Below are 57,671 nucleotides of genomic sequence, written 5' to 3' on the forward strand. Positions count from 1 at the left end.
GTTGTTAGCTCCTCCAACTTGTCCGGACATCCATGAATCTCCAGTTGCAGCTCCAGCATCATCGATAGTCCATGTTGCAGGAATACTCGTGTCGAAATTCTCTGTTAAATAGGTTTGTGCACTTATTGATATACTTATTAAAAGTAACATCAATAATAAGGTAGTCTTTTTCATGTTATGATTAGTGTTAGAATGTTATGAATACAAAAATTGAATATTAAATATATGTTAATTGTATTACTAATTGGTTACAGATAGATGTAATGCATCCTTATTCGATGAAGTGACTGTTTAAATTATAATTGAAGACTTGTTCTATTATATTTAACAAAATTATTTAGAAATTTCTATGTTTTTTGTGATTTCATTGCCAATTTCATCAACTGCAGTTATTGTATGAGTGCCTTCGGTAGGTATTATTGTTAAATCGTGAATTTCAGTTGTTTTACCAATGTATTTATTATCGATATACCAAAAAATGGTACTCATTTTTTTTGAATGTGCAATCTTTAAGATAAGCTCATTGGTCTCTTCGTTAAAATCTTTTGGAAGGAAAATTTTTGCATTGTTTTTTGGGTAAATAAACTGCATTTTTTGATCACTAACGGCAATGCAATCATTTCTAAATCGAGGAAGTGTTTTATAAAATGGATTTTTGTTTTTATAATAATATTCCATTAAAGGAGGAAGCACAAACCAAGAGGTGTTTTTAATATTGTTTATTGCTTCGCAAGATGTGTTTACTTGAAAGTTTTTGGAATTATCTAAATGTACTAATTTATGGTAAGGACAAGGTTTTGTTTTAAGGCCGCTATTTTGAACAAAAGTTTTTAAACTGTTTTCGCAATATTGTCCTGCTCTAAAACCACTTTCTTTGCATACTTTAATTTCGCTCATTTCATCAAAAGGTTTAGCGAACCATTCGCTATGTGGTAATAAATCAAATACATCAAATAAAACAGGAGCTGCGGCTTCTACACCAACTAAACCAGGTCTGCCTTCTCCATCTGCATTACCAACCCAAACACCAACAACATAATCTTTTGTTGTGCCAATTGCCCAAGCATCACGAAAACCAAAACTGGTTCCGGTTTTCCATGCAATTTGCTTTGAATCATCAAAAAACTCCCAGTTTTCATTACCTTCTGGTCTGTTTACTTGTTTTAAACTTTCGTAGGTAAGGTATATTGAGGCTGCATCAAATAGTGTTTTTTCTGTTGATTTTTTTCCGAAGTCAATTTTTTCTGAAGCTAAAAAAGTGGGTTCACAAAATTCATTTGAAAAATATTCGCTTGATGTTTCGTTAAAATGATTTAAAGTTGAAGAAAAACTAGCATAACTTTTACATAAATCCCATAAATTACTTTCAGCTCCACCTAAAATTAAAGATAAACCGTAGTGGTTTGCATTGTATTTTATGTCTTTCAGTTTTAAATCTTTTAAATAATGATGAAATCTATCTAGTCCAAAATCCTTAAGCATTCTAACGGCAGGAACATTTAATGAGCGCGACAATGCGCGACTTGCAGGAACTGCGCCATCAAATTCTTTATTATAGTTTTCTGGCACATAATTTCCAAATTGAGTAGGAACATCTGCCACAAGCGTGTTTGGTAATAAATCGCCAGCATCTAGCATGGCAGCATAAAGAAATGGTTTTAAAATGCTACCTGTACTTCTGGGTTTATTAATGACATCAACATCTTTTTGGTTTTTATTATTTGTAGGTGCGTTGCCAATATAAGTTAAAACTTCACGTGTTTTTACATCTAAAACTAGAACTGAAATATTATGAATTTCATTCTGTTTTAATAAGTTATAATGGTTGTAAACAACAGTGTTTGCTTGTTGCTGTAATTTATAATTTACTGTTGTTTTAACACGTTCGCCAGGATTAGATTTAACTACTTTTTGAAGTAAATGTGGTGCGATTTGAGGTAATGGATACGGTTTTTGTGGCAAACCTTCTGCAATAGACAAATTATAAGTTAGAGAATCTATTATTTTATTTTGAAGTAGTTTTTTTAGTAATCGATCTCTTTTTTTTAATAATCTCTCTTGATTTTTCCCAGGATAAATTAAGCTTGGCGCATTGGGTAAAACAGCTAATGTTGCGCTTTCTGCCCACGATAATTCGTGTGGGTTTCTATTAAAATAGCGCCAAGACGCAGCATCAATACCAACCACATTACCACCAAAAGGAGCGTAACTGGAATAGTAGGCTAAAATATCATCTTTGTTTTCGCGACATTCTAAACGGGTAGCAAGAATAATTTCTTTAATTTTTTCTAAATAGGTTCGCGGTTGTCCTTTTCGCGATAAACGAATAACTTGCTGTGTTAATGTGCTTCCGCCTCGTTTTATTGCTCCAGAATTAATGTTTTGTTTTAGTGCTTTAAATATTGAAATAGGATTAAAACCTGGGTGCTTATAAAAATATTCATCTTCAAAATTAATAATACAGGTTTTAAATTTTTCTGGAACACTATCGTTTTTAGGAAATCGCCATTGCCCATCTTTTGCAATTTGTGCACCTAATAATGTGTTGTTGCTACTTGTAATTACAGTTGCTGTTGGATCTTTAAAAAGTTGTTTTGGTAAACAAAAATAATAGGCAAGCAAAACGATAACGATAATTACCGACTTGATTTTGTGCTTTTTTATGTAGGCAAATGCTTTATTCATTTTTATTCTTGCATGCGCTGGAAAGTATATTCGCGTTCCACTTTACAAATTTTCACGTTATACCACGAATACCAATCTTTAATACCTTTTTGTTGTGCAACTATATGATCTGTTTGCTGTTTCCAAAGTTGTATAGCCTCTAAGTTTTCCCAATAACTAACAGTGATTCCTACTTCATTTCTTGCAGAATCTATGCTAATAAAGCCATGTTGTTTTTTAGCTAAAGTTTCCATTAATTCTGCCATTTCAATATAGCCGTTGTCGCCTTCGGTTCTGGTAGAAGTAAAAATCACTGCGTAGTATGGTTTAAAGTTTTTCATCTTTAGTTTCCGAGAAAGCGGAAATCTTTTTTAATTAATTTTTGTGTTTCGGTACTGTAAATGTTATTGTTTTTTCTGAAACATTATCGTCGAAATCTGTAAGTACAAATTTTAAAAACACTTGGTTTGTTGAAACACTAATAGGAAACTGATTTGTGTTACTTATATTTTCGATGTTTTTCATCCAATTTTCTCCACATTTTTCTGCAACTATAGTTTTTAAATCTTCAATTGCAAAAGGCACAAATTGTTTTGATTCTGCATCAGTATAAGTTAATGTTTCAAACCTTGTTTTATTTATTTTTTTAATTGGTTTCCAGTCCGATTGAAATTGCTTCCACTCGCTTAAATCACAAAGTGTTTGTTTATCTAAAATATGTATTGTGTTTTGATAACGCTGTAAAATCTTTACACTTTTATAATTGTTATTTTTAACCTCAATAGTTTTTTTGCCAGGTGTGTTTTTTAAATGTATATCTATATTAAGATTGTTTTGTGTTGTTAAATCCTGTAATTCATCGTCGTTATAAATAGCTAAATTTTTAATATGAATATCTGCTTCGGTGAGTTTAATATTTATAATTTTAGCCATTTTATTTTTAGATAAAAAGCCGTTAAAAACATAACCTTTTAGGTCTTGGTAGCCATTCATTTTTATTTTCACCCATTCACCTTCAACTTTTTTGCCTTGGTCTAGAATTACCAGTTTTTTATCAGTTTTCTCAACAACCTCGACGGCTTCATTATACATAAGTTTACCTAGTTTTGAAGCGCCAATATCTGGAAGTTCTCTAACTGTTAATCCGCTGTCTGCTGTTACGTAAGCATAGTTTTGACTGTAACCAAATGCTACGATTAATAATACAATTGCTGTGATAAAATGTTTTGTCGTTTTCATAATGTTTTGTTTTTAAATTAATATGACAGTTAAACATTTTAGTTGGTTTGTTATCACCTGAAAGCGTGTTGAATAAAGCGTCCTTTATCGTCTTCAATTTCAAATCATAGTGGTCTTTTTTTTTTGTTTTTTATATTCCTGCTTGTTCAGGAATTTGTTATTTTTCTACGGTTACCCATTGTCCTTTTGTGCGTACTAAAAACTCATTATCGTACATGGCTTCTGCTTGAACACCTGGTAGATAATAGGTTCCTAAATACGACGCGTTAAGCATAACATTAAAAGTATTAGTACCGTATTTTCCTTTTTTATTTAAATCGAAATAAAAGTTTACACGATCATCTCTAATATCTGTAAATCGTGCTTGGCTTGTTGTATTACTTCCAAAGGCAGTAAAACGCGTATTTACAATTTCCCAACCAGATGGAAATATTTGTGTTAAAGCAACATCTGTAACGCGTTCGTTTTTAAGGTTAGACACTGTAACAGTTGCTACAAAATCTTGACCTTGTTTTAGATTTTTAATATCGATTGTATTTCCTTTTAAATCTTTATAAACTACACTTGTGCTTAAACCTCTTTGTTCGGTTAATTCTTCACCTAAAGGCAGTTTTCCAGAATTTAAAACACGAACGTAAACCACATTGCCTTGTTTGTTTTTAAAGTTTAAAGTGTTTTTTCCATCTATAACTTTTAATTCACGTTGTGCAATGGCGCTTGTGGTGTTTATGGTTTCGGTTTTACCATTAATTGTATATTCTAAATCAAGCGATTTTCCACCATTTGCTTTAACCATTTTAGCCATTGATAATAAACTGTAAGCTGTTGTTTGCGTACTCATCCAACGGTTACTCGATAAATCTTTAGCCAATGTTTTTGCTAATTCTTGCATTCTAGAATCTTTGGTAAGTACCATTGTTTCTAATGCCATTGCGCGATTTCTATCTATAGAACCATAAGTGTAATAGTTATATTTAGGTGCTTTAAATTCTATATTTGCTGTTTTAGAAATGGCTTTACTAGCTTCATTTTGTCCTGCTAAAGCGTAAGCAGCAGCTAACCTCCATTTTGCTTCGTTAGAGATTTCACTAAACTCCTTTAGCCTGTTCATCGCACCTAAATCTGGACTTCCTGCTAAGGCTAAAGTGTACAATCTGTAAGCTTGTGCTAAATCACTATTGTATGTTTTATAGCTTGGTCTCCAACTTCTGGCAGCTTCTTTTTGATATTTAATCCAATTACTTTTAAAGGTTAACGGAAGTACAAATCCTAGTTTTTCGGCTTCGAGCATAAAATGTCCTGCGTAACTGGTTCCCCAATCATTAGCGGTGTTTTCTCCCATCCAATAACTTAAACCACCGTTTGGTCTTTGGAAATTTCCAAGACGTTTGATGCCATTTTCTATATTGGTTTGAATTTCTTGTTTTTTCTTTAAAGGAATATCAAAAATTTCATTTAAATATAACTGCGGAAACACTCCTGACGTCGTTTGCTCTACACAACCATGAGGATATTGTACAAGGTATTGAAGTCTTCGAGAAAAATCCATTGGTGGCATTGTTGAAAATTCAACCGTAGCACTATTAGAACCTTCAACACCAAAAGTTGTAAAGTCTAAACTAGCTGAAGCTGATTTTTCTAGCGTTTGATCGAGCGCTTTAGAGGTAATCGGGTTTACATTTTCAACATCAAGTTCTACTTTGTAAGTCGATTTTTCGCCATTTCCAGTCGCTATAACTTCTACTGTATTTATACCATTTGCTTTGCTAACATCTAACTCAAAATAAGCCATTTGCTCATCTGGTTTTGCGAATGCTAATGTTTTAGATTGCTCACCAATAATAGAAATACCGTTACTTAATTTTAATTTAACATTTACATTTTTAACCTTAGGTTCCATAGCAAAAACAGTAACAGGAAGTGTAACTTTTTCACCAGGACTTAATTTTCTTGGTAAAGTAGCAAGAACCATAAGTGGTTTTTTAACTTCAACCGATTTGTCTGTGCTACCATAAGCTTCGGTTTTTGTGTTTCCGGCAACAACCATAGTTCTAACGGCTCCAATATAATTTGGCATTTTAATTTTATGTTCTGTTCTTCCGCCAGGTTGTAATGTAAACGGACCTAAAACTTTAACAACAGGCTTAAATCGGTTTGCTTTTTTATTTTTTCCTTCGGCAGCATTTCCATCTCCACCAATTGCAAATATTTGATCTATACTTCCTGAGTAAGCACCAACAACATCGTCGAAAATATCCCAAGTTTTTACGCCTAAAGCTTCGCGAGCATAAAATGAAGACCAAGCATTTGGTGTTTTAAATCGAGTTAAATCTAGTAAACCTTCTTCAACCATTGCCACAGTATACGTCATAGGTTTATTGTTTTTTTCTGAAACAATAACAGTAAATTCTTCTTCAGGTTTTAAAACGCTAGGCATCCTGATTTCAGGTTCTAATTTTGTGTTTGGATCTTCAACCAAAATTGGAATTACACCATAAAGTCTTAATGGTAAATCGTTAGCAGTTGTAGCATGCGGTTGTAATAATGAAATGTTTACAAACACATTTGGAGCCATTGCTTTAGTAATAGGAATATCTACAACCGTTTCACCAGCTTTTGTTTTTAACCATTTATGCTCGATAACTTCTGTGCCGTTTTCTATAGAAATTAAAGCACGACCTTCGGTTCCAGACGGAAACGTAATTTTAGCAGTTTCACCAACATTATAATTTTCTTTATCTGCTGAAAAAACTAACATTTTAGCCGCTTCTTTGTCTCCGCTTGGTTGCTTTTTCCACCAATTTTTATAGAAATAAGCTGTGCGACCAGTGGCGTGACCACTTTCAGGATCGTAAACACGAATTAAATAGCGTCCACCATCTTTTTCTGGAACATTAATATTGAAGCTGGCTTTGCCTTTAGCATTAGTATTAATTTTACTATTCATATATGGTTTATGAAAAGAACTTGAGGTGTATTTTGATAAATTATCGTACGATGAATTCCACCACCAACGCCATTCAACCTTATAAACTTTTACTTCTAATCCGTTTCTTTTTATAGGCTTTCCTTGGTCGTCTACAACCACAATATCAAAGGTTTGATTCTCGTCTGTATAAAACGAACCATGAGCTCTTCCTTTAGGAGAACGCAAACCAACAAACGATTTATAAGGTGCATATTGTTTGGTAAAAGCATCCATTGAAAAATCGCCACCATTTTCGAAAGCACGTACTAAAAATTGTACGTTTAACATGCCAGGAGCATTTTGTCCAACGCTTAATTTGTTTTTAATTTCGGTAAAACCGTCTTGGTTTACATTGCCTTCAAAAACATTTAATTCTTCTTGAGAAAAAGAGCGTGATGGATCTCTAAAAGTATAGTTTTTATAGTTTTTAAATGGTGTGTATGCGTTGCTAAATTTAGCTTTAATTTCAGTTTTTACATTTTTTGCTGGTGCTCCATGTAACCAATTTACGTTTAGTGTTCCGTTTAATGCTTCGCTACCAGAAAGTACTTCATTTTTAAAATCTACTTTTATTTTTAAGCGGTTTGGTTTTACAGTTTCAATTTTTAAGCCTTTGTAAAAAGTGGCGCCACCAACACTTACTTTTGCATTCCAGTTTCCTGTTTTATTTTCGGTTGAAGTTGGTACAGTAAAGGTGTAAAAATCATTTATGTTTTTGGCTGTAATTTTCTTGTAAGCCAATTTTCCGTTGGGATCTGTAACTTCCATTTTTACGGGATGACCTTTTGGTAGTTTATTGCCATTATCGTCTAAAATAAAAGTAAGATGAAGTGAGTCTCCAGGTCGCCAAACGCCACGTTCTCCATAAATATAGCCTTTTAAACCACGTTGTAAATGGTTTCCAGAAACGTCGAATTTACTTAGTGATAAAGCTTGTCCATCTCGTAATTTTATATAGGTTTTGCTTTTACCTTTGCTTACAATTGCAAAAGAAGCGTGATTGTTGGTTTCTATTTTAGCTAAACCTTCTTGGTCTGTTCTAGTGCTAGAAATTTCTTGTTGTTGATAATTGTATAGCGTTACTTTAACGGCAGCTTCAACATTTGTATTTAATATGTTTGTCACTGCAAAATAGTAATTGTTATTCGCGCCTTTTTTTACAATTACACCAAGATTTGAAGCCAATAGGTTTTGTGAAATTTCACGATCTTGATTGTAATATGCATCGTGACAAGGGTTGTCGCGTTCTCTCCAGTTATAGTTGTAATTTCTGTATCTGTAAGTTACATTATCCCAATATTCTTCTTCTCTTCGGTCTTCGTCTTCGGTGGTACTTTCGTTATAATTATCGTAGTAATAATCGTCTTCATAATATTCATCTTCGTAATAGTCTTCGTTGTTTTCAGAATTTGTAATATTTCTATTTACAGAACAATCGTAAAGTGAATACTCTTTCTTAAAACTTACTTCTACACGATAGATAGCGCCAGAATCTACGGTTAAGAATTTAGATAAATCTGCACTGTAGGTTTTCCATTTTCCGTCATTTTCTATACCATCATTTACTAAGGTTATGGTTTGTTTTGCAATGCGTCTTCCTACTTGTCTAATACTATTATCATTGCCTCCTTGAAGATTATTGTCTTGTAAAAATTGAAGTACATTGTCTTCGTATATTTTAATAATTTTTAGGTCTACTTTTTTTAGGTTTACCGCTTCAAAATTGAATTTTAATTCTTGAGAATTAGGAAGAATAACACCGCTGTTAACTAAGCGAACCTGAGGCTTTACTTCTTCGAAAGAAATGGTTTCAGAAAAAGGGTTTTTAAGTTTATAACCTTCGGTATTTTTAATGCCTTGAAATACATCTACCTGAACGTTTCCTGTGATTTTGGAATCTGGATAAGCTTTCAACACATTGCCATCTACAATATATTTTGGGTTTTTGGTATTTTGAATGGTTACCAATCCATCAAAATTTTGTTGTTTTTTAATAGGATCGGAAAAATTTATAGAAAGGTATTGTTCTGGGTTTTGTACAACATCAATTTTTGTAATAGTAAAATTGTTTTTTCCAGGAATTACAACCGTGTTTTCACCAGAATTATCTGCTTTAATTGCTTTTCCGTTCCATTTTACGAGTATTTCGCTGTCTTCAATTTTTCGGTTTATACTATCTATTTTAAATTCAAATTGTCTTGATGGAAGTCTGCTTTCATTCCATTCAATTTTTAAATCTTTTCCGCCTTGCGAAGCTTCAACCAATTGCTTTGCTTGGTCTATTGTAATATTATCTGCAGATTTTACTACGCCTAATAAATATTGCCATTCTTTGTTATACGATTGTAACGCGTTAGTAACTATATTAAAATTAGGTGTTATGGTTTTAAATTGAAACGTATAATTTGAAAATTCCGTTGGAATATCTGGATATATTTCTTTTAATTTTACTGTAACAGAATATTCTGTGTCACTTTTTAAAGCTTCATTTGGTGTAAATGTTAACGCATGTTTGTTAGCAACAGTTAAATTTCCAGAAACACTTGGTGAAACTGAGATTAAATTCTCGTTTATTACATTGCCAGCTTCCCATCCTTCGACTTCTTTAGCTAAACTAATTTGAATATTACTTGTAGTAGAAACACGACCAAAAGTAGTGTAACTTATATAATCTCTAAACTTAAAAAGGTTATCTGTTTCGGTTGATTTTTTCTTACAAGACTGTGCCAAAAAGATACAGAGGATCAAGGCAAAAAATGATTTTATTTGCATAGTTGCTGGTTTAAAAAGTGAATTACAGTGATAAGAAAAATCTAGTGAGAGTATTCTTGTTAATATAATTACGCTCAATTGTTTAAGTTTAGTCTATGGCTGGTTGTTAGATTTTTGTTAAAGTTTTATTTGGAGTAAATTTTCACAATTAATTCGCCTTTATCGTTCATGCTAGCACGATACATGCCAGCTGTATTAAAATCCATAACCATATTTCCGTTTTTGTCAACAGCTATAATGCCTCCATTGCCACCTAGATCTGGAACTTTTTTTTGTATTACTTCTTTTGCTGCTGCTTCTAAGGTTAAACCTTTATATTCCATTAAAGCAGAAATATCATGAGCAACTGTGGCACGAATAAAAAATTCTCCCCAACCAGTTCCAGAAACAGCACAAGTTGCATTATTAGCATAATTTCCAGCACCAATTATTGGTACATCTCCAACACGACCATAACGTTTATTTGTCATGCCTCCAGTAGAGGTTCCTGCTGCTAAGTTTCCGTTTTTGTCTAAGGCTACACAGCCAACAGTTCCAAACTTACTGTCTTTTATAGCTGCATCGTAAAAAGCCGATTTATTTTCAAAAGATTTTTCTTGCTCTTTTTTAATAACACGTTTTAAGGTTTTTAATCTATTTTCAGTTTTAAAATATTCTGGAGATACGAGTTCTAAATTTTGTTCTTTTGCAAAGGTTTCGGCGCCTTCACCAGCCATCATTACGTGAGGTGATTTCTCCATGATTGCTCTTGCTAAATTTATAGGGTTTTTAACTGTTTTTGTACCTGCTGAAGCACCAGCATTTAGTGTTTTTCCATCCATTATAGAAGCATCTAACTCGTTGGTTTCTGCATTTGTAAAAACAGCACCTTTTCCAGCGTTAAAAAGAGGAGAATTTTCTAAAACATTAATGGTTTTTTCAACCGCATCTAGACTGCTTCCTCCGTTTTTTAAAATGTTGTAACCAGTTCTAATTGCTTCCTCTAATTTTGCTTTATATTCTGCTTCTTTTTCATCGGTCATATTCTTTTTTAAAATTGTTCCTGCTCCACCATGAATAACAATTGCAAAATCGTTTACCTTATTAGGTTTGCTGTTAAGAGTGCTTTTTGGATTTGGATTTTCTCTTGTAATATTTTCGGGATTATCGTCTGGGTTTGGAACGAGCTCGCCACAGCTAAATGCTAAAAAAGTAAGTGTAATGTAAAAGACTATTTTTTTCATTTTTTTTGATGGTTTTTATTAGCTTTAAAGTTACAGTTTTTTAAGAAAGCTATAACCCTGAAAACGCATATTTATTAGTATATTCGCTTCAATATTTAATAATTCGTAAAAAATAGAGATATATGCAAGCAGTTTCAACTGATTTCGGAATAAAAGAAGCTTTAGATAAATTAGGGATAAAAGACATGAATCATGGTACATCTACTGGTTCAAATAACTTTGGAAGCGGAGAAGAAATTTCTTCATATTCGCCAACAGATGGTTCTTTAATTGCAAAGGTTTCTACAACAACAAAAGAGGATTATGAAAAAGTTATGGAGGCAGCTACTTCTGCTTTTACAACCTTTAGAGCTATGCCTGCACCGCAAAGAGGTGAAATTGTTAGACAGTTTGGTAATAAGCTTAGAGAATTAAAAGAACCATTAGGTAAGTTAGTGTCTTACGAAATGGGGAAATCGCTTCAAGAAGGTTACGGTGAAGTACAAGAAATGATTGACATTTGTGATTTTGCTGTAGGTTTATCTAGACAATTAAACGGGCAAACAATTCCGTCTGAGCGTCCAGGTCACGTAATGCGTGAGCAATGGCATTCATTAGGAGTTGTAGGTATAATTTCTGCTTTTAACTTTCCAGTTGCAGTTTGGGCTTGGAATACAGCTTTAGCTTGGGTTTGTGGAGATGTGTGTGTTTGGAAAGCTTCAGAAAAAACACCACTTTGCTCAGTAGCTTGCCAAAATATTATTGCAGGAATTTTAAAAGAAAATAATTTACCAGAAGGTATTTCTTGTATTATTAATGGAGACTATAAAGTAGGAGAAATGATGACTACAGATTCTAGAATTCCATTAATTTCTGCAACAGGTTCTACAAGAATGGGACGCATTGTTGGAAAAACAGTTGCAGAACGTTTTGGGAAATCTTTATTAGAATTAGGTGGAAATAATGCAATTATTATAACGCCAACCGCAGACTTAAAAGTAGTAGTCCCAGGAGCGGTATTTGGTGCTGTGGGAACTTGTGGGCAACGTTGTACATCTACACGACGTTTAATTATTCATGAAAGTGTTTACGATAAAGTGCGTGATGCTATTGTTGGTGCTTATGGGCAGTTAACCATTGGAAATCCTTTAGATGAAAAAAATCACATTGGTCCATTAATCGATAAAGATTCTGTAAATACTTATTTAGCAGCAATTGAAAAAGCAAAAGCCGAAGGTGGAACTGTTTTAGTTGAAGGTGGTATTTTAGAAGGTGAAGGTTACGAGTCTGGTTGCTATGTAAAACCAGCAATTATTGAAGCAAAAAATGATTTTGATATTGTACAGACTGAAACTTTTGCTCCTATTTTATACCTAATGAAATACTCTGGAGATGTTGAAAATGCAATTGAAACTCAAAATGGAGTAGCGCAAGGATTATCTTCTGCTATTATGACCAATGAGATGAAAGAAGCAGAAAAATTCTTATCGTTTGCAGGATCAGATTGTGGAATTGCAAATGTAAATATTGGAACATCTGGTGCTGAAATTGGAGGTGCTTTTGGAGGTGAAAAAGAAACAGGTGGCGGACGTGAGTCTGGATCTGATGCTTGGAAAGTTTACATGAGAAGACAAACAAACACAGTAAATTATTCAGAGGAATTACCTTTAGCTCAAGGTATTAAGTTTGATTTATAAAAAGTAACTGTATATTAGTTAAAAAGCCACATCTTTTTGATGTGGCTTTTTTTGTTGTAAATAATTCAATTTTTTATGTAATGTTAACTTAATCCTTGAATAAGTTGATTTTATCGATTTTTATGATGTAGTCTGTCGAATTAATATAGAGACTGTTAAAATTTAGCTAAAATTTTAATAACTTAATAGTCACTAATCTAAAAATCAACAATATAATGAGTAAAAAAACCAGTTATCTTCTAGGTATTTTGCTAACCATAATTATTGGTACTCTGTTGTATTGGTTTTTTTGTTGCAAACCGTGTTTAGAAGCACAAAAAGTAACATTAGAACCCGAAACAATAGAAGCGCAAACTCCCGAAGTAAAAACAGCAACAAGTAATGTTTTTTCTGTTCTAGATGAAAAAAGTAGTATTAGGTTTACAGCAAGCGACAATTTTAATTTTAAAGCTTCAGACTTTTCTATTTTAGAGCCTGTTTCAGATGGACTAAAAACCCAAATTGAAAGAGTAACTACTTATTTAACAGATAACCCGAATAAAATGATAAACATTACTGGGCATTATACGAGTGAAGAAAATAATGACACAGCATTTCCTAATTTAGGTTTAGCTAGAGCAAATGCAGTAAAAAATTATTTAGTAACTACAGGATTATCAACAAAATTAATTAACACCTACGGCGAATTAAATGATAGTTTAGTTGCCAACGATGCTAATATTTTTCAAGGCCCAGTTTCATATAAAATCAATACACTTGAAGCAAACGACACCAGTTTTGAAGAGGATTTAAAAATATTGAGAGATAATATAAAAGCAAATCCTTTAATTCTATATTTTGATAGTGGTGCAGCATCTATTAATTTAACTAAAGAGCAACGTTTAAAAGTTTCAAATATGGTACGTTATTTAGATAAAACAGACAACGCATCAATACAAATTATTGGTCATACAGATAATACAGGAAGCCGTGAAACTAATATACGATTAGGAAAAAATAGAGCTGAATTTGCAAAAACATATTTAGTTAAAAACGGCATTTTACCCAATAAAATAAATACAGCTTCTAAAGGGCCAGATGAGCCAATTGCAGAAAATTCTACAGATGAAGGTAAAGCAAAAAATAGAAGAGTAGTAGTAACAATTAACTAACAAAAAAAACAAAAAAATTATGAATATATTAGTTATAAGTGGTGTTCCTTGTTGGATAATACCAATTTTAGTAGGACTTATTAGTGCAATTTTAGGATATCTTTTAGGACGCTTATTAGGTAAAGGAGAAGATAAAACTAACACTGTTAATGTGGATGTTTATAAAAATAGAATTTCCAAATTAGAGTCAGATTTGGCAGCTTGTAAAGAAAGTAAAGCACCAACTTTTACAGGAGGGAATTCTCCCGTTACTACAGCATCAAGTTTTGCAGGAGCCTCAGTAGTAGAGAAAAATACAACATCTACTTTTGATGCAGCACTAGCAAAATCTGTATTTGGTAAAAAAATTAAACAAGACGATTTAACTGTTGTAGAAGGTATTGGACCAAAAATTAAAGAGTTATTTCACAATCATGAAGTTACAACTTGGGCGGCATTAGCAGATTGTTCTGTAGAGAAATGTTTAGAAGTTTTAAAAAGTGGAGGAAAACGTTTTGAAATTCATAAGCCAGGAACATGGCCAAAGCAAGCAAGATTTGCGGCTTTAGGGCAATGGCAAGAATTAAAAGATTGGCAAGATAAATTAGATGGAGGCAAATAATTTTTAAGCTATATCTTTAAAAACCGTTTCGTTATTACATTAAAAACGAAACGGTTTATTTTTTTAAAATAATGCCAAACCTTGTTGGGAATTTTAAAATTTAATTGAAAAGATTAATAGCACTGTAAATGTACAACTAATTAGCATTCAGTTGTTTAATTAATTAATAACAGCAAATTAAATTTATGTAAATAATATTATTTATCAGCTGTATTTTACTTTTCTTAAAATTCTAATAGATTCTTTGTATTGAATATAGATAGCTTTACTATAAGCTTTTAAAAACGGTTTAGCTTCGTGTAATTTATCTATTGCTTCATGAAAATTATTTAAATAGCAAATTAAATAAGTGGCTGGTAAATTTTTTAAATCGTTAACTTGACTTGGAGAAAATTTTCTTCCATTTTTAAGTTTTTCTAATAACGTATTATTTGCATTATAGATGTGATGCAGCACTTTTTTATCAAATTGTGGTGGTTGAAATACTAAAGTAGAATCAATAGTATAATTGGCATTATTATTAAATTTGATAACCGTTTCTTCTAGCGGGTAATATTTGTAGTTACTTTGAAGCCCTAACGAAACATACTCTGTAATTTTAAAACTATCATTATCAAAAGAAATAGAGACTTCATCTAATGCAGAATAAAATAAACGTACTTGTTCGTTAATAAGTTCAATATCTACACGAGAATAAAATATTTCATTTTTTACCTGTTTTTTTTGTCCTGCCCAACATACAACAAAATATTCCTTAAAAACTTTGTATTGTGGGTTGTAATCTTCTCTTTTGTTCATAAAATCGAAAACACTACTTAAGGTGTATTCAATATTATTGTGTGAGTGACTTTCTATGGCTTCAACAATTTTAGAGTTTACATCTTTAATATCAGTTTTAAAAACCTTGGGCATGCTCATACTTCCGTCTCTAAAAAATACAGAACCGCCGTAATATTTCCAGATATTTTTTCTTAATGATGTTAATCCATCTATGGCACGAATGGTAACTAGGCCAACAACTTTGTGATCTGGTAGATGTGGAAAAGGTATATTTTCGTATTGTACTATTGGCGGATTAGTGAGGTAGGCGTTAATTAGGTTTTGAATTTTAGAATCGTCAAAAAAATCAACACCAACAATAGTGTTATCCTCATCTTCTACACCAATTACTATATACGAGTTGTTTTTGGGGTTGCTATTAGATAAAGCGCAAACGTGTTTTAAAAATTTAGCTTTTCCTTCTTTTTGTCCAATGTCTATTTTGCGTTTTTTATCATAAAAACTGTTCTCGTCGTTATGTGCGAGTAGGTTCTTTATTAAAAGACGCTTGTTAATCATTTTTTTCCTGTTTTAAAGGAGTTTTATTTTTAGTTCATATTTCTTTTTTAACAATAGTGCTACTTGCCTGCGCAGTGCAAAACATTAAAACATCTGCAATATTAACATGTGGCGGTCTTGAAATGGCAAAATAAATTACATCTGCAACATCCTCTGGTTGTAAAGCTTTGTAGCCTTTGTAAACATTATCGGCTAGTGTTTCGCCTTTAAAACGTACTTGAGAAAATTCGGTTTCTACAAGACCAGGATTTATGGCGCCAACTTTAATACCGTATGGATTTAAGTCTATTCTCATACCTTCTGTAATTGCTATTACAGCATGTTTACTTGCGCAATACACATTGCCTTTTGGGTAAACTTCTTTTCCTGCTGATGAGCCAATGTTTATAATGTGTCCAGATTTACGCTCAGTCATTTGTGGTATTATAGCTTTGCTTACATATAATAAGCCTTTAACATTAATATCCATCATGGCATCCCAATCGTCTATATTGCCTTCGTGAATTGGGTCTAAGCCATGTGCATTACCAGCATTGTTTAATAAAATATCTATATTTTTAAAGTTTTCTGGTAAAGATTCTATTGCTGCAAAAACTGCTTTTTTATCTCGAACATCAAAGTTTAAAATATGTACTTCGGTGTGTTTACTTAATGCTTTTTTTATGGTTTCTAAACGTTCTTGGCGTCTGCCGCAAACTATAAGCTTAATGCCGTGTTTAGCAAATTCGTGAGCTGTAGCCCTGCCAATACCACTTGTCGCTCCTGTAATTAATGCTGTTTTATTTTTACTCATAATTTATTTTTCACTATTCACTATTCACTATTCACTATTCACTATTCACTATTCACTATTCACTATTCACTATTCACTATTCACTATTAAGGCACTTTGTGTCCTTGGCAAGCCACTAAGATTAAAAACCAATCTTCTAAATCTAGTTCAATATCAGTTGCTTTTACTGCATTAGTCATTCTATTTGTGTTGGTTGTGCCAATAACGGGACGAATATTTGCTGGGTGCTTTAAAATCCATGCTAAAAGTAATTGGTCTTCTGTAGCGTTATATTTTTCTAATAAGTCGCCTAATTGTTTATGTATGCGTCTTGTTTGCTCTGTGTCTTCTCTAAAAACACTACCTAAAGGCGACCATGACATAGCTCCAATATTATTTGTTTTCATATAATCTAAAGTGCCATCATGCATTGCACTGTGTTGTGTTAATGAAAACTCTATTTGGTTGGTAGTAATTTCGGCATGTTGTTTTACTAATTCCATTTGGGAAGCAGTAAAGTTAGAGACTCCAAAGTGTTTTACTTTACCTGTATTGCGAAGTGTTTCAAAAGCTTCAGCAATAACTTCTGGATCCATTAATGGACTTGGTCTGTGCAAAAGAAACAAATCTATATAATCTGTTTTTAGGTTTTTTAGGGATTGTTCCGCGGAAGCGATTATATAGTCCTTTGTATAGTTATAGTGTTTAACTTTAAGTTCTGGTCTCGACTTACCAAGATATTGAATCCCGCATTTTGTTATAAATTGTACGTTGTTTCTATCTATGTCGCTTTCTATAAATGCGTTCCCAAAATCACTTTCTGTAGAGTAGTCTCCATAAATATCGGCATGATCAAAGGTTGTTATACCATTTTCTATGCAGTGATGTATGCGTTCAAGCATTTTGGTTTTGTTAAGGTTATTTCCCCAAGCTCCCCAAGTCATTGTACCGGCTATAATATTTGAATATTTATTTTTATTCATTATATTTTTTCAATTTGTGTTTAGTTAACTTGCGTTTTGTGATGAAATTAAAAAACGCAGTAGTGTTAATTTTTTTTTGATGCTTTAAAAATACCAAACTAATTGCTATTAGGTGCTTTAAATACTTGAATTTTTAACCAATTATTAACAAGATGTCTGTAAAAAAAGTGACAATTTGCAATTCTTAATTTCCAATATTAAATTCGACTTTTAAAAACTATATAAAGATGGAAGAAACAGGTACTATTGATATTAAATCAATTAACGAAAAAATTGAAAAGGAAAGTGCCTTTGTCGATTTATTGACACTTGAAATGAATAAAGTAATTGTTGGCCAAAAACATATGGTTGAGCGATTATTAATTGGGCTTTTGGGACGCGGTCATATTTTACTTGAAGGTGTTCCTGGATTAGCAAAAACGCTTGCTATTAATACTTTGTCTAAAGCTGTTGATGGTAGTTTTAGCCGTATACAGTTTACTCCAGATTTACTGCCTGCAGATGTTGTAGGTACTTTAATTTTTAATATGAAGGAGAATGATTTTTCTATTAAAAAAGGTCCAATTTTCGCAAATTTTGTTTTGGCCGATGAGATTAACAGAGCACCAGCAAAAGTACAATCTGCTTTATTAGAAGCAATGCAGGAGAAGCAAGTAACTATTGGAGATGAAACTTTTGTTTTAGATAAGCCATTTTTAGTTATGGCAACACAAAACCCAGTTGAGCAAGAAGGTACTTACCCACTACCAGAAGCACAAGTTGATAGATTTATGCTTAAAACGGTTATAGATTACCCTAAACAAGATGAAGAGCAATTAATTATGCGTGCTAATTTAAAAGGTTCTTGGGATAAAGTAAATCCTGTAGTTTCTGTAGCGCAAATATTAAGAGCTCAAGAAGTTGTGAGAGAAGTTTATATGGATGAGAAGATAGAGAAATATATACTTGATATAATTTTCGCAACACGCTACCCAGAACAATATAAATTAGGAGATTTAAAACCTTTAATTGCTTTTGGTGCTTCGCCCCGTGGAAGTATTAACTTAGCAACAGCAGCAAAATGTTATGCATTTATTAAACGTCGTGGTTATGTAATACCAGAAGATGTTCGTGCTGTGGTACACGATGTATTACGTCATAGAATTGGTATTACTTACGAAGCAGAAGCAGAAAATGTTACTAGTGAAGATATTATAAATAAAATTGTAAATGTAGTTGAGGTGCCATAATTAAAGTAAGCAGTCAATTAGTTCTCAGTAGGCAGTAATCTACTTGTAGTCTAATTTTTTTTACTGCTCATTTAATATTTAACATCGAAAATTAATTTTCACATACCGATTTCGCAATTTTTAGAACTGCTTACTGCAAACTAAAAACTGTATACTAAAAAATAATGGATACTAAAGAATTATTAAAAAAAGTACGTAAAATAGAGATTAAGACACGTCGTTTGTCTGATCATGTTTTTGGAGGTGAATACCATTCGACTTTTAAAGGTCGAGGTATGACTTTTTCTGAAGTTCGCCAGTATCAATTTGGAGACGATGTAAGAAATATAGACTGGAATGTAACTGCCAGAACCAATCAACCTCATATAAAAGTTTTTGAAGAAGAACGCGAGTTAACCATGTTATTAATGGTAGATATTTCTGGTTCAGAATTGTTTGGTACAGACCAACAATTTAAAAATGAAATTATAACCGAAATTTCTGCAACATTAGCTTTTTCAGCAACTCAAAACAATGATAAAATTGGACTTATATTGTTTTCAGATGAAATTGAATTATACATTCCGCCTAAAAAAGGCCGCTCACATGTACTTAGAATTATTAGAGAATTAATAGAATTTGAGCCTAAAAGTAAAGGTACAAACGTTGCAGAAGCGCTAAAGTTTATGCGTAATGTAATGAAGAAAAAAGCAATTGTTTTTGTGTTAAGTGATTTTATTGCAGACGACTATAGCCACACTTTAAAAATAGCAGCAGGAAAGCATGATGTTACAGGTATAAGAGTTTACGATAAACGCGAAGAAGAAATACCAAATTTAGGTATGGTGCAAATGCAAGATGAAGAATCTGGCGAACTTATGTTAGTAAACACAGCATCAAAAAAAGTAAGAACAAACTACAGTAAGTTTTATCATGAAAAAGTGGCTTACTATAAAGACGGTTTTGCTAAAGCAGGTGCAGGAACAATAGATTGTAGAGTAGATGAAAGCTATGTAAAAAAGCTATTAGGTTATTTTAAAAGAAGATAATTAAACATAATATTTGGTTAAGCGAAGTCAAGACCTTTAGTAAATGAAAAAAACAGAATCACTTTTTAAAAAGAAAATAACGCAAAACAGAACACTTGTTCTGTCTTTTTTCTTTGCAATCTTTTCATTTTTATCTTATGCTCAAGTAAAAGCTTCAATAGATGTAGATTCTATTAAAATAGGAGAACAAATTACCTATAAAGTTGAGGTTGAGGCAGACACAGCAGCACTTGTTATTTTCCCAGAAGGTAAAACGTTTGGTGCACTAGAGGTTATAGAGAATTACACAATAGATACTACAAGAAACAACGCTAAGTATAACCTAATTAAAAAATACGGTTTAACACAATTCGATTCTGGAGCTTATACAATACCAAGGCAAAAAATTATAATTGGAGCTAAAAATGTTTTTACAGATTCTCTTAAAATTGAAGTAAGAGAAATCGCTGTAGATACAACAAAACAAGGTTTGTATGATATAAAACCGATAATAGCAGTAGATAAAAGTGTAGGTAATTGGTGGAAATATCTTCTGCTTTCAATAATAGCTTTAGCATTAGTAGCATTTCTGTTATGGTGGTTTATATGGAGAGTAAAACCTTTAACCGAAGAAGAAGAAATAGCATTATTGCCACCGTACGATAGAGCAAAATTAGCTTTAAAAAAATTAGACGAAACAGGATATCTTCAAAATGAAAATTTAAAAGATTACTATTCAGATTTAACTTTTATAATTAGAAAATATTTAGACGAGAAAGTCTACGATCGAGCATTAGAGAGTACAACAGATGAGTTGGTAGCAAGGCTAAACTTGTTAAAAGACGGTAATAAAATAGAATTAAGTAAAGAAGATATAAATAATATTGAAACGATACTTAAAAGAGCCGATTTGGTAAAATTTGCTAAAGGTAAACCAGATGTAGCTTTAGCCGAAATCGATAGAAACACAATAGATTTAGAGTTAGATCATGTAAAAGAAGCCTTACCAGAACCAACCGAAGAAGAAAAACTTTTAGACCAGCAATACAAAGAAGAAATAGAAAAACAACAAAAACGTAAAAAAGTATTGTTAACAGCAGGTATTGTAGGTTTATTGTTAATAGCAACCTTTGCAGGCTTTGCCTATAAATATGGTTTTAACTACGTAAAAGATACCATTGTACAAAAAGAAAGTAAACAGCTACTAGAAGGAAATTGGGTAACAAGTGAATATGGTTTTCCTCCAATTACTATTAGCACACCAAAAGTACTTAAGCGTATAGAAAAAGCAGAAACAACCGCACAAAATCCAAACGTTAAAGCTTCAGGCTTTAGTTATGGAGCGATAGAAGATATTTTAAGCATTGCAACAGCAACTGTTACAATACAAAACCAAGCAAGTTTACAGCCATCTCAACCTGGACAACAACAATCACAACAAGATAATACTCCAGATATAGATTTAGAACAAACAGGCGAAGCTATTGTAAGAAGCTTAGAGTCTAAAGGTGCTAAAGATATTATTTTGTTAAACGAAAAATTCACCACACCAAATGGAGCAGAAGGACTTAGAATTTACGGTTCTATTAGCTTACCAACTTCAGGAAGTGATGCGTTAAGAACAGGAAAATATAACGTATTATTATTTACTGTTGGTAATATATTACAGCAAATTATAATAACACAAGAAGACGATGTATATCTAGACGATGTTGTAAAACAAGTACTAGAATCAATAGAATTAAAACCAAAAACCGAATAATGTTTGAAGGCATAGAATTTTTAAATAAAGAACTCTTTTGGTTGTTGCTATTACTACCATTGGCAATTGTATGGTATATATTTAAAAACAAACAACAAACTGCAGAGCTAAAAATATCTAGTTTAAAAGGCTTTAAAGTAACAAACTCATGGTTGCCAAAATTTAAGCACTTTTTATTTGCACTTAGACTTATTGCATTAGCACTAATAATCACAGCAATTGCTAGACCACGAACAGTAGATGTGTCTACAAAAACAAAAACAACTCGTGGTATAGATATTGTTATGGCAATAGATGTTTCTGCCAGTATGTTGGCAAAAGATTTAAAACCAAATCGTTTAGAAGCGTTAAAAAATGTAGCAAGTGAGTTTATAAAAGGTAGGCCAAACGACCGTATTGGTTTAGTAGAATATGCAGGAGAAAGCTATACAAAAACACCAATAACAAGCGATAAAAGTATTGTGTTACGCTCGCTTCAAGAAATAAAATATAATAACATAATAGAAGGAGGAACCGCAATAGGTATGGGTTTAGCCACTGCTGTTAATAGGTTAAAAGATAGTAAGGCAAAAAGCAAAGTAATTATACTTTTAACAGATGGTGTAAACAATTCTGGTTCAATTAATCCAAAAATTGCAAGCGAATTAGCAGTAGAGTTTGGTATAAAAACGTATACAATTGGTTTAGGTACAAATGGCATGGCATTATCGCCAATTGCAATAAAACAAAATGGGCAATTTCAATACGGTAGAGTTAAAGTAGAAATTGATGAAACACTACTAAAAGAAATAGCACAAGTAACAGGAGGAAAATATTTTAGAGCAACAAATAATAAAAAGTTAGCCGAAATATATGATGAAATAAACAAGCTTGAAAAAACCGAAATAGAAGAATTTAAGTTTTACAACTACGAAGAGAAGTTTCGTATGTTCGTTTGGATTGCAGGTATATTATTATTGTTTGAATTATTATTAAGAATAACAATTTTTAGAAGTTTTATATAAGCAATTGAATAAAGGAATAATTATACAAGGCAGTTCTAGAAGCGAAGGTGATACAAGTAAAATTGTACAAGCTTTAAAAGTAAACACTGGCTACGACGTAGTAGACTTAAACACAAAAAACATTGGTCATTTTGACTATGAGTTTAATAATAGAGATGACGATTTTATCCCGTTATTTAAAAACATAGTTACAAATTATAAAATAATAGTGTTTGTAACACCAATATATTGGTATACAATGAGTGGATTAATGAAAGTTTTTTTCGATCGTATTTCAGATTTTTTAAAATTAGAAAAAGATTACGGTCGCCAGTTAAGAAACATGCAAATGGCAAGCGTAAGTAGTAGTAACGATAGCCGTTTTTATAATGGTTTCGAAATGCCTTTCATCAATTCGGCAAAATATTTAGGCATGCAATATAAAGGCCATTTACATACTTGGGTAGAAGCAGAAAGAGTGCCGCAAGAAGTAAATAATAGCATAGAAAATTTTGTTGAAAAGCAAATTTTAAAATAATTAAAAAAACGAATAAACATTAAAAGATGTTTCAATTAGAAGAAAAAATATGGTTTTGGGCATTATTGGTTATTCCAGTAATAATAGTGCTGTTTTTAATGCTTCAGTTTTGGAAACGTCACACACAAAACAAATTTGCAAATCAAGCAATATTAAAACGCTTAAGTCCAAACAAATCGTTATTTAAGCCAATACTAAAAATTCTCGTTTTATGTTTAGCATTTGCAAGTTTGGCAATTGCTTTAGTAAATCCAAAAGTAGGTTCAAAACTAGAAACAATTAAACGTGAAGGTGTAGATATTGTATTTGCAATAGACGTATCAAAAAGTATGCTTGCAGAAGATATTGCACCAAACCGTTTAGAGAAATCAAAACAGTTAGTTACGCAAATTATAAACAACCTAGCAAGTGACCGCGTAGGAATAATAGCTTACGCTGGTAAAGCATTTCCACAATTACCAATAACAACAGACTATGCTTCTGCGAAAATGTTTTTACAAAACATGAATACAGATATGTTGTCATCTCAAGGTACAGCAATAAACGAAGCCATAGAATTAGCCAAAACATATTATGACGATGACCAGCAAACAAATCGCGTACTTGTAATAATATCAGACGGAGAAGACCATAGTGAAGCAGCCGCAAATGTTGCCGAAGAAGCCAGTAACGAAGGTATTCGTATTTTTACAATAGGCGTTGGAGACGCAAAAGGAGGTCCAATTCCAATAAAAAGAAACGGTGTTGTTTTAAATTATAAAAAAGACAAACAAGGCGAAACCGTAATTACAAGATTAAACGAGCAAACACTTGTTGATATCGCAGAGGAAGCCAATGGCGCCTACATAAACGGTAGAGTTACAAGTGAAGTGGTAGATGAGATTAGAGACATTTTAAATAAAATGGATAAAACCGAATTTGAAGCTAAACAATTTGCAGAATTTAAAGACCAATTTCAATGGTTTTTAGGCTTAGCTATATTGTTTCTTTTTATAGATATTTTCCTATTAGAAAGAAAAACAGCATGGCTTAAAAAACTTAATCTCTTTAACGAGAATCTATAAATTTCGCTTCCGCGGAAGCGTGCAAAACAAGCTGAATGTTAATGAGTTAATTTTTATAAAATCATTAACACACATAAAAGAGACACTTTTATATATTTAGAAGTTGAAAAAAATGAAAAATTTAATAACCTACATATTCGTATTTGTTTCAATATTTTCTTTCGCTCAAGAAGAAGAAAATATTAAAAAGCTTAATAAAATTAAGCAAACAGCAAACAATTTAATTTATAATGCTAATGATTTGGTGAGTGAAGACGATTTCGTTTTAGCAGAAATGGAATATAGAAAAGCACTTTCTACACAACCAACAAATACAGCAGGAGCATATAATTTAGGACATTCTTATTACAAAAAAGGAAATTTTGACGAAGCACTTTACCGCAATCAACAAGCAGTAAAAAATGCAACTAATAAAACCGAAAAACACAAAGCATACCATAATATAGGTAACATATTAATGCAAAATAAAAAATGTAGAGAAGCTATTGATGCATACAAAAATGCATTACGAAGCGATCCAACAGATGATGAAACACGTTACAATTTAGGTCTTGCAAAAGAATGTGCTAAAAATCAAGAGCCACCACAAGAAGAAGACGATAAAAAAGACGATAACCAAGAAAACGAAGAAAATAAAGATAAAAAGGAGAAAGAAGACGAAGGCGAAAATAAAGACGACAAAAAAGACCAAGGCGACGACGATAAAAAAGAAGGAGACGACAAAGAAGATAAAGGTAAACCAGACGAAGAAAAAGAAAAAGACGGAAAAGGAGATGACGAAAAGAAAGAGCAACAAAAGCCGCAACAGCAACCAGGACAATTATCGCCTCAACAAATTAAAAACTTGTTAGAAGCTATGAATAATCAAGAACAAAAAGTACAAGAGAAAATAAATGCCGAAAAAGCAAAAGGTGCTAAAGTTCAAACAGAAAAAGATTGGTAATTAACATATTCGTTATTTTCGCAACACAGGAAATATCAAAATGTTTATTTTAAATAATGAAACTAATAAAATACATATCATTTTTATTAATAATACTTTCTACAAGTATTGTAACTGCGCAAGTAGAATTTAAAGCTAGAGTAAGTAAAAAAACACTAGGTTTAAACGAACGATTACGTGTAGATTTTTCTATGAATCAAGATGGAGATAATTTTAAAGCTCCAAAGTTTAGTGGCTTTAATATTGTTGGTGGTCCAAACCAATCTGTAAGTAACTCATGGATTAATGGTAAACGCTCATTCGAGAAAACCTATAGCTATTTTTTAGCTCCAGAACGCATGGGTGACTTTATGATAGAAGAAGCAACAATAGAAATTGAAGGCAAAACCTATAAAAGCTCACCAATAGTTATAAAAGTAACTAAAGCTATAGATAAGCCTAAAGACCCTAATAGCCCAAGTGTTGTAGCAAGTGAAAATATACATTTGGTAGCAGAGGTTTCTAAAACAAACCCTTATTTAAACGAAGCAGTTACTGTAGTTTATAAACTTTATGTTTCGCCATCAACAGGAGTTAGTAACTGGAGAGAAACAAAAGATCCAGAATTCGACGATTTTTGGAGTCAAAACATAAATCCTAAAGGTTTAAAAGCCGAACGAGGTAAATATAAAGGTGAAGATTACCAGTTTGTAATATTAAGACGTACTGTTTTATACCCACAAAAAACAGGTAAATTAGAAATCGAACCATTACAATTAGAAGTCACTGCCGAAGTGCCAACAAGACGACGCGATATTTTTGGGCAACGATTAATGAGTAAAGTTCTAGTAAATGTATCAGCAGGAAGTCGTACAATAAATGTAAAACCTTTACCAGAAGAAAACAAGCCAGAAGATTTTAATGGTGCAGTAGGTGAATTTTCAATTAATTTAAGCACCTCTAAAACAGCATTAAATGCATCAGAGTCTCTACAGGCTAAAGTTGAGGTTGAAGGAAAAGGAAACTTAAAACTTTTCGAAATCCCTAAGTTAAACTTACCAGGATCTTTAGAGGTTTACGAGCCAGAACACAACGAGAACGTACGTACAACATTTAATGGAATGCAAGGTAGTATTTCAGACAGTTATACTATTGTACCGCAATACAAAGGCAAATATCCAATTCCCGCAATTTCATTTTCGTATTTCGATCCAAAAACAGAAAGTTATAAAAGACTTTCTACTAACGAACAAATTGTAAACGTTTTAGAAGGTCCGGTTTATGGAGCTTCAGATAATAATTTAGTCACTCAAGGTAGTGAAAAACAACGTGTGGTTTTAAGTAATGATCAATTTGCTTTTATTAAAACCGAGCCTCATTTTATTTCTAAAACCCAAAAGCCGTTTTTTAAATCAACAGCATTCTGGACAAGCCTTTTAGCACCATTGTTATGTATACCACTAGCTATAGTTTTTAGAAGAAAAAGAGACGAGCGCGCAAGTGATGTAGTAGGAAACAGACTTAGAAAAGCAGACCGTTTGGCTAAAAAATATTTAGGAGCCGCAAAAAAATCTCTAGGACAAAAAGAAGCCTTTTACATAGCTTTAGAAAGAGCACTCCATAATTATTTAAAAGCAAAATTAAATATAGAAACAAGCGAGTTAAGTAAAGACAGGATTAGTGTTCTACTAACCGAAAAAAATGTAGAACAAACCGTAATTAACGATTTTATAAGTATTCTAGAAAATTGTGAATTAGCAAGATATACGCCAATTACAACTGTAACCATGCAACAAGATTACGATAAAGCAGCAAAAACAATAAACTTAATAGATAAGCAAATTAGATAAGTTTTAAATAAAAAATGAAATACTTACTCTACATATTTTTATTCTTCTTAGGAAGCGTATCTGCACAAAATGAAAAATATTTTGAGCAAGGTAATACATTATATAATCAAGGTAAATATGCCGAAGCTTTAAGTAGGTATGAAGCTATTTTAAAAACTAACGAACACTCGGCAGAGCTTTATTTTAATATAGCAAATGCGCATTATAAATTAAATCATATAGCACCAAGTGTATATTATTATGAAAAAGCTCTAGCTTTAAAACCAAACGATAAGGATATAAAAAATAATTTGTCGTTTGCTAACAACATGCGTGTAGATGCTATAGATAATTTACCAGAAGTTGGCTTATCTAAATTTGTAAAAAACTTTGCAAATATTATGTCTTTTGATGCTTGGGCAAAAGTATCTATAGGTTTGGTAGTGTTATTTGTATTATTGTATTTAGCATACTATTTTACATATACAACAGGAAAAAAGCGTTTGCTTTTTATAAGTAGTACATTAAGTGTATTTTTAGCCTTTATAGCATTAGCCTTTACCTTTTATAATTACAATTTAACTAGACAAAATAATCCTGCAATAGTTTTTGCACAAGAAGCACAAGTAAAAAGCGAGCCTAATTTAAGAAGTGACGAAGCTTTTGTTTTGCATGAAGGAACTAAAGTGCAGGTACTTGACACAGTAAACAATTGGAAAAAAATAAAACTTAGTGATGGTAAAACAGGTTGGATTCCAAATAGCGATATAAAATTATTAGACATATTTTATTAATAGTTTAACTATTATTTAAGAATCAAGATTTATATTTGCTTTTCAATTTTAAGAAAATTTGAAAATAAATATTTCTATATTTTTTACAGTGCTGTTTTTAGCAATTATTACAGCTCCATCAATAATTACTATTATTGATGACACTGCAGATGTTTCTGTTTTCTATAGCCTTTCTGAAGAAGAAGAAGAAAACGCTTGTTTTAAAATGGTTATCACAAAAACTACAGAAGACAATAATTCTTTCTTCAACACATTGCAAAGCGCAAATTTAGGATATTATTATAAAACCTATCCTAAACCTCATTTAAACTTTACTGCTCCACCACCCGATTTTATCTAAGTATTAATTCGTTAGACTTTGTAGTCCCATAAAATTATTATTTAGTAAACACTATTGAAATATTTTCAATAGTAAAAAATCAATTTAAAAAATGTTTAAAACATTAAAAAGCGACTTGCCTGCAAGTATCGTAGTATTTTTCGTTGCCTTACCTTTATGTTTAGGTATCGCATTAGCAAGTGGAGCGCCACTTTTTTCAGGATTAATAGCAGGAATTATTGGAGGTATTGTTGTAGGTGCATTAAGTGGATCTAAAATAGGAGTAAGTGGACCTGCAGCTGGATTAGCTGCAATTGTATTTGCTGCAATTGCGACATTAGGTTATAAAAACTTTTTAGTAGCTGTAGTTATTGCAGGAATAATTCAAATTCTTTTTGGAGTACTTAAATTAGGTATTATTGGCTATTATTTTCCGTCATCTGTAATTAAAGGAATGCTTACAGGTATTGGAATTATAATTATTTTAAAACAAATTCCATATTTTGTAGGGTATGTTCCACCAAAAGGAGAAGGTACATTTACAGCAATTTATAATTCAATTTTAGATATTAGTGTAGCTAATGTTACAATTGCAATTATTGGCTTATTAATTTTATTGCTTTGGCAAGAAGTATTAATAAAAAAACATAAAGTATTTAGCCTTATTCAAGGACCATTAGTAGCTGTAATTGTTGGTATTATATTTTATGTAATATTTAAAGATAATTCAACATTAGCAATACAAGGAAAAAACTTAGTAAGTGTACCAATTCCTGAAGATGCAGCTTCATTTTTAGCGCAATTTAGTTTTCCAAACTTTAATGCTATTACAAATCCAAAAGTATGGATTGTTGCATTCACTATAGCATTAGTAGCAAGTTTAGAAACTTTATTATGTGTAGAAGCTACAGATAAGTTAGACCCAGAAAAAAATGTAACACCTACAAATAGAGAGTTGTTTGCTCAAGGTACAGGAAACATTATTTCTGGTTTAATTGGAGGATTACCTATTACACAAGTAATTGTAAGAAGTTCTGCGAATATTCAGTCTGGTGGACGTAGTAAAATGTCTGCTATTGTTCATGGTTTTTTCTTATTAATCTCTGTAATTTTAATTCCAAGATTATTAAATATGATTCCTTTATCTGTATTGGCAGCAATATTATTAATCGTAGGTTATAAGTTAGCTAAGCCAGGACTTTTTAAAAAAATGTATGATTTAGGTTGGAAACAATTTATACCATTTACTGTAACCGTTTTAGGTATTATATTTATAGATCTTCTTTGGGGAATAGGATTGGGTTTACTAGTTGGTGTAATAGTTATTTTACTAAAAAGTTACCAAAACTCTCATTTCTTACATATTGAAGATAAAAGTAACGGTAAGCATAAAATAAAAATGGAATTAGCCGAAGAAGTTACATTCTTTAACAAAGGCGCTATATTAAAAGAATTAGATAGCTTGCCTAGAGACACATATTTAGAATTTGATGTTACTAAAACAAGATATCTTGATCATGATATTGTAGAGATACTTGAAGACTTTGCTTTTAAAGCAAAAGAAAGAAATATTGACATTAAATTAATTTCTAAACGAGGTGTTGTAGAAAACCCACCAAGTTTTATAGAATTCTTTCAGCTAAGACCAAAGTCTAGTATTAGTTTAAGCTAAAATGTTATGGAAAATAACAAAAGCAAAATTTTGGTACTTATCGATGTTAAAAAAAACATCGAAAGTACCTTAAAAAGCACAGTAGCTTTAGCCAATATTATAAATGGTGAGATTACTCTTTTTTATGTAAAGAAACCAACCGATGTTGTAAATGTAGATAACCAATTATCTGCAATTCGTGGAATTAACGAAGATTACACTTTAGTTGAATCTAAAATACAAAAAGCCGTTAATGCTATTTCTAAATCACATAACATTGCTATAAATTATAATTTTAGTTATGGTAATGTGAAAAATGAAATTATAAAGCATATAGATGAAAATAATCCAGACGCAATAGTAATAGGGAAAAGGAAAGCTAAAGCAGTGAACTTTATTGGTGATAATGTTACAAATTATATTATTGACAATTTTAAAGGCTTAGTAATGATTGCCTCAAGGAAGAATGTTTTAGAACCTAGTAATGAATTAAACTTAGGTGTTTTAAAAACAAATAACGATAATAAAAACTTGTTACCTCCAGATGTTTTTCTAGAGTATTCAACAAGTAAAGTGAAATCGTTTATGTTTATTAAAAATACTAATAACTCTATAGAAAAATCACCTGTTACAAATAATGACAATACAGAATATGTTTTCGAGAAAAACGAAAACGCCATAAAAAACTTGTCAAACTATATTGTTCAAAATAAAATTAATCTTTTTTGTGTCAATAGAGAAAACAATATCAAAAAGGAAAAATCTGTATTTGTAAAAAAGGAAATTAAAAATCTAATCGATAAAATAGATGTTCCTTTATTATTTACAGATTTACGAAATCAAGTAAATTAAAAATAGATGAAAAACAAATTAACCATAGTGCTATTAGCCGTTCTATTTGTGCCGTTTTTATCAACAGCACAAGATAGTAATTTAGGTAATTGGCTTATTTATATAGGAAATAAAAAGCTTAATAGTAAATGGAATATCCATAACGAAATACAATACAGAAATTACGATGCTGTTGGAGACTTAGAACAGTTGTTATTAAGAACCGGATTAGGTTATAATTTAACCGAAAATAACAACAATATTTTATTGGGCTATGGTTATATTTTATCTGAAAATTATGTAGGTGATACTAACGAGAAAGTTTCTGTAAATGAACACAGAATTTTTCAACAATTTACAACCAAACAAAAAGTAGGAAAAGTAGGTTTAAGCCATCGTTACCGTTTTGAACAACGATTTGTAGAAGACGATTTTAAAATGCGTTTCAGGTATTTTTTAGGGTTAAATATTCCATTACAATATAAAGAAGATGGCAACAACCCATTATACCTTTCAGCATATAACGAAATCTTTTTAAATACAGAATCTTCTGTTTTCGATAGAAATAGATTGTATGGTGGTTTAGGCTATAAATTTTCAAAATCTTTAAAAATAGAATTAGGTTATATGAATCAATTTTTTGAAACATCAGGAAGAGATCAAATAAACCTAATAGCCTTTGTTAACTTTTAATAAATAATATTATTTTAATAGATAATACTTTAAAAATAAGTATATTAAAAGTAACTTTAGAAACCTAACCTTAAATAAAAATGAAAAACTTTTTTTCAAACCTCAAAGGAGATGCTTTTGGCGGAATTACAGCAGGTATTGTTGCCTTGCCTTTAGCTTTAGCCTTTGGAGTTTCTTCTGGGTTAGGACCAAGTGCAGGTTTATACGGTGCTATTTTTATTAGCTTTTTTGCCGCTTTATTTGGTGGTACAAACACACAAATATCTGGTCCAACTGCTCCAATGACGGCAGTAAGTATGGTTGTAATTGCAGGAATAATTGCAGCAAACGACGGTAGTGTGGAAAAAGCATTGCCAGCAATATTAACCGTTTTTTTATTAGCAGGTTTAATACAAATTGGACTTGGCGCATTAGGCTTTGGTAAATACATAAAATACATACCATATCCTGTAGTTTCTGGTTTCATGACGGCAATTGGTGTAATAATATTGGTAACACAAATTTTACCTGCTATTGGGTACTACCCAAAAGAAGATGTAGAACTAGTAAGCCAATTCAATCCACAAGCCCAAGAACTTATTCTTGAGAATATACTTAAAGAAGAAGCTGGAGAAGGTATTTTAGTGTTAGAAGATTTTCAAGAAACTATAAAAAGAGCAAAAGCCTTAACTCAAGAAGATATAGCAAAAGAGTCTCAAACACTTGCAAAATCTGCTACATCTGGAGTTATGGGAACACTAAAATCGTTACCAAGAGCAATACAAAATATTAACTGGTTAGAGCTTATTTTAGCACTATCAACCATTTTTATAGTGTATGGCTTTAAACGTATAACAACAAAAATACCAAGTGCTTTGGTCGCATTAGTTGTAGTATCTGGTATAGCTTTTGGTTTCGGATTAGATTATAGACCAATAGAAGAGATTCCATCAGGTTTACCAATTCCAAATTTAGAAATATTTACAAGCTTTTCATTAGGAGCGATTACACCATATATTTTTACAGCAATCACATTAGCATTATTAGGTGCTATAGATTCGCTTTTAACAAGTGTAGTTGCAGATAATATGACTAAAACTAAACACAAACCAAATAAAGAATTGGTAGGTCAAGGAATTGGTAATAGTATAGGAGCAATTTTTGGAGGCATTCCAGGAGCAGGAGCAACTATTAGAACCGTTGTAAACATTAATGCTGGAGGTAAAACAAAACTATCTGGTATGATTGCAGGCGTAATGCTATTAGTAATTTTATTAGCTCTAGGTCCAATAGCATCAAAAATTCCAGCAGCAGTATTAGCAGGAATTCTAATAACAGTTGGTATTGGTGTTATGGATTATAAAGGCTTAAAAGCAATACCTGTTTTACCAAAAGATATGAAAATCGGGCCTATAAAATTAAGCTCAGAAGTATTAGTAATGCTAGCTGTATTAGTATTATCAACATTTTGGAACTTAGTTTACGCCGTTGGTATTGGTTTAGTAATTGCATCTTTATTGTTTATGAAAAAAATAGGAGATTTAACAGCTAAAAGAAGCGATGTTAAGTCTCTTAAAGAAGAAGCTTGGGCAGACGAAGTTGGGTTTCCAGTAAGGTTAAAAGAAGAAGTGTTTATAAAACACGTAAAAGGACCATTGTTTTTTGGCTCAACAAGCGAGTTTCAAGCATTATCCAAACAAATACCTAATACAGCAAAAACAGTAGTAATACGCTTGGGTAGAATGCAGTATATGGACCAATCTGGATTATACGCAATGGAAGATGTTATAGTAGATTTAAAAAAGCAAAACATGAATGTGCTCTTTGTAAATTTACTAAAACAACCACGCTATATGATGGAGCGAATAGAAATAATACCAAATTTAGTACCAGCAAAACATATATTTAAAGATTTTGATTCTTGCTTACATTGGGTTAAAAACAATGTAGAAGATAAATATTAAAAAAAATAAGTTAAATCAATTTTTCGCTTTCGCGGAAGAAAAATATTAATTAAAATGAAAAACACAGCAATAACAAAACAAGTACAAGACACATTAACACCAGATAACGTATTACAAGATTTATTAGAAGGAAACAAGAGATTTACATCAGGAGATTCTCAAGCAGTAGATAACTCAGCATTAATATCACAAACTACAGGAGGTCAGCACCCAAAAGCAGTAGTACTTTCTTGTATAGATTCTCGTGTTCCAGTAGAAACAGTTTTAGACCAAGCAATAGGAGATATATTTGTATCTAGAGTAGCCGGAAACTTTGAAAACACAGACATTTTAGGAAGCTTAGAATACTCATGTAAAGTAGCAGGAAGTAAATTAGTACTAGTTTTAGGTCATGAAGCTTGTGGAGCAGTAAAAGCAGCTTGCGATGGTGTAGAATTAGGAAACATTACACACTTACTAAGCAACATTTTACCAGCAGTACATAAAAGTGCAGAAGAAGTTGAAGGTGAAGCAAACTCATCAAATAAAGCATTTGTAGCTAAAACCGTAGAAAACAATGTACAATTAACAATAAACCGCATAAGAGAAAAAAGCCCAATCTTAAAAGAAATGGAAGATAATGGCGAAATTAAAATTGTAGGAGGTGTTTACAGTTTACAATCTGGAAAAGTAGAAATGCTTTAATAAAATTAAACTAAAAATATAACCTGCATTTGTTTAATAAAAACGGTGCAGGTTTTTTTATGCCTCAGTTTCAGTTTCTAAATCTTCATTTATAGAATCTTCAGTTTCAGCCTTAATAATATTAGGGAATAATATAGGAGCAATAGATTTTACAGGCTCATAAAGTATAGAATCCTCAATATGCTCTTCATCTATAAACGTAATTGTATTGTTCATTTTATTAAACACAATTAATAAAATACTTAAAATTAGCCCAATTTTAAGCGCACCAAAAACACCACCTAAAAGCTTATTTAAAATACCTAAAGCAGCAAAATCTGCAAGTTTAGTAAGGGCTTTACCTGCTAAAGAAATAACAACTATTATAATTACAAAAGTAATAGCAAAAGCAGTAATATTAATTGTTTTTTCTGTCCATTCTGTACCTTCCTCAAGAAATTCAGCAACAAAATAACTAAAGTGAATGGCACCATAAACACCAGCAACTAAAGCAACCAAAGAAGCAACTTCAACAAAAAGACCTTTTAAAAAACCACGAACTAAGCCAAATAAAAGCAAAGCACCTAAAACAATATCAATAACAGCCATAATAATACAATTTCAACAAATATAAACTAACTTTGCAACTTTCAAACTTTATACATTTAACTTATACATGTCAAGAGATCAAGAATTAAAAGAACGATGGAGCCTGGTAGTAGAAAAACTCTCTAACCAATTTGCAGATGGAGAAACTCTAGATTTAGACGCTATAATTTATCTTATAGGTGTGCAAGAACTAGGGCAACTAGACCGTAAATTTAAAAAAGACCATAAATTAGACTTAATGCATATAGCAATATGCAAACTATTAACACCTTACGGCTATTATGAATTCGATTTTGTAGATAAAGACGGCTGGCCACACTACAAAGTAAAAGAACAATTACCAAGCCTAAAAGCAGGAGAACAAAGTGTTTTAATGAAAGAAGCTATAGTTAATTACTTTATAGAAACAGAATATATTCAATAAATTAGGGCGTTACCCAAAGGTCGCGCTCTCGGCAGTCGCTTTTAATTTGCTTTAAGGCAAATAAAAGAGCTTCAACAAATGCCTCCATCGCTAACGCAAATCACGATAAAATTCATAAATTTGCCAATCATTTAGATACTGAAATAAATTCAGCATAAAAGATTATGATAGATAAGATAAAAGAGCTTATAGCAGAAGCAGAGGCTTTTAAAGCACAAACAATAGAAGAAGTAGAAGCTTTTAGAATTCAATATTTAGGAAAAAAAGGCTTATTAAACGATTTTTTTGCAGAGTTTAAAAATGTAGCCAATGACCAGAAAAAGGAATTTGGACAAGCAATAAACCAGTTAAAAACTACAGCTCAAGAAAAAGTAAATACTCTAAAAAGTGAGTTAGAGAATACTACTCAAGATGTAAGCGATTATGGCGATTTATCTAAGCCTGGAGCACCTGTAGAAATAGGAGCGCGTCACCCAATTTCTTTAGTAAAAAATCAAATTATAAATATCTTTTCTCAAATAGGTTTTAACGTAAGCGAAGGACCAGAAATAGAAGACGATTGGCATAATTTTACAGCATTAAACTTACCAGAATATCATCCGGCAAGAGATATGCAGGATACCTTTTTTATTCAAACCGATCCAGATATTTTATTACGTACCCATACAAGTTCTGTACAAGTACGTTATATGGAAAATAACCAACCACCAATTCGAACAATATCACCAGGTAGAGTATATAGAAACGAAGCTATATCGGCACGTTCTCACTGTTTTTTCCACCAAGTAGAAGGATTGTACATAGATAAAGACGTTAGTTTTGCAGATTTAAAACAAACACTTCAATATTTTACAACCGAGCTTTTTGGGAAATCTAAAATACGTTTACGTCCTTCATATTTCCCATTTACAGAACCAAGTGCAGAGGTCGATGTTTATTGGGGATTAGAAACCGAAGTAGATTATAAAATTACTAAAGGCACAGGTTGGTTAGAAATAATGGGCTGTGGTATGGTAGATCCTAATGTATTAGAAAACTGTGGTATCGATTCTAAAGAATACTCTGGTTTTGCTTTCGGTATGGGAATAGATCGTATTGCAATGCTTTTACACCAAATAGGAGATATTAGATTATTAAGTGAAAATAATATTAGATTTTTAGAGCAATTTAAATCTGCTTTATAAAATTCTATATTAAGTACATACAATTAAAAGCCAACTGTTAACAGTTGGCTTTTTTATTTAACAACACTTTAACTTCGTTTAGTTCGGTTTGTTCCGAACTAAGTTTTATTTTTGCCGTGTAATTATTAAAATAAGTAATAATGACGAAAGAAATATGCAGTAAAAAAATGGCACTTGTAGAAAAGCTTGGCGTCCATTTAGAAAATAGAAATAATATAGCACCTGTTGCAGCACGTATAATGGCTTACATAATTTTAACAGGAAGACGAGGTACAACTTTCGATGAGATGGTTGAAGTTTTATGCGCAAGTAAAAGCACTATTTCTACGCATTTAAATCATTTACAAGATTTAAAAAAAATAGAATACTTCACTAAAACAGGTGACCGTAAAAAATACTTTGTAATTAATAAAGATTCTGTATTCAACCATATAGATACTATGATTGAAGAGTGGGAATCTGTTAAGGCGCTTCATCTTGAAATGAAAGCTTATAAAGAAGCTATTAATGAGCAGACAACAGATGAAGAAGAAAAATTCGATCTAACCTTTCATATAAATTATCTCAAATTTATTGCAAGTGCTTCGGCATCTATGAAAGAACTAAAAGAAAACTTAATAAAAAACAAATTCAACCTTTAGAATAATGAAAACAAATAGAATAATTTCAATATTAACCATAGCTAGTGTCTTTCTAGCTTTAGCCAGCTGTGCCGACAATAAAAATGCACAAGCTGCCACAGCAAAACAGCAACAAGCTTTACCGTTTCCTGTTACACAATTACAAACAAAAACCGTTACTGGTTATACAGAGTATCCAACAACTATTGAAGGTAAAGTAAATAGTGATGTTAGAGCAAAAACTTCTGGATATATTGAAAAAGTATATGTAGACGAAGGACAAAAAGTACGTAAAGGACAAGTATTATTTAAACTAGAAACACAATCGTTAAGTCAAGATGCAGGCGCAGCAAAAGCACAAGTAAATGTAGCACAAGTTGAGGTAGATAAACTAATTCCTTTAGTAGAAAAAAACATTATTAGTCCAGTACAGTTAGAAACTGCAAAAGCAAATTTAGCGCAGGCTAAAGCTAATTATAGTGGTGTGACTGCAAATATTGGTTATGCTACAATTAAAAGTCCTATTGATGGTTTTGTTGGAGCCATTAATTTTAGAGAAGGTGCTTTAATTAGCCCAAATGATGCAACGCCACTCACAACCGTAAGTCAAATAGACGAAGTTTATGCTTTTTTTAGCTTTAATGAAGCACAATACATTGATCATTTACAACGCTCTGAAGGTCAAAACAAAGCAGAGCGTATTAAAAATTCGCCAGACTTAACTTTAGTTTTAGCAAATGGTAAGGAGTATTCTGAAAAAGGACGTATTCAAACCAGTACAGGACAAATTAACCAAAGTACAGGTACTATTCAAATTAGAGCAGCTTTTGATAATCCAAACGAAATTTTAACTAACGGAAACAGCGGAAAAATTAAATTTCCAATTGAGTATAAAGACGCTATTGTTGTACCACAAACTGCAACTTTTGAGCAGCAAGGTAATATTATGATTTTCAAATTAGGAGAAAACAATAAAGTGGAAACTTCTATTTTAAAAGTAAAAGGTACTGTAGATAACTTATATGTTGTAGAGTCTGGTGTAGCACCAAACGACAAGATTGTAGTGTCTGGTATTGGAAAACTAAGAAGCGGTATGGCAATTGCGCCTCAAGAAACTTCATTTGAAGAAGCTATTAAGCCGGTTGCAACTTTATTTAGAAATTAGATAACCACCAAACATATTTATCATGTTAAAAACATTTATTGAAAGACCAGTACTTTCAACAGTAATCTCTATTATCATAGTTATGCTAGGTGTTATTAGTATAACTACCTTACCAATAGAGGAATATCCAGATATTGCACCACCAACTATTAAAGTAACTGCAAATTATACAGGTGCAAATGCAGAGACCGTTTTAGAGAGTGTTATCGTACCTATCGAGGAGCAAATTAATGGTGTAGAAGGTATGACGTACATAACCTCTACAGCATCAAACAATGGTACTGCCGAAATTACGGTATATTTTGATCAAGAAACAGATGCAGATATTGCAGCTGTAAACGTTCAAAACCGTGTAGCTAGAGCCACACCATTACTACCACAAGAGGTAACACAAACAGGAGTTGTAACACAAAAGCAGGAAACCAGTGCTTTGATGTTTATTTCTATGTATACTGAAAATAATAACTACGACGCTACATTCATTCAGAATTACTTAAAAATTAACGTTATTCCAGCAATGCAACGTATTAGTGGTGTTGGAGATGTTAGTGTATTTTCACAACAAGATTACGCTATGCGTGTTTGGTTAAATCCAGAAAAATTAGCGTCTTATAACTTAATACCTTCAGATATTACTGCAGTTTTAGCAGAGCAAAATTTAGAAGCAGCAGCAGGTTCTTTAGGTGAAAATAATGGTGAATCATTTTCGTATACATTAACCTATAGTGGTCGTTTTAAAGACGAAGCGCAATACAGCGATATTGTAATTAAAGCTTTAGGAAACGGAGAGTTTTTACGCTTAAAAGATGTGGCAACTATTGAGTTAGATGCACAATCATACTCATCTAATGCCATGAGTATGGGTAATCCAGCAGTTTTTATGGGAATTTTCCAAACTAAAGGATCTAACGCACAAGAAATTATTGAAAACATTAAAGTGACTTTAGAAGATGTAAAAGCAGATCTTCCTGAAGGTTTAGACATTTTTGTACCATACGATACTAGTTTATTCTTAAACGCTTCAATAGAAAAAGTAATTAGCACATTATTAGAAGCCTTTTTACTGGTATTCTTAGTAGTATTTATCTTTTTACAAGATTTCCGTTCTACATTAATTCCTGCAATTGCAGTACCGGTTTCTATTATTGGTACCTTCTTCTTCTTAAATATTTTTGGCTATTCTATTAACTTGCTAACATTATTTGCCTTAGTACTTGCTATTGGTATTGTAGTAGATGATGCTATTGTTGTTGTAGAAGCTGTTCATGCTAAAATGGACGAAGGAGAACACAACCCGAAAAAGGCAACATTAACTGCAATGAATGAAATTTCTGGAGCCATAATCTCAATTACTTTGGTAATGGCAGCGGTATTTATTCCAGTAACGTTTATTACTGGACCAACAGGTGTTTTTTATGAGCAATTTGGTGTTACGTTAATTATTGCCATTTTAATTTCGGCAGTAAATGCATTAACCTTAAGTCCTGCATTATGTGCTTTATTATTAAAAGAACATAAAGAAGACGAAGAGCTAAAAGGAAAAGGACCATTAAAACGTTTTTATACCTTATTCAACCGTGGATTTAATGCAACCATTAATAGATATGGTAAATCATTACAGTTTTTATACAAAAGAAAATTTGTTTCAGTATTACTATTAATTATTGCAGGTGTTGGTATTTATTGGGCTTCAATGACAACTCCAACAGGTTTTGTACCTAATGAAGATAGAGGAATTATTTTTGCAAACATAGAATTACCTCCAGGAGCATCATTAGATAGAACAGATGCTGTTTCAAGAAAATTATATGCTCAAATTGAAGGTATAGAAGGTATAGAAGCTGTAAACTTTATTAAAGGTAGAAGTTTAATAAGTGGTGCTGGTAGTAATTATAGTTTTGGTATTATAAAACTTAAAAACTGGGATGAACGTGAAGACGAGTCGTTATCTGCACAAGCTATTACAGGAAAATTATTTGGTGTAGCAGCAGGAATACCAGATGCCAATATTATATTCTTTTCACCTCCTAGTATACGTGGTTTTGGTAACTCATCAGGTTTCGAAATTAATTTATTAGATAAATTTGGTGGTGAGTTTACAGATTTAGATCAAGCTAATAAAGACTTTTCTATGGCTTTAATGAGTCATCCAGAAATTAAATATGCACAATCTTCTTTTAGTACTAATTATCCGCAATATGAAATGGAAGTTAATGTACCATTAGCAAAAGAAAAAGGCGTAGCTGTAAGTAGTATATTTTCAACATTACAAGGTTATATAGGAGGAATTTATGCATCCGATTTTTCTAGATTCGGAAAACAATATAGAGTATATATTCAAGCATTACCAGAAGATAGAGCAGACGAGAATGCTTTAAACAGCATGTATGTGCGTACAGATTCTGGCGAGATGACGCCTATTACACAGTTTGTTACGCTTGAAAGAGTTTATGGACCACAATCGGTAACACGTTTTAACCTTTTTAATTCTACCATGATTTCTGGTGCTACTAACGATGGTTATAGTACAGGTGATGCTATTAGAGTTATTGAGGAAGAGGTAGCAAAACTACCTAGTAACTATACAGTTGCCTATTCTGGTTTGACTAGAGAAGAGGTTAATGCAGGAAACCAAACAACGTTTATATTTATACTAAGTATCTTATTTGTATACTTTTTATTAAGTGCACAATACGAAAGTTACTTGCTACCATTTGCTGTAGTATTATCATTACCATTTGGTGTATTTGGTGCCTATATAAGTACTAAATTCTTAGGGTTAGAAAACAATATATATTTCCAGATTGCCTTAATCATGCTTATTGGTCTGTTGGCTAAAAATGCCATACTTATAGTTGAGTTTGCTTTACAGCGAAGAAAACAAGGCGAGAGCATTGTAGATGCAGCGATAGATGGTGCTAAGTCACGTTTACGTCCAATTTTAATGACATCGTTTGCCTTTATTTTGGGATTAATGCCTTTAGCATTAGCTTCAGGTGTTGGGTCAGAAGGAAACAACTCTATTGGTTCTGGAGCAGCAGGCGGAATGCTTATTGGTACCATTTTAGGAGTCTTTGTTATTCCTATCTTATTTATATTATTCCAATGGTTACAAGAAAAAGTTTCGGGAAAACCAGCAGTACAAACTATTGAAGATTAAAACAATGAAATCAATAATAAAACATAAAAACCTTAGTAAAGGCGCATTAATATTAGTTGTAGCATTAACACTACAAAGTTGTTTTGTAGCTCAAGATTATGTGAGACCAGATCTAAATGCTGAAACAGAAGCACTTTACAGAACCGATAATTTACCTACAGATAGCGTATCTATTGCAGATGTCTCTTGGAAAAATTTATTTACAGACCAATACCTGCAGCAATACATAGAAGAAGGTTTGCAAAATAATATGGATGTACGTATCGCTTTGCAGCAAATTTTAGCAGCACAAGCTTATGCGAAACAAGGTAAAGCAGGTTACTTGCCTTCTGTAAATGTTGGAGCTAATTACACACGTCAAGAGTTTTCAGAAAATAGCCAATTTGGTTCAATTTTTAGTGGTGGTTTAGATACCTATGATATTACAGCAAACTTATCTTGGGAAGCAGATATTTGGGGAAAAATTAGAAGTAACAAACGTGCAACACAAGCTGCTTATTTACAAAGCGTCGCAGGACATCAAGCAGTAAAAACGCAACTGGTATCTAGCATTGCGAATACATACTATAATTTATTAGCTTTAGATGCGCAATTAGAAGTAACCAAACAAACTATTATAACTAGAGATAGTAGTGTTACTACAATTAAAGCTTTAAAGGACGCTGGACAAGTAACACAAGTTGCTGTAGACCAAAATATCGCACAGTACAATAGTGCTAAAGCTTTACAGGTAGATATTGAAGTCGCTATTTTTAAAACAGAAAATACGCTAAGCATTTTATTAGGTAAAACGCCACAAACGTTTGAAAGAAGCAGTTTAGACATTCAAAATATCGATCAAGATATCGTATTGGGTGTTCCTGCAACGTTATTAAGCAACAGACCAGATGTTATGGCTGCAGAATATGGTTTAATTAATTCATTTGAGTTAACAAATGTTGCGAGAAGTAATTTTTATCCGTCGTTAACTTTAACAGCTTCAGGCGGATTTCAAAGTTTGGAATTGGATAAATTATTAAATGCAAATTCATTATTTGCTACCATTATTAGCGGATTAACGCAACCAATTTTTAATCAAAGAAAAATTAAAACACAAAAAGAAGTTGCGCTTGCACAACAAGAGCAAGCTTTGCTTGAGTTTAAAAAGACCTTGTTAGTCGCAGGAAGTGAAGTATCTAATGCGTTATATACATATAAAGCTGAAACTAAAAAGTTTGAATTTAGAAAAAATGAAGTGGAAGCGTTACGTACAGCCGAAGCCAATTCTAACGAGTTACTTAAAAATGGTTATGCTAATTACTTAGACTTATTAACAGCAAGAGAAAGCGCTTTAAATGCCGAACTTAATATTATAGACAGTCAATTACAACAATTAGTTTCTATCGTAGATTTATATGAAGCGCTTGGTGGCGGATGGAGATAATAATTTAATAGAAATGAAATGATAACCAAAGCTCAATTGTTACAGTTTGCTATTGCTAAGTTTACTAGGTTTGGTAGTAAACACGTTACTTTAGACGATTTAGCAACTGAGCTTGGTATATCTAAAAAAACAATTTATTCTTTTTTTAAAAACAAAGAAGACTTGGTGAAATCAAGTCTAGAAAGTTTATTAAACGAGTATAAAATCGATATAAATAGGATTGTTAATAGCAATGGTAAAGATCCTGTTTTGTGTGTTATTTTAATTTACCGTAGAGGGTTTGAGTATTTAAAATACTTTAAACCCTCTTTTATTTTTGGTATACACAAATACTATCCAAAAGCTGGTTTATTATTCGATAGTTTTTCTGAAGAATTAGCGCATAAAACCATACAAAATTTACTTATTGAAGCACAATTAAAAGGAGATATAAGACCCAGAATTGATATTGAATTAATAGTTAGAATCTATTTTTTTAGAATAGATAACCTTGTGTTTAAAGAGAATAATTTATTTGAAATTTATACTAAAGATGAGCTGTTTAACCACTTGGTGCTTTATAATTTAAAAGGTATAGTAAGTGATACTTATACTAATGCATATTTAAATTAAAATTTATACTATAAAAAAAGCCTTGACAGTAATGTTAAGGCTTTTTTTGTATTGTAAGAATTTTATTATTGTAATAAGCTATATACAAACTCTGGGTAACCACGTTCTCCAGCTTCGTTTGTTAATGCTAAAAACTTTAATTTATATAAGTTTCCATCTGTATCGTTAACAATATAAAACACATTGTCTTTTAATGATGGTAAAGCGCCTGGTCCACCACCATTTCTCCAGCTGCTTCCAATTGCGCGTTGATCTGTACCAAAATTATCATTATTAATATCGTCTATGGTAAAGTTGTCGTAAGTTAATTCAGTCTCAACTTCTGTATCAATCATATAGGCAGATGCTTCTTGTTTTGCATTGTTAACTACGTAATCTGAATAACCATACGATCCATAACCTGGTATTTCATTTGTAAAAACAGTAAAGTTTAAATCCCATTCAGATTTTGTTGGTTCGATATTTACTTCTGAGTTAGCATCAAAGCTAAAAAAAGTAAAATTGTAATCTGTATTTTTAGAGATAGTAACTTCTTGGTGTGTTGTAGCATCTAAATCTGCATATTGTAATACATAATCTCCATTGTTTTGTGTTACTTTAATTTTTTTCCAACCTCTGCTGTCTCCAGTTATATCTACAGCTCCAGTTTCTGGAGTTTCTGTTCCAACTTCATATCCAAGGTTAACTAAGTAAACATAGTTGTTACTATTTGTTGCATCAATTTCTGCAATTGCAGTAGTTGTAATATCTCCATTTGGAGCATCAACATAAGCAGTATTAGCAGCATCAAATGTTCCAACGGCAATCTGTGGTTGTAAATCTTGTACTTCTTGATCTGTAGAAGACACAGCATCAATATCTGTTGTTGTTAACTGTGCTGCTGCCATATAAATGGATCCGTTAATTACAACTCTAAAATCTGTTCCAGAGTAGAATCCTAAATCCCAAGAATCACGTTGTACACTAGTAGTTGTGTTTGTACTTAAATCTACATATACTTGATTTTGTTGGTTTGGCCCACCAACAGTTGGTGCTACCGCAGCACCTTCTATTACTATATTTAAAGGTTGTAATGTTGTGTTATTATCATCGTCACTGCTGCAATTAGTAAATACTAATGCAGTTATGCAAAGCGCTAAAGTAAAAAGTTTGTTTTTCATGTTATTGTTGTTTAAAAATTTAAATTATATAATAGTTTTAGGTAATATGATCGTCCGTAACCTAATAAAAGGCTGCTGTTATTTGTGCTGTGTACACCAGTTGTAGAAGCACCATTGACATCTACACTAGTAACATCTAAAAGGTTTCTAACGCCTGCTGTAGTTTGAAATTTATTGTTAAAAAAAGATTTTTTTATAGAAGCATCCATCCAGCTATAGGCATTGGTATTGTATTTTTTAAAAGTGCTGTTTCCGTTAGCATCACTTCCTTCTGCAATGTAATTTTGTTGTTTTCCGTTGTGCTTAAAAAGTACAGTTAAAGCGGTATCCCATTTTTCAATTAAATAGGTTGCGCTTGTGTTAAGTTGAAAGGCGTATAAAAAGTCATTTTCGGCATTAACTTCATCATTCATCACTCTAGAAATACCTTGTACTGTTGCACCTAAATTAAAGGTCCAATTGTTTTGCTTTATTACGTTTTCAGAAGTAAAGCCAACTAATCTATAGGCATCAATATTTATATATTGGTATTGTAATGGTGTTGGATTAACAATGGCTAATTCAATTTTATCTTCTAAGTTGATATAGCTTAATTTTATATTGTTGGTCATGGAAATATTATTAAACCAACTGCGTTTTTTTAAGTTTAAAAATGCCGAAAAACCTGTTTCTGGATTTAAGCTTTCATTTCCTCTAACATCATGGTTAGAATCTACGAAGTAGTAGTATAGCTCTTCAAAGTTTGGCGTTCTGTAAGATGATCCAATACTTGCACGAAGCTCATAACCTTTATTAAATAAATATCTAGCACTTAATGAACCTAGTAGTTTTGATTTGAATTTTGAATTATACTCATATCTAATACCTGGACGTAATGAGAATTTGTTATTTAAATTAATTTCAGAAGAAGAGAATAGTGCAAAATTATTCTGTTTTAATGTTTTGTCTTGTTGTGTAACATCACCAGAAGCTTGAGTATCAAAACCGGTAATAAATCTAGTTTCGTAACCTAATTGATAATCAAAATTATCACTACTGGAAAGATTATTTATAGTTCCTTTAGAGAAGAATACATCACTAGATTGGTATTCCTTATTGGTTTCATCAGATTTTTCTTCGGTAACTATATAATAATTATACTCGTTTAAATCTCTTTTTTGTGTTTGGTATGATAATGATGCATTATAATTAGCTCCAGAATTTAAACGACCATTTAAACTTAAATTATTTACAAATCTATTTGTAGTGTAAACCCTATCTGTAGCAGATGGATTACTGGTTTGGTTAGAAACATTAATATTTGCTCTTACTGCAGCATCATAATAATTTAACTCTTCATTAAAATACTCAAACTTGTAAAAAAGTTTAAAATTATCTGCATTATAGTTAAGGTTTGCTTTTGTGGTAAGTTGCGTTTTTGGTAACCAGTCGTAACCACGTAAACCATCATTAAAATAATAATCTTCACCTTGTCTTTCGTTAAAAAAACCAGCAAATTGATTGCGATTAAAACCAATTTTAGCAGACCATTTATCATTAAAATTATGACCAATATTTAAAGCTTGTATATGTCTACCTTCATCAAACCAGGCATACTCATCGCTAACTGTTTCTTCTTGTACAAAAGTTTGTATTTGCCAATCGTGGTTAATAGTTTTTTTAGTAATTATATTAATTACACCAGATACAGCATTGGCACCATAATCTACTCCCATAGCGCCTTCAACTATTTCTATACGCTCAATATCATCAAGATTTATTTGTGTTAAATCTATATTATTACCTAATCCGTTATCGCTAACTAAAGGAATATTATCGACCAAAATATTAAAATATTGAGCATCTAATCCAAAAAATGAAATTGTAGAACGACCTGTTGATGCACTTGGTATAATATTTAAATTAAGGTTAAAGTTTAGTAAGTCTGCTAGATTATTGGCTGCTTGCTGATCAATTTTTTTTCTATCAATAACTATAACATTATGTACAGATTTCTTAATGGATTGAGGATTGTACTGTCCTGTAACAACTACTTCTTCAAGATCTGTTACATGTGTAGAATCTTTAAAAGTCATCTTATCTTCTTGCGCAAATAAGCTCGCAATTAAAAAAAAAGAAAAATAAACCGTTAAATAGTTTTTATTTAGAATCATTCTTGATTAAATTTGCTACAAATATATATCTTATTTTAATTCAGTCTAAATAAGAACAATGTTTTTTAAAAGAAAACCATCAAACAACTAAAAATGAAACGATTAACAATTTTACCATTATTATTAATAGTGTTTTCACTATCTGTAACAGCTCAAAGCAAGAAGAAAAAAGACCAAGAAGCTATAAAAAGCATGTGCGGTTGTTATGAGGTTACGTTTAATTTTACCGAAACTTTTAACTACAGTCAAGACTCTTTATATAAACCATCAAAAACTAAAATTGCTTCTGGTTTAGAATGGGCTCAATTAGTAGAAGACAGTGATAATAAAATTTCAATCCAGCATTTATTACAAGTTGGTAGTCCAGATGCGCCACATATTGTTAAACACTGGCGCCAAGATTGGTTATTTGAGAACACAGACTTTTATATGTTTAATGGAGACAATAAATGGACGTACCAATCTAAGCCTAAAAAAGAAGTTAAAAACCAATGGACACAAAAAGTATATCAAGTAGACGATAGTCCACGTTATGAAGGTTCTGCAACATGGGTGCATGTAGATGGAAAAAGTTTTTGGGAAAATACAACAACAGCACCATTGCCAAGACGTGAGTACACAAAAAGAAGTGATTATAATGTAACGGTAAGAGGAAATAGACATGAGATTACTAAATACGGTTGGTTACATGACCAGGATAACGAAAAAGTAATTAGAGAAACAGGAAAAGAAGACGTAATTTTGGCAAAAGAAAAGGGATATAATACTTATGTTAAAGTAGACGATAGTCGTTGTAAAGCATCACAAGATTGGTGGAAAAATAGTCAAGAAAAATGGGCTAAAGTACGTGCCAAATGGGATGAGGTTTTTGCAAGAAATCAAAACCTAGAATTACACGCTAAAGTAGATAATAAAGTATTATTTAAATACTTATTTGATGACGAAAATTACGCAACAAAAGAACAAATAAACCCATTAATTGAAAGCTTTATAGTAAAATAAATGAAAAATTTAATCACAGTAGCTATACTTTTTATAAGTATACAAATTACAGCACAAGACAACGCATTATTAAACAGAAAATTTTGGAGTCCAACTGTTTCTATTGAAGATGTAGAAAATGCAATTGCAAAAGGTAATAACCCATCGCAATTAAACAATAATAACTTTGATCCTATGGTGTATGCTATATTACAGTCCGCACCAAACGACGTTTTAAAGTTTATGTTATCTCAAGAAGGAAACGATGTAAATAAATTAACACATGACGGACGAACGTATATCTTTTGGGCAGCCTATGCCGGTAACGATACTATAATGAAATACCTTATTAGCAAAGGCGCAAAAACAGATATATTAGATGATCATGGATTTACAGCATTAAACTTTGCAGTAAATGCAGGACAAGCAAATACAAATGTTTATGATACTTTAATTGAAAATGGTGCCAATTTAAAAAACGATGTTAATCACAGTGGAGCTAATGCTTTATTACTAGCAGCACCAAATAATTTTGAATTAGTTCAATATTTTCAAGATAAAGGTTTAGACATTAACAGTAAAGATAAAAATGGAAACGGTATTTTTAATTACGTAGCTAAAACAGGAAATATTGAAACATTAAAAAGTTTAGCTGCACAAGGTTTAAACGGTAATGATCAGGCGTATATTTTTGCGAGTCAAGGCACGCGCAATAAATCTAATAGTATAGATGTGTTTCAATACCTTGAAAGTTTAGGTTTAAATGCAAAAACAACAACAAGTGATAAAGCAACACCTTTACATTATGCAACTTCTAGAAGCAAAGATTTAGAAGTTATAAATTACTTTATAGAAAAGGGAAATAATATAAATGAAGCTGATAAAAATGGAAATACTCCGTTTTTAAATGCAGTAAAAAGTAATTCGGTTGAGGTTGTAAAACACCTTTTAAATCAAGTTAAAGATATAGAACAAGCTAATAAAAAAGGAGAAACAGCATTAATGTTGGCAGTACGATATAACAGTGCAGAAGTTGTAGAATTAGTTTTATCTAAAGAAGCAAATGTTGAAGCTGTAGATGCTAAAGGTAATAATTTAGCTTATTACTTAATCGAATCTTATAACGCTAGAAGAGAAAAAGATTTTGAAAATAAATTACAACTTTTACAAAATAATGGCTTAGAGTTTACAAAACCTCAAACTAATGGTAACACATTAATACATTTATCTTTAGACAAAAATAACCTTAAGTTTTTAAAGCAAATAGCACAGTTTGAAATAGATGTAAATGCAGTAAATAAAGATGGATACACAGCGTTACATTTAGCGGCAATGAAAGCTACAGATGCTAAATTGCTAAAACATTTATTAGCTATAGGTGCTAATAAAGAGGCTAAAACTACTTTTGAAGAAACTGCTTTTGATTTGGCTTCAGAAAATGAAATTTTATCTAAAAAAGACATCTCAATAAACTTTTTAAAATAATTATTACAAATGAAAAACTTTAAACTAATTTTTAGCCTGGCAATACTAAGTCTGGCCTTGTTTTCTTTTTCAACAATTCCACCGTCAACTAAATACAAATGTATGGTGCAAATGACCAATTATACTGGCGAAGGCGCATACATTGCTATTTCATTAATTAATCCAGAAGGTGAGTACGAAAAAACACTTTATGTACAAGGTGATGATGAAGAATGGTATCATGATATTACACAATGGTGGAAATTTCAAGGTAAAGTTCGTACAGATATTGATGCTTTAACAGGCGCAACAATTTCTGGAGGTGAACGCGCCATTAGCGTTATAGAAATAGAAGACTCTAAAATAGATTCTGGTTACAGCATACGTTTTGAAACCGCTGTAGAAGATCAAGAATATTACACAAAAGATGTAGAATTTTTACTAACATCAGAGAGTGTGAAAAGTAAAAAGGAAGGCACAGGATTTATTCGTTATATACGTTTAATGCCTAACTAAACACGTATCTATGATCATTTCTATTTGGAGGTATAGTCACTTAGCATTAGCTATAACTTCTTTTGTATTTGTCTTTTTAGCCACAATTACAGGAATTGTACTCGCTTTTCAGCCAATTTCAGAGCAAATACAACCTTTTAAAATAGATGGTATAGAGCAGTTAAATGTAGAGCAAACCGTTGCTACATTTAAAAAACAATATCCAGAAATTATTACAATAGAAGTAGATGCAAATCAATTTGTATCTGCTTCTGTAATAACAAAAGATGGCGAATCTTTAAACGGTTATTTTAACCCTAAAACCGCTGCTTTTTTAGGCGAAAAACCCGAAGTATCAAACCTCTTTAAATTTACAACAAATTTACACCGCTCGTTATTTTTAAAAGGCGTTGGTCGTTTTTTTGTTGGCTTAGGTTCATTTTTATTGTTTCTAATTGCATTTACAGGTTCCATTTTAATTATTAAGCGCCAAAGCGGCATTAAAAAGTTTTTCTCAAAAGTTGTAAATGAAGATTTTGCCCAATACTGGCATGTTATTTTAGGTCGATTATCTTTAATACCAATAATTATTATAACACTTACAGGTGTTTATTTATCGTTATTAAAATTTGACATAATTCAAGAAAAAAAAGAAAAGCACAATATAAATTTTGAAACTATAACTGAAGCAGAAATAAAACCTGAAACTTCTGTATTTAAAACCACTGCTTTAAATCATGTAGAAACTTTAGAGTTTCCGTTTTCAGATGATGAAGAAGATTATTTTACTTTAAAACTAAAAAATAAAGAACTTCTTGTACACCAATATTCTGGAAAAGTTTTAAGTGAAGTTAAAAACCCGCTAGTCACTTTTTTATCAAACTGGAGTTTAGTTTTACATACAGGAAAAGGCAGTATACTTTGGTCTGTTATATTATTAATAGCTTGTATAAACATTTTGTTTTTTATCTATTCTGGTTTTAAAATGACTATAGATAGGCGTAAAAAAACGGTAATCCCAAAAAATAAATTCAACAAGGATAATGCAGATATTATAATTCTTGTAGGATCAGAAACTGGTAGTACTTACCATTTGGCAACAGCCTTTTTTAAAGGTTTGTTAGATAAAGGTAATCGTGTTTTTATTTCAGATTTAAACAGTTATACCAGTTATAAAAGTGCCACGCAACTTATTGTGTTAACATCAACTTATGGCGAAGGTGAAGCTCCATTAAATGCTAAAAAGTTTTTAACGCTATTACAAAGTGTAAAGCAAGAGCGTTTAATACATTACGCCGTTGTAGGTTTTGGCTCGCTACAATATCCAGAATACTGCAAATACGCACAATTAGTAGATGCTAATTTACAAGTGCATTCACAATTTCAACCCAATATGGAATTGTTTAAAATCCATAACCAATCGGAATTGGAATTTAAAAATTGGGCTACAAAATGGAATAATATTGTTGCTTCTGGTTTAGATGTAACCAATTTAAAAGTGTCTAATAAGCCAAGAAAAGAACAGGTTTTTACAGTTGTAAATAAAACCGATGTTAATATAGATAACACGTTTTTAATTACCTTAAAACCTAATAAAAAACTTAAATTTAAGTCTGGCGATTTGCTCTCTGTAATTCCAGAAAAAGATAAAATAGAAAGGCTTTATTCTATTGGTAAAATAGATGGTAATATTGTTATAAGTGTAAAAAAACATGAGTTTGGTGTGTGCTCCAATTATTTTTATAATTTAAAAAGTAATACTCAAATAAAGGCAGTTATAAATCATAACCCAAGCTTTAATTTACCTAAAAATGTACATAATGCAGTTTTTATAGCAAATGGCACAGGAATAGGACCGTTTTTGGGTATGATGCAACACTCCAAACCTGTTACAAAGCATTTGTTTTGGGGAGGAAGAACACAGCAGTCGTTATCTCTTTATAAAAGCATTATAGATGGTAGTTTAAAAAGCCACACATTAACTAGTTTTAATGTGGCTTTATCTCAAGACACTAGCGATAAAATTTATGTACAAGATATTCTAGAAAAACAACACACTATTATAGCTGAAGTTTTAAAAACTAAAGGTGTAATAATGATTTGCGGTTCTATTGCTATGCAAAACCAAGTGTTAGAGGTTTTAAATACTATAACAACTGAAACACTACATTTACCATTAAGCGTTTTCGAGCAAAACAATCAAATATTAACCGACTGTTATTAATCTTTAAAACAATACTATGTGTAAAGGAATAGAGGCAATTAATAAAACAGCTAAAGGCGAATTAAATTTTTGTAGAAATTGCCAGCAGTTTCATTTAGAATTTAATAATATTTATTTTGAGTTTACGCCTGTAGAGTATAAACAGTTTAGAAAATACGTGTTGTTAATCGAGTCTGAGTTTTGGGAAAGAAAGTATGCAAATGCTAATGTTAGACGCAAAATTCCTATTCCAACATTACAAGAAAATTTAGTTTTAATGTTTAATAGGCAAGAAGTTGCAGAGCTTAAAGCTTTAATTAGTTATAAAAAAGAGGCTGTTTTTAATAGTATTTTAAATGTTGATGATATAGATTATACCTTTATTATTAATTAAGGATAAGAGACTTTAATATTGTGTAAATTTGCACAAAATTAAATTTTAAGAGATTTAAATTCATGAAAAAAGACATTACTATTCCTGAGGTAAAAGATATACATGTTGCTGTTGTACAGGAAGAACATATAGAATATAAAACTTTAGATTGGAATGCTTACATTATAAATAATAGCGATCAAGATTTAGATACTGTAATTATAGTGTCTCAAGGTTATAATGATACTAAAATGACACCACCAATGCGTCATACAATAGCTAAACTTCCAGCAAGAAGTTATGCTAAAATAGAATATTTACAAACTAAGGTGCTAGCTTTAAATAATACTTTTAAAATTACTTTTTTTGAAGGTAATACAATGTACGATAAAACGTATTTGTTTAGAAAAAATACGATAAACGATAAGGCTTTGCAACGTGTACCATTAATGCAATTAAAAGGTATTTTGGTTAAGTAACTAATCTCACTTGGTGTGCGTTAGCGATTGCAGTAGAAATCCTTTTTATGAGGCACGATTAAAAAGATTGTAACGTAAAGCGCGACCTTTAGGTAACGCCCAAATAAATATATAAATTAAAAAATCCCTTTAGCTAAAGGGATTTTTTTTAATCTAATTTATCGGTTAGTTTTTTAAAGACCTTTTTGGCGTCTTTACCTTCGTAAAGTACAGCGTGAACAGCATTTATTATAGGTAATCTTGTTTTCTTTTTGTTTTTCTCGTTTAATAAATAGGCGCTTTTTGTGGCATAATATCCTTCGGCAACCATATTCATTTCCATTTGTGCAGATTTTACGGTGTAACCTTTACCTATCATGTTTCCAAACATACGGTTTCTTGAAAATACAGAATAACCGGTTACTAGCAAATCTCCCAAATAAGCCGAGTTGTTAATGTTACGTTTCATTTTATGCATTTTTTTTATAAAACGCTTCATTTCTCGTATAGCATTACTCATTAAAACACTCTGGAAATTGTCTCCGTATCCTAAACCATGCGCAATTCCGGCTGCTACAGCATACACGTTTTTAAGCATTACGGCATATTCTGTGCCTATAACATCGTCACTAATTTTAGTTTTTATGTAGTCGCTTGATAAAGCGTCTGCAATTAATTGCGCTTTATTAGCGTCTACACAAGATATTGTAAGGTACGATAAACGCTCAAGCGCAACTTCCTCTGCGTGACATGGACCGGCAATAACACCAATGTTTTCAAAAGGGACATTGTAATTATCATGAAAATGTTCTCCTAATAATTTACCTGTTTCTGGTATTATACCTTTAACAGCACTTACTACTATTTTATTGGTTAATGGTAATTGTAGTTTTTTTAATTCATCATTTATAAAGGCAGATGGTATAACAAAAATTAAAACATCTGCAAGTTCTACCATTTCGTTAATATCGTTAGTAATGGTTAATTGTTCTAAATGAAATTCTACCGAACTTAAATAACTTGGGTTATGTTGCTCTTTAAGCAAGTGCTCTTTGGTATATATGCTTCGCATATACCAACCTACTTTCTCTTCGTTTTCGCACAGCATTTTTACAATAGCTGTAGCCCAACTCCCAGAACCAAAAACCGCAAATTTTAATTTTTTAGACATATTTTAGTTTCAATTATAATTCAAAAATACATAATTAATAACAGTTGATAAATGGCTTGTAATAAGAAAATTCCAATTTTGGCACAGCTTTTGAAATCTTACTAATATCAATCCTTAAAACAACAATTATGAAAACATTAAAATTACTCACAGGTTTTGCTTTAATAGCAACATTATTTACCTCTTGTGTAACAGAAGTGGTTGTAGACGATTTTAACAACGGACCAACACCAGGTATAAGCGTAAATCAATTACTTAATTCTTACGAATTATGGTACGTAGATATAAACGAAACTATTGGTACAGGCGAAACACCATTTTTACAAATTGCTTTTACCATATCGTTTAGAAACGGTACTTTATATGCTAATAACAATTTGGTTGGTATTGGTAGTCAAGGTAATGGATTTGGTATCCCAATTGGTTATTACGATGCTTATAATATGATATTAGATACAGATCACGATATAGATGGTTATGATAGTTTTGATGTTTACCAAGTAGATTATAATACCATAGAGTTGTATAACCCGTTTAACGACACATCATATTTTTTAAATGGTTACCAACGTTCTAATTTTGATTACGATTATGTTTTTTATGATAATCTTCAATATTTTTTGCAAGAATATGAAGCATGGGAAAAAACATATACTAGTGAGTTTGGAGCATTAAACGAGTTTGATAATGAAAATTGGTTACAGTTTTTAGCCGGTGGAAACGACTCTACATTTAGAAGCTCACAAGATCCAGCAGGTACAAACCCTAATAATATATATTGGGATTTTACAGGAGATTATGCTGTGCAGGATATTAGCGGAAACTTTTACCTTAAAAACCTTATTTTAGATTACGATTATTTTGATAATGAATATTTTGAACTAAGTGTAATTAATGATCAAAGAGTAGAATTGCTACATCCAGATTCTGGTACAATTTACGAGTTTACTGGTCGTGGTTATATAGAGTATTTAAAAGAAGGTACTACAGTAAATAAAAGTAAATCTTCTGGTGATAAAAAACGTAAGCAACGTACACCAAAGGTTGAAAATAAAAGAGAAAACACTAGAGAGAAAGTTTAAAATTATATACAAATATTAAAACTGCTTTAAAAGTATAATTAGAGCAGTTTTTTTATGTTATTTATCGAAATTTAAGACAATAATAAGAGTGATAAGTTGCAATTGAACTAGTTTTTCTCCAACTTTACAAGACATATAATTATTAACAACTAAAAATAAAATACAATTATGGGATTATTTTCATTTATTAAAAATGCTGGAGCTAAAGTTTTTGGCATAGGAAAAACGGATAAAGAAGAAGCTGCTGAAGCTGCTGCTGCAGAACTTAAAGAAGAAGTTGCGGCTGCTAGAAAATTAGAAGAAACAATTAGAGATCTAGATTTACAGGTCGAAGGTTTAAGTGTACACATTGATGACGACGCAGCAACAATTTCTGGTATGGCTCATGATCAAGCTACTAGAGAAAAAGCAATTTTAGTTGTTGGTAATAGTAATGGTATTGCAACTGTAGACGACCAAATGACGGTTGAGCATAAAGAACCAGAAGCGCAATTTCATACAGTAGTAAGTGGAGATACGTTAGGTAAAATTGCTAAAAAGTTTTACGGAAATGCTATGGAGTATCCTACAATATTTGAAGCTAATAAGCCTATGTTAGAGCATCCAGATAAAATTTATCCAGGTCAAGTATTACGTATACCTGCTTTAGATTAGGTTAAAAATAGATATAATAAAAAAAAGCCAACTTTTAAGAGTTGGCTTTTTTTTCCGCTATTAACCAAATTCTAGTATAATAAGGCCTACTTTACTATCTAGAATTTTACTTAGTCCTATTCGTTTTTTTTGAATGGTTTAAGTAAATGATATCAATCAAAAAGGATTTATAAAACCCTTTAGGTTAGTTGATTTACTCAAAACTATGGCAACTCAAAGAGTCTTACAAATCAATTTTTAACTTAAATGTGTATTTTATCGAAAAAAGGTGATTATTAATAGTTTTCCTTACGGTAAATACCGTAAAATATTTTTTTGTAAGAAAATAACACAGAAAAAATTAAAAAATGTTTTAAAAAAAGAAAACCAACTCCTAAGAGTTGGTTTTTTTTCGCTATTAACCCAATCTAGTATAATAAGACCTACTTTATTATCTAGAAATTTATTTAATTTCATTTTGTAGAATAATGAAAAATTAAATAAATAGTCCAAGTTTAAAAAAACTAATTCGCTGTTTTAAACTTACATTTTCAAAATTATTAGAAAGGAAAAGGCCTTGCAAAAATAATTTTGTTAATTGTGTGCATTTCATCGAAAAAATAGGTGATTGTGCATTTCATCTTACGGGAAAAACCGTAAAATTAAAATTTGTAAGAAAAAACAACATTAAAATTGCGCTTTTAACCTGTTAAAATTCACTTAATCTATTTGTAAAAATTCATTTCGTCTAAATATTCCCAAACATTTTTTGGTAATAAAGGCACAACATTTTTTCCTTGCTTGATTGCTTTTCTAATCATTGTAGATGAAATTTCCATTATTGGAGCATCAACACTATGTATTTTTTTGTGATTATTAAATTGCGTGTCAATTTTACCTTCCGATATTCTTGGATAGACATAAATATTATGGTTTTCTAGGATAACTTCGTAGTTTTTCCATTTATGAAAACTTTTTAAATTGTCTTCTCCCATTATTAACGAAAACTCATGATTTTCGTATTTTTCTTGTAAATACGTAAGTGTATTTATGGTATAATTAGGTTGTGGTAAGTTAAATTCTATATTACTTTCTTTTAGCTTGTCATAATCTTTAGTGGCTAGATAAACCATTTCTAAGCGTTGGTGGTTGTCTAGTAAAGTGCTTTTCTTTTTAAAAGGATTATGTGGTGTAACTACAAACCAAATTTGGTCTAAATCACTATTTTCTACTAGTTGGTTAGCAATAATTAAGTGACCAATGTGTATTGGGTTGAAAGAGCCAAAATATAGACCAATTTTCATACTTGTAATATTTTAATAAAGTTTAAACTGGTATAGGTCTTATTTTTTTTTTATTTCTGAAATTAAAAAATGACCAACTACAGCTTCAGCTTCATGTAGTGCTTTTTCTAAATTATCATTTTCTATAATTGTATCAAAAAGTGGTGCTGTAGCTAATTCTGCACTTGCTTTTGCTACGCGCATACTTATTTTCTCATCACTTTCTGTTTTTCTGTTTTTTAACCTTATTTTAAGTTCGTCTATGCTTGGTGGTTTTACAAAAACAGCTAAGGTTTGTTCTGGGAATTTTCGTTTTATACGCAAACCTCCAGAAACATCTATATCGAAAATTACATTTTTTCCTAATGCCCAAAGACGTTCTACTTCGGTTTTTAAAGTACCATAAAAATTATCTCTGTAAACTTCTTCCCACTCTAAAAAATTGTCTTCTTTTATGTGTTGTTTAAATTCTTTTGCAGACATAAAATAGTAATCTTCTGCATGAACTTCTGTACCTCTTTTTTCGCGTGATGTTGCAGAGATTGAAAAGGCTAGATTTAATTCTTTTTGTTTTAATAAATGCCTAACAATGGTTGTTTTACCAGAGCCAGATGGTGCTGAAAATACAATTAGTTTACCTTGTTTCATTTCCTTTTTTTAATTGTGCTTCAACTGTGTTAAGCATGTTTTTTTATTGTTTTTAAAGAACATTTAGTAATTGTTCTTTAATTTTTTCTAACTCATCTTTCATTTGCACAACAAGTTGTTGCATTGGTGCATAATTACTTTTAGAGCCTATAGTGTTAATTTCTCTACCCATTTCTTGACCAATAAAGCCTAATTTTTTTCCATTAGAATCTTTAGAGTTTAAGGTTTCTATAAAGTATTGTAAATGGTTTTGTAAACGTACTTTTTCTTCGGTGATATCAAACTTTTCTATATAGTAAACAAGTTCTTGTTCAAATCTATTTTCATCGTATTTTTCGCGAAGTTCTTCAACACCTTTTTTAAGTCTTTCTCTAACGCCTTCAACACGTTCTGGATCCATAATAATTACTTGTTGTAGTAAGTTTTCTATGGTTGCAACGCGGTTTTTAAAATCGGTTTCAAGTACTTTACCTTCGTTAAGTCTATAGTCGTTTATGGCAGAAATAGCTGTTTTAATTTCGGCTTCAATGTGTTTCCATTCATTTTCATCAATTTCTTCTCGCTCTGTATTTAAAGCGTCTGGAAAACGTACTGCCATTTTTAAAAGCTCTATTTCATCTCCCGCAACTACATTTTTAAGTTGTTGCATGTATTGCTTTACAACAGGTGTATTTATTTTAGTCGATGTATCCTCGGCAGTGGCTTCAACATAAATAGAAAAATCTATTTTACCTCTATTTAATTCTTTTGCCATT

The 57,671-nt window shown here is 31.4% G+C and carries 48 protein-coding genes (1 of these 48 running past the window's edge); 33 read left to right on the forward strand and 15 right to left on the reverse strand.

The genetic code is table 11. From position 1 onward, the window contains the following. Positions 1-333 precede the first annotated feature (333 nt). From pbpC to BM549_RS12415, 5 genes are all read right to left on the reverse strand, one after another. Positions 334-2,685, reverse strand: coding sequence for a penicillin-binding protein 1C (gene pbpC / locus BM549_RS12395; protein WP_290470565.1), 2,352 nt, complete (start codon positions 2,683-2,685; stop codon positions 334-336). A gap of 2 nt (positions 2,686-2,687) precedes the next feature. Next, positions 2,688-3,005, reverse strand: coding sequence for an antibiotic biosynthesis monooxygenase (locus tag BM549_RS12400; RefSeq protein ID WP_290470566.1), 318 nt, complete (start codon positions 3,003-3,005; stop codon positions 2,688-2,690). Between the two features lie 34 nt (positions 3,006-3,039). Then, positions 3,040-3,903 carry an SH3 domain-containing protein gene (locus BM549_RS12405; protein ID WP_290470567.1) on the reverse strand — a complete coding sequence of 288 codons (864 nt, stop codon included), beginning with the start codon at positions 3,901-3,903 and terminating at the stop codon, positions 3,040-3,042. Positions 3,904-4,060: 157 nt separating this feature from the next. Then, complete coding sequence (locus BM549_RS12410) at positions 4,061-9,643, reverse strand: Ig-like domain-containing alpha-2-macroglobulin family protein (RefSeq protein WP_290470568.1); 5,583 nt, start codon at positions 9,641-9,643, stop codon at positions 4,061-4,063. 125 nt (positions 9,644-9,768) lie between these two features. Beyond that, complete coding sequence (locus BM549_RS12415) at positions 9,769-10,866, reverse strand: isoaspartyl peptidase/L-asparaginase family protein (RefSeq protein WP_290470569.1); 1,098 nt, start codon at positions 10,864-10,866, stop codon at positions 9,769-9,771. Between the two features lie 122 nt (positions 10,867-10,988). Here BM549_RS12415 and BM549_RS12420 point away from each other — a divergent pair, with 122 nt between their 5' ends. From BM549_RS12420 to BM549_RS12430, 3 genes are all read left to right on the forward strand, one after another. Continuing rightward, positions 10,989-12,542: an aldehyde dehydrogenase family protein gene (locus tag BM549_RS12420; RefSeq protein ID WP_290470570.1), complete on the forward strand. Its 1,554-nt coding sequence runs from the start codon at positions 10,989-10,991 to the stop codon at positions 12,540-12,542. Between the two features lie 215 nt (positions 12,543-12,757). Further along, positions 12,758-13,693 (forward strand): OmpA family protein, encoded by a 936-nt coding sequence (locus BM549_RS12425; RefSeq protein ID WP_290470571.1) that lies wholly within the window; start codon positions 12,758-12,760, stop codon positions 13,691-13,693. A 19-nt stretch (positions 13,694-13,712) separates the two neighbouring features. Then, on the forward strand, positions 13,713-14,294 hold the full coding sequence (locus tag BM549_RS12430) for a hypothetical protein (protein WP_290470572.1): 582 nt from the start codon (positions 13,713-13,715) through the stop codon (positions 14,292-14,294). 204 nt (positions 14,295-14,498) lie between these two features. On the opposite strand, the gene BM549_RS12435 is transcribed toward BM549_RS12430, so the two are convergent. The 3 genes from BM549_RS12435 to BM549_RS12445 all read right to left on the reverse strand — a co-directional run bounded on the left by BM549_RS12435 (position 14,499) and on the right by BM549_RS12445 (position 17,387). Beyond that, positions 14,499-15,632, reverse strand: a complete 1,134-nt coding sequence (locus BM549_RS12435; RefSeq protein ID WP_290470573.1) for an ATP-binding protein — start codon at positions 15,630-15,632, stop codon at positions 14,499-14,501. 34 nt (positions 15,633-15,666) lie between these two features. Then, entirely contained in the window at positions 15,667-16,425 is a 759-nt protein-coding gene (locus BM549_RS12440; RefSeq protein ID WP_290470574.1) for an SDR family NAD(P)-dependent oxidoreductase, read from the reverse strand. A gap of 86 nt (positions 16,426-16,511) precedes the next feature. Beyond that, the gene (locus BM549_RS12445; RefSeq protein ID WP_290470575.1) at positions 16,512-17,387 is read right to left on the reverse strand and encodes an aldo/keto reductase family oxidoreductase; all 876 of its coding nucleotides are present in this window, start codon (positions 17,385-17,387) and stop codon (positions 16,512-16,514) included. 227 nt (positions 17,388-17,614) lie between these two features. On the opposite strand from BM549_RS12445, the gene BM549_RS12450 reads away from it, so the two are divergent. The 15 genes from BM549_RS12450 (at position 17,615) to BM549_RS12520 (ending at position 33,636) form a co-directional block, all read left to right on the forward strand. Beyond that, positions 17,615-18,616: a MoxR family ATPase gene (locus BM549_RS12450; protein WP_013869531.1), complete on the forward strand. Its 1,002-nt coding sequence runs from the start codon at positions 17,615-17,617 to the stop codon at positions 18,614-18,616. Between the two features lie 164 nt (positions 18,617-18,780). Beyond that, entirely contained in the window at positions 18,781-19,644 is an 864-nt protein-coding gene (locus BM549_RS12455; RefSeq protein WP_290470576.1) for a DUF58 domain-containing protein, read from the forward strand. Positions 19,645-19,687: 43 nt separating this feature from the next. Further along, the gene (locus BM549_RS12460) at positions 19,688-21,385 is read left to right on the forward strand and encodes a hypothetical protein (RefSeq protein ID WP_290470577.1); all 1,698 of its coding nucleotides are present in this window, start codon (positions 19,688-19,690) and stop codon (positions 21,383-21,385) included. After that, positions 21,385-22,389, forward strand: a complete 1,005-nt coding sequence (locus BM549_RS12465) for a VWA domain-containing protein (RefSeq protein WP_290470578.1) — start codon at positions 21,385-21,387, stop codon at positions 22,387-22,389. The genes BM549_RS12460 and BM549_RS12465 overlap by 1 nt, the downstream gene beginning before the upstream one ends. A 4-nt stretch (positions 22,390-22,393) precedes the next feature. Beyond that, entirely contained in the window at positions 22,394-22,906 is a 513-nt protein-coding gene (locus tag BM549_RS12470) for a flavodoxin family protein (protein WP_290470579.1), read from the forward strand. A 26-nt stretch (positions 22,907-22,932) separates the two neighbouring features. After that, positions 22,933-23,970, forward strand: a complete 1,038-nt coding sequence (locus BM549_RS12475) for a VWA domain-containing protein (RefSeq protein ID WP_290470580.1) — start codon at positions 22,933-22,935, stop codon at positions 23,968-23,970. Between the two features lie 112 nt (positions 23,971-24,082). Continuing rightward, complete coding sequence (locus BM549_RS12480) at positions 24,083-24,913, forward strand: tetratricopeptide repeat protein (RefSeq protein ID WP_290470581.1); 831 nt, start codon at positions 24,083-24,085, stop codon at positions 24,911-24,913. 56 nt (positions 24,914-24,969) lie between these two features. After that, complete coding sequence (locus BM549_RS12485) at positions 24,970-26,742, forward strand: BatD family protein (protein WP_013869524.1); 1,773 nt, start codon at positions 24,970-24,972, stop codon at positions 26,740-26,742. A gap of 14 nt (positions 26,743-26,756) precedes the next feature. Next, entirely contained in the window at positions 26,757-27,515 is a 759-nt protein-coding gene (locus BM549_RS12490; RefSeq protein ID WP_290470582.1) for a tetratricopeptide repeat protein, read from the forward strand. A 58-nt stretch (positions 27,516-27,573) separates the two neighbouring features. Continuing rightward, the gene (locus BM549_RS12495) at positions 27,574-27,855 is read left to right on the forward strand and encodes a hypothetical protein (RefSeq protein WP_290470583.1); all 282 of its coding nucleotides are present in this window, start codon (positions 27,574-27,576) and stop codon (positions 27,853-27,855) included. 91 nt (positions 27,856-27,946) lie between these two features. Beyond that, positions 27,947-29,506 (forward strand): SulP family inorganic anion transporter, encoded by a 1,560-nt coding sequence (locus BM549_RS12500; RefSeq protein ID WP_290470584.1) that lies wholly within the window; start codon positions 27,947-27,949, stop codon positions 29,504-29,506. A 6-nt stretch (positions 29,507-29,512) separates the two neighbouring features. Further along, the gene (locus BM549_RS12505) at positions 29,513-30,337 is read left to right on the forward strand and encodes a universal stress protein (RefSeq protein WP_290470585.1); all 825 of its coding nucleotides are present in this window, start codon (positions 29,513-29,515) and stop codon (positions 30,335-30,337) included. Positions 30,338-30,343: 6 nt separating this feature from the next. Further along, positions 30,344-31,009 carry a DUF2490 domain-containing protein gene (locus BM549_RS12510; protein ID WP_290470586.1) on the forward strand — a complete coding sequence of 222 codons (666 nt, stop codon included), beginning with the start codon at positions 30,344-30,346 and terminating at the stop codon, positions 31,007-31,009. A gap of 80 nt (positions 31,010-31,089) precedes the next feature. Then, a complete protein-coding gene (locus tag BM549_RS12515; RefSeq protein ID WP_290470587.1) occupies positions 31,090-32,952 on the forward strand; it encodes a SulP family inorganic anion transporter in 1,863 nt (620 codons plus the stop codon). 54 nt (positions 32,953-33,006) lie between these two features. Continuing rightward, complete coding sequence (locus BM549_RS12520; RefSeq protein WP_290470588.1) at positions 33,007-33,636, forward strand: carbonic anhydrase family protein; 630 nt, start codon at positions 33,007-33,009, stop codon at positions 33,634-33,636. 57 nt (positions 33,637-33,693) lie between these two features. Here the strand turns inward: BM549_RS12520 and BM549_RS12525 are convergent, their stop codons facing one another. Next, positions 33,694-34,224 carry a CvpA family protein gene (locus tag BM549_RS12525; protein ID WP_013869516.1) on the reverse strand — a complete coding sequence of 177 codons (531 nt, stop codon included), beginning with the start codon at positions 34,222-34,224 and terminating at the stop codon, positions 33,694-33,696. 67 nt (positions 34,225-34,291) lie between these two features. Here BM549_RS12525 and BM549_RS12530 point away from each other — a divergent pair, with 67 nt between their 5' ends. From BM549_RS12530 to BM549_RS12560, 7 genes are all read left to right on the forward strand, one after another. After that, positions 34,292-34,648: a hypothetical protein gene (locus tag BM549_RS12530; protein ID WP_013869515.1), complete on the forward strand. Its 357-nt coding sequence runs from the start codon at positions 34,292-34,294 to the stop codon at positions 34,646-34,648. A gap of 164 nt (positions 34,649-34,812) precedes the next feature. Next, the gene (pheS, locus tag BM549_RS12535) at positions 34,813-35,832 is read left to right on the forward strand and encodes a phenylalanine--tRNA ligase subunit alpha (protein WP_013869514.1); all 1,020 of its coding nucleotides are present in this window, start codon (positions 34,813-34,815) and stop codon (positions 35,830-35,832) included. A 140-nt stretch (positions 35,833-35,972) separates the two neighbouring features. Continuing rightward, positions 35,973-36,473: a transcriptional regulator gene (locus BM549_RS12540; protein ID WP_290470589.1), complete on the forward strand. Its 501-nt coding sequence runs from the start codon at positions 35,973-35,975 to the stop codon at positions 36,471-36,473. Positions 36,474-36,477: 4 nt separating this feature from the next. After that, positions 36,478-37,617, forward strand: coding sequence for an efflux RND transporter periplasmic adaptor subunit (locus tag BM549_RS12545; protein ID WP_290470590.1), 1,140 nt, complete (start codon positions 36,478-36,480; stop codon positions 37,615-37,617). A 22-nt stretch (positions 37,618-37,639) separates the two neighbouring features. Further along, a complete protein-coding gene (locus tag BM549_RS12550) occupies positions 37,640-40,777 on the forward strand; it encodes an efflux RND transporter permease subunit (protein ID WP_290470591.1) in 3,138 nt (1,045 codons plus the stop codon). 4 nt (positions 40,778-40,781) lie between these two features. Beyond that, positions 40,782-42,200 (forward strand): efflux transporter outer membrane subunit, encoded by a 1,419-nt coding sequence (locus tag BM549_RS12555; RefSeq protein WP_290470592.1) that lies wholly within the window; start codon positions 40,782-40,784, stop codon positions 42,198-42,200. Between the two features lie 18 nt (positions 42,201-42,218). Then, entirely contained in the window at positions 42,219-42,812 is a 594-nt protein-coding gene (locus tag BM549_RS12560; protein ID WP_290470593.1) for a TetR/AcrR family transcriptional regulator, read from the forward strand. 65 nt (positions 42,813-42,877) lie between these two features. On the opposite strand, the gene BM549_RS12565 is transcribed toward BM549_RS12560, so the two are convergent. Beyond that, positions 42,878-43,972: an HmuY family protein gene (locus BM549_RS12565; protein WP_290470594.1), complete on the reverse strand. Its 1,095-nt coding sequence runs from the start codon at positions 43,970-43,972 to the stop codon at positions 42,878-42,880. A gap of 11 nt (positions 43,973-43,983) precedes the next feature. Beyond that, on the reverse strand, positions 43,984-46,047 hold the full coding sequence (locus BM549_RS12570; RefSeq protein ID WP_290470595.1) for a TonB-dependent siderophore receptor: 2,064 nt from the start codon (positions 46,045-46,047) through the stop codon (positions 43,984-43,986). Positions 46,048-46,218: 171 nt separating this feature from the next. Between BM549_RS12570 and BM549_RS12575 the strand changes: the two genes are divergently transcribed. From BM549_RS12575 to BM549_RS12600, 6 genes are all read left to right on the forward strand, one after another. Next, positions 46,219-47,127, forward strand: a complete 909-nt coding sequence (locus BM549_RS12575) for a DUF6607 family protein (protein WP_290470596.1) — start codon at positions 46,219-46,221, stop codon at positions 47,125-47,127. Then, on the forward strand, positions 47,128-48,591 hold the full coding sequence (locus BM549_RS12580) for an ankyrin repeat domain-containing protein (RefSeq protein WP_290470597.1): 1,464 nt from the start codon (positions 47,128-47,130) through the stop codon (positions 48,589-48,591). Positions 48,592-48,600: 9 nt separating this feature from the next. Beyond that, the gene (locus tag BM549_RS12585; protein WP_290470598.1) at positions 48,601-49,086 is read left to right on the forward strand and encodes a DUF2271 domain-containing protein; all 486 of its coding nucleotides are present in this window, start codon (positions 48,601-48,603) and stop codon (positions 49,084-49,086) included. A 10-nt stretch (positions 49,087-49,096) separates the two neighbouring features. Next, positions 49,097-51,289, forward strand: coding sequence for a PepSY domain-containing protein (locus BM549_RS12590; RefSeq protein WP_290470599.1), 2,193 nt, complete (start codon positions 49,097-49,099; stop codon positions 51,287-51,289). A gap of 16 nt (positions 51,290-51,305) precedes the next feature. Then, positions 51,306-51,662, forward strand: coding sequence for a DUF6686 family protein (locus BM549_RS12595; RefSeq protein WP_290470600.1), 357 nt, complete (start codon positions 51,306-51,308; stop codon positions 51,660-51,662). Between the two features lie 62 nt (positions 51,663-51,724). Continuing rightward, a complete protein-coding gene (locus BM549_RS12600) occupies positions 51,725-52,120 on the forward strand; it encodes a phenylalanyl-tRNA synthetase subunit alpha (RefSeq protein WP_013869501.1) in 396 nt (131 codons plus the stop codon). Positions 52,121-52,268: 148 nt separating this feature from the next. Here BM549_RS12600 and BM549_RS12605 read toward each other — a convergent pair whose 3' ends face one another. Further along, the gene (locus tag BM549_RS12605) at positions 52,269-53,270 is read right to left on the reverse strand and encodes an NAD(P)H-dependent glycerol-3-phosphate dehydrogenase (RefSeq protein ID WP_013869500.1); all 1,002 of its coding nucleotides are present in this window, start codon (positions 53,268-53,270) and stop codon (positions 52,269-52,271) included. Positions 53,271-53,398: 128 nt separating this feature from the next. Here BM549_RS12605 and BM549_RS12610 point away from each other — a divergent pair, with 128 nt between their 5' ends. After that, a complete protein-coding gene (locus tag BM549_RS12610) occupies positions 53,399-54,352 on the forward strand; it encodes a nicotinic acid mononucleotide adenyltransferase (protein WP_290470601.1) in 954 nt (317 codons plus the stop codon). 168 nt (positions 54,353-54,520) lie between these two features. Further along, positions 54,521-55,006 carry a peptidoglycan-binding protein LysM gene (lysM, locus tag BM549_RS12615; protein WP_290470602.1) on the forward strand — a complete coding sequence of 162 codons (486 nt, stop codon included), beginning with the start codon at positions 54,521-54,523 and terminating at the stop codon, positions 55,004-55,006. A 704-nt stretch (positions 55,007-55,710) separates the two neighbouring features. On the opposite strand, the gene nadD is transcribed toward lysM, so the two are convergent. The 3 genes in view from nadD to BM549_RS12630 are tightly spaced (at most 52 nt apart) and all read right to left on the reverse strand, a layout consistent with a single transcriptional unit that may run on beyond the window. Then, entirely contained in the window at positions 55,711-56,289 is a 579-nt protein-coding gene (gene nadD, locus BM549_RS12620; protein WP_290470603.1) for a nicotinate (nicotinamide) nucleotide adenylyltransferase, read from the reverse strand. 39 nt (positions 56,290-56,328) lie between these two features. After that, positions 56,329-56,916, reverse strand: a complete 588-nt coding sequence (gmk, locus tag BM549_RS12625) for a guanylate kinase (RefSeq protein WP_290470604.1) — start codon at positions 56,914-56,916, stop codon at positions 56,329-56,331. 52 nt (positions 56,917-56,968) lie between these two features. Continuing rightward, a protein-coding gene (locus tag BM549_RS12630; RefSeq protein WP_290470605.1) for a YicC/YloC family endoribonuclease crosses the window boundary here: on the reverse strand, positions 56,969-57,671 show its 3' portion. Its footprint extends 155 nt past the window's final position; only the last 703 of its 858 coding nucleotides appear in the window; its start codon lies beyond the right edge, outside the window — the gene reads right to left on this strand; it ends in the stop codon at positions 56,969-56,971.

The sequence above is a fragment of the Lacinutrix sp. MedPE-SW genome, assembly GCF_001874145.1.
Lineage (GTDB): Bacteria > Bacteroidota > Bacteroidia > Flavobacteriales > Flavobacteriaceae > Lacinutrix.

What these genes read in the sequence shown, in the direction of transcription:
- pbpC (WP_290470565.1), bottom strand. Translation starts at nt 2,685, where the DNA reads ATGAATAAAGCATTTGCCTACATAAAAAAGCACAAAATCAAGTCGGTA.
- BM549_RS12400 (WP_290470566.1), bottom strand. Translation starts at nt 3,005, where the DNA reads ATGAAAAACTTTAAACCATACTACGCAGTGATTTTTACTTCTACCAGA.
- BM549_RS12405 (WP_290470567.1), bottom strand. Translation starts at nt 3,903, where the DNA reads ATGAAAACGACAAAACATTTTATCACAGCAATTGTATTATTAATCGTA.
- BM549_RS12410 (WP_290470568.1), bottom strand. Translation starts at nt 9,643, where the DNA reads ATGCAAATAAAATCATTTTTTGCCTTGATCCTCTGTATCTTTTTGGCA.
- BM549_RS12415 (WP_290470569.1), bottom strand. Translation starts at nt 10,866, where the DNA reads ATGAAAAAAATAGTCTTTTACATTACACTTACTTTTTTAGCATTTAGC.
- BM549_RS12420 (WP_290470570.1), top strand. Translation starts at nt 10,989, where the DNA reads ATGCAAGCAGTTTCAACTGATTTCGGAATAAAAGAAGCTTTAGATAAA.
- BM549_RS12425 (WP_290470571.1), top strand. Translation starts at nt 12,758, where the DNA reads ATGAGTAAAAAAACCAGTTATCTTCTAGGTATTTTGCTAACCATAATT.
- BM549_RS12430 (WP_290470572.1), top strand. Translation starts at nt 13,713, where the DNA reads ATGAATATATTAGTTATAAGTGGTGTTCCTTGTTGGATAATACCAATT.
- BM549_RS12435 (WP_290470573.1), bottom strand. Translation starts at nt 15,632, where the DNA reads ATGATTAACAAGCGTCTTTTAATAAAGAACCTACTCGCACATAACGAC.
- BM549_RS12440 (WP_290470574.1), bottom strand. Translation starts at nt 16,425, where the DNA reads ATGAGTAAAAATAAAACAGCATTAATTACAGGAGCGACAAGTGGTATT.
- BM549_RS12445 (WP_290470575.1), bottom strand. Translation starts at nt 17,387, where the DNA reads ATGAATAAAAATAAATATTCAAATATTATAGCCGGTACAATGACTTGG.
- BM549_RS12450 (WP_013869531.1), top strand. Translation starts at nt 17,615, where the DNA reads ATGGAAGAAACAGGTACTATTGATATTAAATCAATTAACGAAAAAATT.
- BM549_RS12455 (WP_290470576.1), top strand. Translation starts at nt 18,781, where the DNA reads ATGGATACTAAAGAATTATTAAAAAAAGTACGTAAAATAGAGATTAAG.
- BM549_RS12460 (WP_290470577.1), top strand. Translation starts at nt 19,688, where the DNA reads ATGAAAAAAACAGAATCACTTTTTAAAAAGAAAATAACGCAAAACAGA.
- BM549_RS12465 (WP_290470578.1), top strand. Translation starts at nt 21,385, where the DNA reads ATGTTTGAAGGCATAGAATTTTTAAATAAAGAACTCTTTTGGTTGTTG.
- BM549_RS12475 (WP_290470580.1), top strand. Translation starts at nt 22,933, where the DNA reads ATGTTTCAATTAGAAGAAAAAATATGGTTTTGGGCATTATTGGTTATT.
- BM549_RS12480 (WP_290470581.1), top strand. Translation starts at nt 24,083, where the DNA reads ATGAAAAATTTAATAACCTACATATTCGTATTTGTTTCAATATTTTCT.
- BM549_RS12485 (WP_013869524.1), top strand. Translation starts at nt 24,970, where the DNA reads ATGAAACTAATAAAATACATATCATTTTTATTAATAATACTTTCTACA.
- BM549_RS12490 (WP_290470582.1), top strand. Translation starts at nt 26,757, where the DNA reads ATGAAATACTTACTCTACATATTTTTATTCTTCTTAGGAAGCGTATCT.
- BM549_RS12500 (WP_290470584.1), top strand. Translation starts at nt 27,947, where the DNA reads ATGTTTAAAACATTAAAAAGCGACTTGCCTGCAAGTATCGTAGTATTT.
- BM549_RS12505 (WP_290470585.1), top strand. Translation starts at nt 29,513, where the DNA reads ATGGAAAATAACAAAAGCAAAATTTTGGTACTTATCGATGTTAAAAAA.
- BM549_RS12510 (WP_290470586.1), top strand. Translation starts at nt 30,344, where the DNA reads ATGAAAAACAAATTAACCATAGTGCTATTAGCCGTTCTATTTGTGCCG.
- BM549_RS12515 (WP_290470587.1), top strand. Translation starts at nt 31,090, where the DNA reads ATGAAAAACTTTTTTTCAAACCTCAAAGGAGATGCTTTTGGCGGAATT.
- BM549_RS12520 (WP_290470588.1), top strand. Translation starts at nt 33,007, where the DNA reads ATGAAAAACACAGCAATAACAAAACAAGTACAAGACACATTAACACCA.
- BM549_RS12525 (WP_013869516.1), bottom strand. Translation starts at nt 34,224, where the DNA reads ATGGCTGTTATTGATATTGTTTTAGGTGCTTTGCTTTTATTTGGCTTA.
- BM549_RS12530 (WP_013869515.1), top strand. Translation starts at nt 34,292, where the DNA reads ATGTCAAGAGATCAAGAATTAAAAGAACGATGGAGCCTGGTAGTAGAA.
- pheS (WP_013869514.1), top strand. Translation starts at nt 34,813, where the DNA reads ATGATAGATAAGATAAAAGAGCTTATAGCAGAAGCAGAGGCTTTTAAA.
- BM549_RS12540 (WP_290470589.1), top strand. Translation starts at nt 35,973, where the DNA reads ATGACGAAAGAAATATGCAGTAAAAAAATGGCACTTGTAGAAAAGCTT.
- BM549_RS12545 (WP_290470590.1), top strand. Translation starts at nt 36,478, where the DNA reads ATGAAAACAAATAGAATAATTTCAATATTAACCATAGCTAGTGTCTTT.
- BM549_RS12550 (WP_290470591.1), top strand. Translation starts at nt 37,640, where the DNA reads ATGTTAAAAACATTTATTGAAAGACCAGTACTTTCAACAGTAATCTCT.
- BM549_RS12555 (WP_290470592.1), top strand. Translation starts at nt 40,782, where the DNA reads ATGAAATCAATAATAAAACATAAAAACCTTAGTAAAGGCGCATTAATA.
- BM549_RS12560 (WP_290470593.1), top strand. Translation starts at nt 42,219, where the DNA reads ATGATAACCAAAGCTCAATTGTTACAGTTTGCTATTGCTAAGTTTACT.
- BM549_RS12565 (WP_290470594.1), bottom strand. Translation starts at nt 43,972, where the DNA reads ATGAAAAACAAACTTTTTACTTTAGCGCTTTGCATAACTGCATTAGTA.
- BM549_RS12570 (WP_290470595.1), bottom strand. Translation starts at nt 46,047, where the DNA reads ATGACTTTTAAAGATTCTACACATGTAACAGATCTTGAAGAAGTAGTT.
- BM549_RS12575 (WP_290470596.1), top strand. Translation starts at nt 46,219, where the DNA reads ATGAAACGATTAACAATTTTACCATTATTATTAATAGTGTTTTCACTA.
- BM549_RS12580 (WP_290470597.1), top strand. Translation starts at nt 47,128, where the DNA reads ATGAAAAATTTAATCACAGTAGCTATACTTTTTATAAGTATACAAATT.
- BM549_RS12585 (WP_290470598.1), top strand. Translation starts at nt 48,601, where the DNA reads ATGAAAAACTTTAAACTAATTTTTAGCCTGGCAATACTAAGTCTGGCC.
- BM549_RS12590 (WP_290470599.1), top strand. Translation starts at nt 49,097, where the DNA reads ATGATCATTTCTATTTGGAGGTATAGTCACTTAGCATTAGCTATAACT.
- BM549_RS12595 (WP_290470600.1), top strand. Translation starts at nt 51,306, where the DNA reads ATGTGTAAAGGAATAGAGGCAATTAATAAAACAGCTAAAGGCGAATTA.
- BM549_RS12600 (WP_013869501.1), top strand. Translation starts at nt 51,725, where the DNA reads ATGAAAAAAGACATTACTATTCCTGAGGTAAAAGATATACATGTTGCT.
- BM549_RS12605 (WP_013869500.1), bottom strand. Translation starts at nt 53,270, where the DNA reads ATGTCTAAAAAATTAAAATTTGCGGTTTTTGGTTCTGGGAGTTGGGCT.
- BM549_RS12610 (WP_290470601.1), top strand. Translation starts at nt 53,399, where the DNA reads ATGAAAACATTAAAATTACTCACAGGTTTTGCTTTAATAGCAACATTA.
- lysM (WP_290470602.1), top strand. Translation starts at nt 54,521, where the DNA reads ATGGGATTATTTTCATTTATTAAAAATGCTGGAGCTAAAGTTTTTGGC.
- nadD (WP_290470603.1), bottom strand. Translation starts at nt 56,289, where the DNA reads ATGAAAATTGGTCTATATTTTGGCTCTTTCAACCCAATACACATTGGT.
- gmk (WP_290470604.1), bottom strand. Translation starts at nt 56,916, where the DNA reads ATGAAACAAGGTAAACTAATTGTATTTTCAGCACCATCTGGCTCTGGT.